We start from the raw sequence: 57,671 nt of genomic DNA on the forward strand, positions 1-57,671 counted from the left end.
CGTCGTCGGTCGCGGGGGTGATGCTGTCGACCATCGAGCGCGGGAAGCCGACCTCGCGTTCGATCCAGGCCGCCAGCTCCGGATCGATGCGGCCGGCGTAGTCCAGCACCGCGCGACGCAGGCGGCCGCCGTTGTCGGCCAGGTTGTCGCAGCTGAGCACGGTGTAGGCCGCCAGCCCGCGCTCGCGGCGCAGGCGCAGGCCCTCGACCAGCCAGCCGATCGCGCTGACCGGCTGGCGTGGGTGGACCAGGTCGTGGGCGATATCCGGATGGCTGGCGTCCACGCCATCGGCCGACAGGCAGTAGCCCTTCTCGGTGATGGTCAGGGTCACCAGGCGCACGTCGGCATCGGCCAGGCGCGCGGCCACCGCCTCGCGCTGCTGCGGCGCGCACAGCACTTCGCGGATCGAGCCGACCACCCGCAGCCGGGGCTGCTCGCCCAGCAACAGCAGCGTGTACAGGCCGCACTGCGGCGCCAGCGCATCGCGCACGCCGGGGCTGTGCAGCGAGACAGCACTGATCGCCCATGCCGGATCCAGCGCCAGTAGGTCGTCCAGGTACACCGCCTGGTGCGCGCGGTGGAACGCGCCCGGGCCGAGATGGACGATGCCGATGCGGGTGGCCGCGCGGTCGTAGGCCGGAGTCGCGACATTGGCCGGGATCCGGCCCAACGTGGCGGGGGAAAGGCGTGGGGTTTCGGTGGAACTCATCTGCTTGCCGGTGGGGGAATAAGGCCCGCGCGGGCATGGCCGCGCGCGGAAAGGAATGGGACTGGCGGGACCGGTGTCCTGGGAGGTCGCACCGGTCCCGCCGCCCCGTGCCCGACGCCAGCGGAGAGAGAAGGCGGCGGGCACAAGACGGTCAGCGCGTGGCGACCTCCAGCGGTACGCTGGCACGGATGTCAGCGCTGGAGGCGCCGACCTGCACTTCGTAGCGGCCCGGATCGACGGTGTAGCGGCCGGCGGCCTCGTCGTACACGCGCAGGTCACGCTCGGGGACGATGCTGAAGGTGACGGTGCGCGATTCGCCCGGCTGCAGGTGCACGCGCTGGAAGCCGCGCAGTTCCTTCAGCGCGCGCTCGCGCTGCGGCTTCACCGGCGCCAGGTACAGCTGCACCACCTCGTCGCCGGCACGCTTGCCCTGGTTCTTCACGGTGACGCTGACGGTGACCTCGTCACCGGCGCCGGCCCGCTTGCGGTCCAGCTTCAGGCCGGAATAGCCGAAGCTGGTGTAGGACAGGCCATGGCCGAACGGGAACAGCGGCTGCCCGGTGAAGTAGCGGTAGGTGCGCTCCTTCATCGCGTAGTCGTCGAACGGCGGCAGCTTCTCGTCGGCGCTGTAGAAGGTCACCGGCAGGCGGCCACCCGGGTTGTAGTCGCCGAACAGGGCCTCGCCCACGGCGGTGCCGCCGCGCTGGCCCGGGTACCACGCCACGAGGATGCCCGGCACGTTCCGCCTGGCCCAGTCGATGCCCAGCGCTGAGCCGGTGGTCAGCACCATGACCACCGGCTTGCCGGTGGCATGCACGGCCTCCAGCAGCTTCTGCTGGGTGGCCGGCAGGCGGATGTCGGTGCGATCACCGCCGGCGAAACCGGGGTAGTCGACCTTCATTTCCTCGCCTTCGACGTCGCCGGTCAGGCCGCCGACGAACACCACCGCGTCTGCGCTGTTGGCGGCCTCGAGCGCGGTCTCGAACGGCGGCTTGGCGCCGGGACGGTCCCAGGCCAGGCGCACGGCCGCATCGCGCTCGTTCTCGTAGTAGTCCAGGCGGATGTCGTAGGCACGGCCGGCCTCGAGGTCCAGGCTGACGCTGTCGGCGCGCAGGCGCTCGGCGTCCTCCCAGTGGTCGAGCACCAGCTTGCCGTCCACGTACAGGCGCATGCCATCGTTGGCCGCGGCCTCGATGCGGTAGCGGCCGCTCACCGGCGGAAGCAGCTGGCCGGTCCAGCGGATGCTGAAGCCGTCGTTGGGCACGGCGTTGTCCGGACCGGCCTCGCCACGCGCCATCAGGTTGTCGGTGGGCGAGCCGCGGTCCCAGCGGAAGGCGATCTGCTGGTCCACGCGCACCAGCACCGGGGTGCCGGACAGGTCCTTGTTGCGGAAGTACTCGCCGCGCAGGCCACGCTCGGTGGAACCGGCCTCCGGACGCAGGTACTGCGGCTCGATCAGTGGGGTGGCGGCCGGGTCGTCGCGACCCTCAACCAGGTCGACGCCACGCGCGTACACCACGTCGACGCCCGGCGCCGCCTCGCGGATGCCGCGCAGGATGGTCACCGGATCGGCCGGGGTGCCGTAGTAGTTGCCCAGCAGGGCCATGGTGTCGTCGGCGGTGGGGCCGACCACGGCCAGGCGGCGGATGTCCTTCGACAGCGGAAGCACGCCGTCGTTCTTCAGCAGTACCAGCGATTCCTGGGCCATCTTCCGCGCCAGCGCGTCGTGTTCGGCGGACTGGTTCACCGAGTACGGCACCTGGGCCCAGCGCACCTGCTCCGGCGGGTCGAACATGCCCAGTTCCATGCGCGCCACGAACAGCCGGGTCAGCGCATCGTCGAGCTCGGCCTCGCTGATCAGGCCCTTCTTCACCGCCACCGGCAGGTGGTCGGCGTAGGTGCTGCCGCAGTTGAGCTCGGTGCCGTTCTTGACCGCCAGCGCGGCGGCTTCCTCCGGGGTCTCCACGATCTTGTGGTTCTTCCAGATGTCCACGATCGCCCAGCAGTCGGACATCACGTAGCCATCGAAGCCCCAGTCGCGACGCAGCGTATCCAGCAGCAGGAACTTGCTGCCGCTGGCCGACTCGCCGTAGACGCGGTTGTAGGCGCCCATCACCGCGTAGACGTCGGCTTCCTTCACCAGGCTCTCGAACGCCGGCAGGTAGGTGTCGTACAGGTCCTGCTTCGACGGATGCACGTCGAAGGTGTGGCGGTCGGCTTCCGGACCGCTGTGCACGGCGAAGTGCTTGGCGGTGGCGTCGAGCTTGCGGTACTTCGGATCAAGCGGCTGTCCGGTCTGGGGGTCCATGCCCTGCAGGCCACGCACGAAGGACACGCCCATGCGCGTGGTCAGGAACGGATCCTCGCCGTAGGTCTCCTGGCCGCGGCCCCAGCGCGGGTCGCGGAAGATGTTGATGTTCGGCGACCAGAAGGTCAGGCCCTGGTAGCGGCCGTGTTCCCCCTTGCGCAGGAAGTCGTGGTGCTTGGCGCGGGCCTCGTCGCTGATCGCCGCCGACACCTGGTCCATCAGCGGCACGTCGAAGCTGGCGGCCATGCCGATCGCCTGCGGGAACACGGTGGCGCCACCGGCGCGGGCGACGCCGTGCAGCGCCTCGTTCCACCAGTCGTAGGCCGGCAGGCCGAGGCGCTCGATCGCCGGCGAATCGTTCTGCATCTGCGCCGCCTTCTCCTCCAGCGTCATCCGCGACACCAGGGCCGCGGCGCGCTCCTCGAAGCTGAGCGAGGTGTCCAGCCACGGCCGCGCATCGTCGGCCTGGGCGTGGACCGCGGGCAGCGCGACCAGCAGTGCCAGCGCGCAGCCGCGGGCGAGCATGCGCCGGCGGAGGCCGTGCACCCTCGCGCTGGCGGGGGCATGGCGGACGGTTCCGTTGTTGGCGTGCATGACTCGCTCCTCTCTCGTTTTCGGGATTGGGTGGTGCGGTGTGCCGGCTTCAGCGCTTCTCGATCCGCGCGTGCGGGCCGAGGGTGGCGCCGATGAAGCCGCCCGCCACGTCGGTGCTGAGGATGGTGCCGTCGGCGTCCTCTACCAGCCAGGTGACGCCCTGGCCGTCGCCGGCGTCGAAACCGAAGCCGTAGCTGCCCTCGTTGCCCTTGATGTGCAGGGTCAGCAGCTCGACCTCCTTCGCCGGCTGGCTGGCCACGACCTCGACCTCGCCACCGGCCTTCTTCTCCAGGAACACTTCCACGCCCTGGTCGCCGCCACGGCGCACGCCCAGGAAGTACCAGTGGTCGTCGCCCTGGAACGCGGCCAGGCCCGCGGCCACGCCGGGGGCCGGCAGCTCCATCGCGGTGCTGGCCTCGAACACCAGGTGCTGCTGGCGGCGCGCGTAGAAGGCCATGTTGGTCTTGGCGTCCAGGCGCTCGGGCAGCGGCCTGATCGCCAGCCAGCCCGGGCGCGAGCTGCCGTCGTACCACTCGGTCTTCGGCACGCGCGGGGTCATCCAGCCCTTGCCCAGCTCGACCGTGTCGAACTCGTCGCGCCAGGTGAAGTTGCCGGTCATCGGCGCCTGGTCGACCGGCTTCTTCATGAAGGACGGGCCCGGCAGCGCATAGGGGATCTTCTCCCCGTGCGGCAGGATCACCGGCCAGCCGTCCTTCCAGGTCACCGGCAGCAGGAACGCCTCGCGGCCGGTGTTGTAGTGGTCCACGCCGTAGTTGCGGCTGGCCAGGAAGGTCGCCCACCAGCTGCCGTCCGGACCCTGCACCAGGTCGGCATGGCCGGCGTTGGTGATCGGCAGCTCGCGGTTGGGATCGAGGTCGCGCTGGGTCAGGATCGGGTTGTCGGCATAGGGCTCGTACGGGCCCCAGACATCGCGGCTGCGCAGGATCACCTGCGAGTGCTGCGGACCGGTGCCGCCCTCGGCGTCGCACAGGTAGTACCAGCCATCGACCTTGTAGATGTGCGGGCCTTCGATCCAGATCGGGTTCTCCTCCGGCTTCACGCCGCCGTCGATCAGCACCTTGCGCGGACCGAACGGCTTGCCGTTGGCGATGTCGATCTCCTGCAGCCAGATCGCGCGGTGGCCGTCGTAGCGCACCGGCACTTCCGGCTCGTCGTTGTTGAGGATGTAGACCTTGCCGTCGTCATCGAAGAACAGCGACGGATCGATGCCGCCGATGGTCGGCAGCCACACCGGGTCCGACCACGGGCCGGCCGGATCCTTGGCGGTGACGAAGAAGTTGCCACCGGCGTCGACCGAGGTGTTGACCACGTAGAACGTGCCGTCGTGGAACTCGATCGCCGGGGCGAACACGCCACGCGACATGCCGAGGCCGTCGAAGTCCAGCTGGCCCGGGCGGTGGATCGCGTTGCCGACCTGCTTCCAGTGCACCAGGTCCTCGCTCTCGAACACGGGGATGCCGGGGAAGAACGAGAAGGTCGAGGCCACCAGGTAGAACTTGCCGTTGGCGGCGGTGACGCTGGGATCGGAATGGAAGCCGGCCAGCACCGGGTTGCGGTAGTGGCCCTCCGGCAGCGGAGCCTCGAACGCGGCGTCGCGGCCGGTGTACTCGAACCAGTCGAAATGCACCGGGGCCGCGTCGGTACCGGCCGTGGCCCGGGCCGATTCCTCGCCGGCGGGCTTGCCGCCGCAGGCGGCCAGCGCCAGCGCGGCCGCGGCGACGGCGAGCAGGCGGAGGGAGGTGCCGCGACGTGGGCGGCGGGCGCTGCGCTTGTTCATTGTTGCTCCGTGTCTATGCGTTTGGTTTACCAGTCCCACATCGAGCCGTCTTCCAGGCGCGCGATCGGCAACTGCTTGGGCGAGTACGGGTATTTCGCGGCCAGATCCTCGTCGATGTCCACGCCGATGCCCGGGGTGTCGCCGACGTGCAGGCGGCCGTTGCGCAGCACGTAGTCGTGCGGGAACACCGCGTCGGTCTCGTCGGTATGGAACATGTATTCCTGGATGCCGAAGTTCGGCACCCAGGTGTCGAAGTGCAGCGCCGCGCCCATGGTCACCGGCGACAGGTCGGTGGCGCCATGGAAGCCGGTGCGCACCTGGTGCAGGGCGGCGAAGTCGGCCAGCCGGCGCAGGTGGGTGATGCCGCCGCCATGGACGATGGTGGTGCGGATGTAGTCGACCAGCTGGTTCTCGATCAGGTGCTTGCAGTCCCAGATCGAGTTGAACACCTCGCCCACCGCCAGCGCGGTGACCGAGTGCTTGCGGATCAGCTCGAACGACTTCTGGTTCTCGGCGGGGGTCGCGTCCTCCAGCCAGAACAGGCGGTAGGGCTCGAGCGACTTGGCCAGGCGCGCGGCCTCGATCGGGCTGAGGCGGTGGTGCACGTCGTGCAGCAGCTCCACGTCCGGGCCGTGGTCGGCGCGCAGCTGCTCGAACAGCTTCGGCACCACGTCCAGGTAGCGCGGGGTGTTCCAGGTGGTCTCCAGCGGCAGCTCGCTCTCGGCCGGTTCATAGCCCTTGGCATTGGAGACACCGTAGGCCTTCTTGATGCCCGGCACGCCGCACTGCGCGCGGACCGCGAGGAAGCCCTGCTCGATGAAGCGGCCCACCGCATCGGAGGCCTCGGCGATGTCGCGGCCGTTGGCGTGGCCGTAGACCAGCGCGCCTTCGCGCGAGCGGCCGCCCAGCAGCTGGTAGACCGGCATGCCGGCCATCTTGCCGAGGATGTCCCACAGGGCCACGTCGACCGCGGCGATCGCGCTCATCGTGACCGGGCCACGGCGCCAGTACGCACCGCGGTACAGGAACTGCCACATGTCCTCGATCCGCCCGGCGTCGCGGCCGATCAGGTTCGGCACCACGTGGTCCTGCAGGTACGAGGCCACGGCCAGCTCGCGGCCGTTGAGGGTGGCATCGCCCAGGCCGTACACGCCCGAGCGGGTGGTGATCTTCAGAGTGACGAAGTTGCGGCCCGGGCAGGTGACGATGACCTTGGCATCGACGATCTCGCGGTCATTCTTCGAGCCGTGGGGGGTGGTTTCGGTGGGGATCTGGCTGCTCATCGTGCTTCTCGTCACTTCGCCTGCGGGGCAACGGGGAATTCGAACGGACCGGCGGGCATGCCGTCGGCGTCGTACAGGGTGCAAACCGGGCTGTCGGCCCAGCAATAGCGGATGCGCGTGGCCTGCGCGGCGTTGGACGCCTGCAGGGCCACGCGGTTGCCGCGGATCTCGGCACGCGCGTACTGGCAGCTGCCGGCATCGGCGCCGCACAGCTCGAATCCGATCGGGGACCCGGCGCTGTACGCCACCAGTTCGCCGCCGACGTCGCCGAACTCGACCACGACGGCATCGCCATCACGCGCGGCCGCGCGCGGCACCGGGCCGGACGGGGCGATGCGCTCGCCGTACACCGCCTGGCGCGCGGCCTGCGCCAGGCGCTTGCCGACCTGCTGCTTGTTGGCCGGATGGATGTCGTAGCGGTCGCCGATGTCGATCGCCACGGCCAGGCCGGAGCGTGCGTCCTCGGCCGCCACCACGCGCTGGGCCTCGCGTACGCCGGCCCAGCCGCTTTCGGTGGGACGGGTCGGGGCCGGGCCGTAGTTGGCCAGCTGCACCACCAGGAAGCCCAGCTCCTTGCCGAACTGGCGGCGCCAGTCGCTGCGCAGGGCGCGCAGCAGGTCGGCATAACGCTCCGGCTCGCCGGTGTTGGACTCGCCCTGGTACCACAGCGCGCCCTTGAAGCCATGCCCGACGAGCGGGGCGATCATGCCGTTGTACAGGGTGGTCATGCCGGCAGCACTCTGCCACGGCGCGCGCGGCGGCTCGGCGATGCCGCCCGGCGCGATGCGGTAGCTCCAGCGCGCATCCAGCTGCAGCCGGGTGCCATCGGCCAGGCGCACGGCATGGATCGAGGCCGGGCCGGACAGGCCGCCCTCGCGGTAGGTATCCAGCACGTTCACCACCACGGTGTTCGTGCCCGCCTTCAGCAGGCCGGGCGGCAGGCGGTACTCGCGGCCGCCGCCGGCGCCATAGGTGCTGCCCACGGCCTGGCCATTGACCCAGGTCATGTCGACCTCGTCGGCCGGACCCAGCTCGAGCACGGCCTCCTGCGCGGCCTGTGCCTCGTCGAGGCTGACCGTGGTGCGGTACCAGACCATGCCGTTGTAGTCGGCCAGGGCCGGCACGCCCCACTGCTCCCAGGCGCCCAGCTGCGCCGGCGCCTGCTTCCAGCCGTCGCCCGCGCCCGTCCAGGGCTGGTCGGCGGCCTCGCTGCCGGCCTCGCGGCTCCACCAGGCCTGCCAGAACGCGCCCCACCGGCCGAGGCCGGCCAGCTCGTCCTTGCCATAGGTATCCAGCACGGCCAGCTCGCCGTCGTACCAGGACAGCGCCTTCAGCCCTTCGGCGCTGATCCAGGGCTGGATCTTCGCGCCACCCCAGGAGGCGTTGACCAGGCCCATGGGCACGTCGACGGTCTTCTGCAGCTCGCGGGCGAAGAAGTAGCAGGCCGCGGAGAAGTCACGGACCGATTCGGTATCGACCGGCTTCCACGCCACCGGCTGGGTGAACTCGCGCTGCGGCTCGACCTGGGCCACCTGCGGCACGGTCAGCAGGCGGATGCGGTCGTTGCCGGCGCCGGCCAGCTCCGCGCGCGCGTCCAGCGATCGCCACACCTGCAGCTCCATGTTCGACTGGCCCGAGCACAGCCACACGTCGCCGACCATCACGTCGGACACGCGCTGGGTGGCGTCGCCGGCCTGCGCGACCAGGGTGTAGGGACCACCGGCCTTGAGCGCCGGCAGGCTCGCCTCCCACTGGCCGTCGTCGCCGGCGCGCACGCGAGCGCGCTTGCCGGCGATCTCGACCTTCACCTGCGCGCCCGGCTCGGCGCGGCCCCAGACCTTCAGCGGCTGGTCGCGCTGGAGCACGGCGTGGTCCTGGAACAGCGAATGCAGCAGCGGCGTGGCCGCTGCGGTGGCGTCCTGGGCCTGTGCCAGCGGCGCAAGCGCCAGGCCGAGGGCCGCGGCGAGGTGGATCAGCTTGGTTTGGCTCACTTGCCGTCTCCGGGTGCGAACGGGAACTGCAGGGACTTGTAGTACTCCACGTCATGCGGGGGCTCGGCTTCGCCGGCCGGCAGCGGACGCCTGGAGAAGGTCTGGAAGTAGGCCACGCTGGCATCGCGCCACCACTGCGCCTCCTTCTCCTGGATGCCGAGGAACACCGCGACCTGGTGGTGGCGCTCCTGGTCGACCTTGCCTTCCAGCGTGGACCAGGTGCGGCGCATGCCGCGCACGTAATCCACGCCGCGGCCGTAGCGGCTGACCAGCTCGTCCCACAGGCTGCGGCCGGAGGCCATGCGGTGGTCCCACGGCACGTGGTGGAACCACAGCAGGAAGTCTTCCGGCACGGTGTCGATGCTGCCGAACTGCTCCGCCACCGGCGGCGCGTACTGGGCCACGGCATTGCTGCCGGTGGCGCTGCGGTCGAAGCCGATGCCGCGCGCGTCGGCGCGGTGGTAGTAGACCGAGGTCCAGTCCGCGCGCGGACCGCCCTCGACCCACGGACCCGGGCCGTAATGGTGGCCACGGCCCATCAGGTGGTGCAGGCCCAGCGGAGTCATGTAGTCGACCACCGCCTGGTGCGAGCCCATCATCATCGACACCACCGGCTCGACCACGGCCGGGTCGGTGGAGAAGGTCATGCGCGCCCAGTCGCGGGCGATCTCCTCGGCGCTGGCGTGCGGATCCCAGGCCATGCGGCCGTACACGTACCAGTTGGCCTGGTCGAAGTGGGAGCCGCTCCAGTTGCGGTCCACGCCGATGTTGGCCACGCCGGCCATGCCGGTCAGCGCGTGGCTTTCCAGCGAGCCGTCGATGATCTTCGCCACCGTGGAGCCGGGACCGCGCGCATGGGTGTCGGCGCGCAGCACTTCCTCGTACATCGGGCCCAGGTACACCAGGTGGGTGGCGAAACCCAGGTACTCCTTGGTGATCTGGAACTCCATCATCAGCGGCGTCCTCGGCATCGCGCCGAACAGCGGGTGGAACGGCTCGCGCGGCTGGAAGTCGATCGCGCCGTTCTTGACCTGCACCAGCACGTTGTCGGCGAACACGCCGTCATGCGGGACGAACTCGGTGTAGGCCTGCTTGGCGCGGTCGTCCGGCTCCTCGTGCGAGTACACGAAAGCGCGCCACATCACGATGCCACCGTGCGGCGCCAGCGCCTCGGCCAGCATGTTGGCGCCGTCGGCGTGGTTGCGGCCGTAGTCCTGCGGACCGGGCTGGCCCTCGGAATTGGCCTTGACCAGGAAGCCGCCGAAATCAGGGATGGTGCGGTAGATCTCGTCGGCCTTGTCCTTCCACCACTGGCGCACCGCCGGGTCCAGCGGATCGGCGGTCGCAAGGCCACCGATCTCGATCGGTGCGCTGAAGCGGGCACTGAGGTAGACCTTGATGCCGTACGCGCGGAACACCGAGGCCAGCGCCGCCGTCTTTTCCAGGTACAGCGGTGTCAAAGCCTGGGCGCTTGTATTGACGTTGTTGAGCACGGTGCCGTTGATGCCGATCGAGGCATTGGCGCGGGCGTAGTCGGTGTAGCGCGGATCCAGCCAGTCCGGCAGCCTGTGCCAGTCCCAGATCGATTCCCCGGCATAGCCACGCTCTACGTAGCGGTCCAGGTTGTCCCAGTGGTTGAGCACGCGCAGCTTGACCCTGGGCGACTCGCGCACGTCCACGCCGGCCAGCGGCTCTCCGGACTGCACCAGCCGCAGCAGGTGGAAGCTGCCGTACAGCGCGCCGACGTCGCTGTTGGCGGCGACCACGGTGGCCTTGCGCCCGTCGATGCGGGCCTCGCGGATCAGGTAGCCCTCCTCGCCCAGGCCTTCGAGGTCGCCCTGCAGCGAGGCCAGCTGCGGCACCGAGGCGGGGGTACCGACCACCAGCGCGCCATTGCGGCGTACAGCCGCCGCCTGCGCCGGCTCACGCCCCAGCAGGCCGCCAAGGCCACGCACCAGTTCGTCGCGCGCCGCCTGCTGGGTCGGAGTCTGCACCGGGGCCACCAGCTCGGCGCCGAGCTCCCGGTACTGCCTGGCCTGGGCCTCCGGCAGCGGCTTGTAGCGCAGCCACAGGTCGTAGCCGTCCTCGGCCAGCGCCGGCAGCGCGAAGGTCCAGGCCAGCAGCATGAGCAGCAGGGCCGGGAGGCCACGGGAGGCGGCAGGATGTCGTGGGGGGGCGGTTCGTGCTATCGATATCACTTCGTTACACCTTGGTTTCGCGGGGCCACAGACCCCGTGCGAGCGCAAAGGGAACCGCAGGGCGCACGCGCGCCGCAGTCCGTCGGGAGAGAAGGATTTGGCCACTACCAGCAAGTCGGCGCGCCGCAAGGGGCGTGCAGTCACCATCCATGAAGTGGCCGCCGCGGCCGAAGTCTCGCCGATGACGGTGTCGCGGGTGATCAACGGCAACGCCAACGTGCGTCCGGCCACCCGCGAGCAGGTCATGCGCGCGGTGCGCGAACTCGGCTACACGCCCAACCTGGCGGCACGCTCGCTGGCCGCCGCGCAGGGCACGCGGATAGCGCTGATCTACACCAACCCGTCGGGTGCCTACCTCAGCGAGCTGCTGGTCGGCGCCCTGCGGGGCGCGGCGCGCTGCGCGGTGCAGCTGGTCGTCGACAGCTGGGACGGACTCAGCGCCGAGGCCGAGCGCAGCGCCGCCCGCGCCCTCGGGCGCAGCGTCGCCGGCGTGCTGCTGCCGCCGCCGCTGTGCGAATCCAAGGGCGTGGTGGCCGAACTGGTGGCCGCCGACGTGCCGGTGGTCGCACTGGCCTCGGCCCGCTTCGGCGACGACGTCTCGCACGTGCGCATCGACGATTTCCGCGCCGGCCGCGAGATCACCGAGTACCTCCTGTCGCTGGGCCACACCCGGATCGGCTTCATCAAGGGCCACCCGAACCAGACCGCCAGCACGCGGCGATTCGAGGGTTTCCAGGCGGCGCTGGCCACGGCCGGCATCAGCCTGGACAGCGGCCTGGTCCAGCAGGGCTACTTCACCTACCGCTCCGGACTGGAGGCGGCGGAGAAGCTGCTCGCGCGCAGGAAGCCGCCGACCGCGATCTTCGCCAGCAACGACGACATGGCCGCGGCCGTGGTCTCGGTCGCGCACCGGCGCGGCCTGGAAGTGCCGCGCGACCTCTCGGTGGTCGGCTACGACGACACCTCCGCGGCCACCACCGTGTGGCCCGAGCTGAGCACGGTGCGGCAGCCGATCGCGTCCATGGCCGATTCGGCCATGGACATCCTGGTGCGCGCGATCAACCGCAAGGAGAAGGACGTGCACATGGTCGTCGACCACGTCGTGGCCCACGAACTGGTGAGGCGGGACTCGGTGGCCCCGCCGGCCAGCCAGGACTGAGACGGGGCCGCCACCCATCCCCGTCATCCTTCCATCTGCTCCAGCTCGCGCCCGCGGGTTTCGCGGACGAAGCGCAGCACGAAGAACACCGACAGCACCGCCGCCGCCGCGTACAGGCCGTAGGCCGCCGCCAGGCCGATGCCGGCCAGCAGCATCGGGAAGGTCCAGGTGATGACGAAGTTCGCCACCCACTGCGCCAGGCCCGCCACCGCCAGGCCCGAGCCGCGGATCTGGTTGGGGAACATCTCGCCCAGCATCACCCACATCACCGGGCCCCACGAGGCGTTGAAGAACACCACGTAGGCGTTGGCCGCCACCAGCGCCACCAGGCCCATCTGCCCCGGCAGCTGCAGCTTGCCGGCCGCGTCCAGGGTGCCGGTGGAGAACGCCCAGGCCACGATGCCCAGGGTCACCGCCATGCCCGCCGAACCCACCCACAGCAGCGGCTTGCGACCGACCTTGTCCACCAGCACGATCGTCACCAGGCAGGCACCGATGCTCAGCGCGCCGGACAGCACGTTGATCAGCAGCGCGTCGTTCTCCGAGAAGCCCACCGCCTGCCACAGCACCGCGCCGTAGTAGAACACCACGTTGATGCCCACCAGCTGCTGGAACGTGGCCAGGCCGATACCCACCCACACGATCGGCCGCACCTTGCCGGTGGCCTTGCTGATCAGGTCCGACAGGCGCGGACGGTGGTGGTCGGCCGCCAGCGAGGCGTCGATCTCGGCCAGCTTGCGCGCCCCGCCCTGCTCGCCGTACAGCCGCGCCAGCACCTTGGCCGCCTTGTCCTTCAGGCCACGGGCCACCAGGTAGCGCGGGCTCTCGGGGATGAAGAACAGCGCGCCCAGGAACAGGAAGGCCGGGGCCAGCTCGGCCCAGAACATCCAGCGCCAGGCCTCGTAGTCCCACCACAGCACCGCGGTCGAGGCGCCGGCATGGCCGGCCAGCCACCAGTTGCTCAGGAACGAGAAGAACAGGCCGGAGATGATCGCGATCTGCTGCACCGTGGCCAGGCGGCCGCGGTAGCGCGCCGGGGCGACCTCGGCGATGTAGGCCGGCGACATCACGCTGGCCGCACCTACCGCCAGGCCACCGAGCACGCGGTAGACCACGAACTCGGCCGAGGAGGTGGCGATGCCCGAGCCCCAGGCCGAGACGATGAAGAACACCGCCGCCCACAGCTGCATCGTGCGGCGGCCGTAGCGGTCGGCCAGGGTGCCGGCGAACCAGGCGCCGACCGCGCAGCCCAGCAGCATCGAGGCGACGTTGAAACCGGTCACCGCCGCGTCGGACTTGAACGCCGCGGTCAGGCCGTCGACCGTACCGTTGATCACGCCGCTGTCGTAGCCGAACAGGAAGCCACCGATGGTGGCCACCAGGCTGATCAGGATGATGAAACGCGTGTTCTCGCCGCCGGCTTCGATGTTCGTCGTGCCGGTCTGCGTGTTTTCAATAACCGCCATCGGGGGCCCCTCCCTCGAGAATCCGCGCGCCCGCCGTGATGCGGCTGGCGGGCGCGGCGCGGTCGCCGGGGCGCGGGCGCCCCGGCTCGTTTCGCGTCAGCGACGCAGCAGGTACTGGTTCAGCAGGTTCTCGTAACGCTCCTGCTTGCCGCTGGTCTGCTTCGGCTCGCCGATCTTGGCGGCCAGCGAGGCCAGGTCGGCCAGGCCCAGCTTGCCTTCCTCGAAGGCCTTGCCGTCGCCGGAGTCGAAGCTGGCGTAACGCTCCTTGCGCCAGGTCTCCCACGGCGAGTCATTGAGCAGGGCGTGGGCGACTTCCAGGCCCTTGGCGAACGCGTCCATGCCACCGATGTGGGCGATGAACAGGTCCTCCATGTCGGTCGACTCGCGACGCGGCTTGGCGTCGAAGTTCAGGCCGCCGACCAGGCCGCCCTGGCGCAGCACCACCATCATGGCGCCGACGGTGTCGTACAGGTCGGTCGGGAACTGGTCGGTATCCCAGCCGTTCTGCGCGTTGCCGCGGTTGGCGTCGATGCTGCCCAGCAGGCCGTGGTCCGAAGCGACCTGCAGGTCGTGCTCGAAGGTGTGGCCGGACAGGGTGGCGTGGTTGGCCTCGATGTTCAGCGAGAAGTCCTTCTCCAGGCCGTGCTCCTTCAGGAAGCCGGCGACGGTGGCGCTGTCGAAATCGTACTGGTGCTTCATCGGCTCCATCGGCTTGGGCTCGATGAAGAACTGGCCCTTGAAGCCGATGCTGCGGCCGTAGTCGCGGGCAGCGGTCAGGAAGCGGGCGAAGTGCGCCAGCTCGCGCTTCATGTTGGTGTTGTGCAGGGTGGCGTAGCCCTCGCGGCCGCCCCAGAACACGTAGTGCTCGCCGTCCAGCTCGACCACGGCGTCCAGCACGGCCTTGACCTGCACCGCGGCGCGCGCGACGACGTTGAAATCCGGGTTGGTGGACGCGCCGTTCATGTAGCGCGGGTGCGAGAACAGGTTCGCGGTGCCCCACAGCAGCTTCATGCCGGTGGCGTTCTGGCGCTCCTTGGCCAGGCCGACGAGGTGCTTGAGGTTCTTCTGGTAGGTGTCGATGTCGTCGGCGTCCGGCGCCAGGTCGACGTCGTGGAAGCACCAGTAAGGCACGCCCAGCTTGGTGAAGAACTCGAACGCGGCGTCGACCTTCGCCTCGGCGGTGGCCATCGCGTTGCCCTTCTCCCACGGGAAGGCGCGGGTGCCCGGTCCGAACGGGTCGGCGCCGGCGTTGCAGAAGGTGTGCCAGTAGCAGACCGCGAAGCGCAGGTGGTCGCGCATGGTCTTGCCGCCGATCACCTTGTTGGCGTCGTAGACCTTGAACGCCAGCGGGTTGTCAGAATCCGGACCTTCGTAGGGGATCGCGCCGATGCCGGGGAAGTATTCGGTGGCGCCGATGAAAGGCTTGCTCATTTTCGGGGTTCCGTTTGGGAGTTCGTGCAGCTGGGATGCGTCAGGCGTACAGCGGCCGGATCGCGTCGAGGTGGGAAAGGAAGCGGGCGTACTGGGCCGCGTACGCGGCCGTTGCCTCGGCGTGCGGATGCGCCGACAGGCGCGGCTCCAGGCGTACGTGCGCGGCCGCCAGCGCGGCCAGGTCGGCATTGCCGCCCTGGGCACGGGTGGTGGCCCACAGGGCCTGCAGGGCGGCGCCGAAGGCAGCGCCCTCGGCCTGCTCGGGCACGTCCACCGGCAGGCCGAATACGTCGGCGACCATCTGTCGCCATACCGCGCTGTGGCTGCCACCGCCGGTCAGGCGGATGGCCTCGAAGCGCATGCCGGCGTCGACGAAGGCGTCGTAGCCGTTCTTGAGGCTGTACACCGCGCCTTCCATCGCCGCGCGATAGAGGTTGGCCACGGTGAAGTTGGTCGCGGTCATGCCGAACAGGCTGCCGCGGCCGTTGGGCAGGTTCGGGGTGCGCTCGCCATTGAGGAACGGCAGCATCAGCAGGCCCTCGGCGCCCGGGCGGGTGCCGGCCAGCAGGGCGTCGCCCTCCTTGGTCGAGAAGCTGCACAGCTTGCCCACCGCCTCGGTGGCGACGGTGCAGTTCATGGTGCAGATCAGCGGCAGCCAGCCGCCGGTGGAGTCGCAGAACGCGGCCCAGCGGCCGGCGTCATCGACCATGGCGCGGTCCGAGTACGCGAACAGCGTGCCGGAGGTGCCCAGGCTCATGCTCAGCACGCCCTGGGTCACGTTGCCGGTGCCGATGGCGGCCATCATGTTGTCGCCACCGCCGGCCGAGACGCGCACGTTGCGCGGCAGGCCCAGGGCATCGGCGATGTGCGCGGCGATCGGGAAGGTGGCATCGGCCTCGACCAGCGGCGGCAGCAGCGCGCCCAGGTCGCGGTCCGGATCGGTGGCGCGCAGCATCTCCTCCGACCAGTGGCGGTTGCGCACGTCCAGCCAGCCGGTGCCGGAGGCGTCGCCGCACTCCATCCAGCGTTCGCCGGTGAGCCAGAAGTTGACGTAGTCGTGCGGCAGCATGATCGAGGCCAGCTGCGCGTATGCCTGCGAGCGGTGGATACGGGTCCACGGCAGCTTGGAGGCGGTGTAGCCGACCAGGATCGGGTTGCCGGCCAGTTCGATGCTGCGCGCGGCGCCGCCGACGGCGTCCATGATCAGGTCGCACTCGGCCGCGGTACTGGTGTCGCACCACAGCTTGGCCGGGGCCAGCACGTTGCCGTCGCGGTCCAGCGGCACGAAGCCGTGCTGCTGGCCGGACACGCCGATGGCGACCACGCGCTCGCGCAGGGCCGGATCCAGCTGGGCGAAGCAGCTGCGGATCGCCTCGATCCACCACTCGGCGCGCTGTTCGCGGCTGCCGTCGTCACCGGCGGCCAGCTCCAGGGCGTGGCCGCTGGTGGCCGCGACCTGGCGCGCGTCCGGGTCGTAGGCGACCAGCTTGACGCTCTGGGTGCCTACATCCAGGCCGACGTACAGGCTCATGCGCGCACCCCGTGCGCGGACGGGCAGCCCAGGGGCCGCGGGTTGGAACGTATTGCCGGGGCAGTGGTCATGGAGCGCTCCAGTGCGCGAAAACGTCGCCAAGGTCCCGCCAGCAAAGGCTTGTTGCAGCGCAACAAAGGCTTCGGCCACGACTTGGCCCGGTCGGGTGCGAAGCCCCGGCCGGGCATCAAGTTAGCGGTATCATTTGCGCTTTCTACCACGATCCGACCACGCGCGCATGCTGCGGGTGCGTATGGACCGGAAGGGATGACGGCGGGGGCAGCGCAGTCCACGGCTCCGGACCACGGGCGGCGGCGGACCCGTGCATGCGAAGCTTTGGCCCCGCCCCGGGGATCGAGACATGCGCGACCACTTCGCCCTGCTGGCCGATTACAACCGGTGGATGAACGCCTCCCTGCACGTGGCGGCCCTGCGCCTCCCGGAAGGCGGGCTGGCCGAGCCTCGCGGGGCGTTCTTCGGCTCCATCCTCGGCACCCTCAACCACCTGGTGGTGGCCGACACGATCTGGCTGCAGCGGTTCGCCGGCAACGACCCGGGCCACTGGCGCGCGTTGCGCCCGCTCGCCGACCTGCCCGTGCCCCGGCGCCTGGACGAGGCCGCCTGCGCCGACCTGCACGCCTGGTGGGAGCGCCGGCAACTGCTGGACCAGGCGATCGCCGACTGGATCGCGGCCTTGCAGCCGCACGACCTCGAACGCGCCATCGCCTATCGCAACATGGCCGGCCAGCCGCACGGGCGGCGGCTGTCGCACCTGCTGCTGCATTTCTTCAACCACCAGGCCCACCACCGCGGCCAGGCCACCACGCTGTTCCACCAGCTGGGCGTAGACGTCGGCCCCACCGACCTGCTGCTGCGGCTGCCTGCCGCCTGAACCCGCCCGGCGAGCCGCTAGAATGCGCGTTTGCCGTTGCGAGTCCGCCCCATGCGTCCTGCCCCGATCTGCGCCGCCCTGTTCGCGCTGGCGCTCGCCGCCTGCCAGCCGGTGCGGCCCGAAGCCCCGCCCGCCGCACCCGCCACCGCGGCGGTGCCCGCCGACGACAACCTCAATGCGGTGCTGTGGGTGCAGCGTTCGACCGAATACCGCGCCCTGCTGGAGCAGGCCTACCGCGCCGCCACCGACAAGCTGGATGCGGCGCTGGCCGACCCGCGGTGGAACGCGCTGGTCGAGGAGGAGCGCGAGGGCAGCGGCCCGCAGCTCAAGCCGGCGGTGGTGCTGGACATCGACGAGACCGTGCTCGACAACTCGCCCTACCAGGCCCGCCTGGTGCGCGACGGCGCCGAGTACAGCGATTCGACCTGGGACGCCTGGGTCGAGGAGCGCAAGGCCCGCGCCGTGCCCGGCGTGGTCGAGTTCGCCCGCGCCGCCAACGCCCGCGGCGTCACCCTGGTCTACATCTCCAACCGTGCCGTGCACCTGACCGAGGCCACCCTGGACAACCTGCGCGCCGAGGGCCTGCCGGTCGAGGGAGACGACGTGTTCCTGGGCCTGGGCCTGAAGGTGCCCGGCTGCGAGCAGCACGGCAGCGAGAAGGACTGCCGCCGCCGCCTGGCCAGTCGCAGGTACCGGGTGCTGATGCAGTTCGGCGACCAGCTCGGCGACTTCCTCAAGATCGAGGACAACAGCCCCGCCGGCCGCCAGGCCCTGCTCGACCGCCATGGCGAGTGGTTCGGCAGCCGCTGGTGGATGCTGCCCAACCCGACCTACGGCGGCTGGGAGCCGGCGCTGTTCGACAACAACTGGAAGCAGCCGCGCGACGCCCGCCGCGCCGCCAAGCGCGCCGCGCTGGAGACCGCGCCGTGAGTCGCGCCCCGCTGCAATTGGCGCCGGAGGAGCGCCTGATCTTCGCCCTGGACGTACCCGGCCGCGCCGAGGCCGTGGAGTGGATCGACCGCCTCGGCGACAGCGTCCGCTTCTACAAGATCGGCATGGAGCTGCTGGCCTCCGGCGAGTACTTCGACGTGCTGGACCTGCTCGGGCAGCGCGGCAAGCGGGTGTTCGTGGACCTGAAGTTCTTCGACATCCCGGCCACCGTGGCCGGCGTCATCCGTGGCCTGGGCCGCTGGAAGGTGGACTACTGCACCATCCACGGCTGGCACCCGGCGATGATGCAGGCGGCCGCCGAGGCGAATACCAATTCCGACATGCGCCTGCTGGCGGTGACCGTGCTGACCTCGATGGACGGCAACGACCTGCGCGCCATGGGCATCGACGGCGAACCGGAACAGGTGGTGGTCCAGCGCGCGCTCGCGGCCCAGGCCGCCGGCATCGACGGGGTGATCGCCTCCGGTCGCGAGGCCGGTCCGATCCGCCGCGCCACCGGCGCCGGGTTCTCGATCGTGTGTCCCGGCATCCGCCCGGACGGCGGTGGCGGCGACGACCAGAAGCGCAGCGTGGGCGTGGCCGAGGCCTTTGCCGCCGGCGCCGACGCCATCGTGGTCGGCCGCCCGATCCGCAATGCCGCCGATCCGGCCGCCGCCGCGGCCCTGATCCAGCAGCAGATTCGCGACTCGATCAAATAAAATCAGCTACTTGCAATATTTAACAAAGGTATTGCATTAGCTTCACGCCGGGACTACAGTCGCCAGCAGCCGGGTCCTGCCGGCGCCGTGCCACAACACGATGTCCTCCGGCATTGCCGGATTGGGGGAGGCTTCGGCCTCCCCGTTTTGTATGTGGACGTTGCCGTCGCGGCCCCGCAGCGGCGACACTCGGGGCCAAGGGGACCCAGGACCAGACCGCATGCAACGATCGAGCCTCGCCCGATCCCTGTCCCGCGCGCGCCCGTGGCTGCTGCCGGCCATGCTCCTGCTGCTGGCCGCCTGCCGCCAGGAGCCGGGCACGGACGGGGAACTGCCGGGCGCCGCCAGCGAGCCGGCCGGCGCCGTGCGGCAGCTGGCCGTGCACCTGCAGCACAACGACCTGGCGGCCTTCGCCCGCGACGCCGTGCCGCCGGCCACCCACGCCGCCCTGGCCCAGGCCTGGGACCGGGACCGCAGCCGCTGGCCGATCACCGAGCTGCCGCTGGACGAACAGCTGCCGTCGCTGATGGCGACCCTCGGCGGGCCCGGCTCGGAAACCGACCTGCGCCGCCTGTTCGACTCCCAGCTCGCCGGACAGGACGCGGCCCTGCGCGAGGCCGCACGCTCGCTGGCCCTCTTCGGCGTGCAGTACCTGCGCCAGCAGGAGGGCTACAGCGACGAGGAGCGCGCCCACTACGTGCAGACCGTCGAGGCGCTGGGCGCCTGGGCCGGCCAGGCCCCGCTGGGCGACCGCACCAGGGGCCATGCCGCGATCGAGCGCCTGGCCGCGGCCGCCCGCGAGGCCGGGCTGGGCAGCGAGGAGGCCCTGCGCGCGGCCGGCATGGAGGGCAGCCTGCAGCGCCTGGGCCCGTTCCTGGCCGCGGTGAAGGCAACCACCGCCGACTACGGCCTGGACCTGGACAGCAGCCTGGTCGACCTGCGCACCGGCCTGGTCGAGGAGAAGGGCGACCACGCCACCGTGCGCCTGCACTATCCGCTGGCCGGGCGCGAGATCGACACCACCCTGCGCCTGACCCGGGTCGACGGCCACTGGTACCTGGACGGCTACCTCGAGGAGGCCGCGCGGATCATCGAGGCCGCCCAGGCGGCAGCCGAGGCCGAGGCGGAGGCCGGGGTCGAAGCCGAAGCCGGGCTCGAGCCCCTGCCGACCCCGCCGTCAGCGACTCCGAACCCGGGTGGGCGATAATCGCCCAATGCCAGAACAGAACCCCCTGCCCTTCCCGGGCCCCGGCACCGACGGCTCCCAGGCCCCGGCCACGCCTCCGACCGGCGAAGCCGGCCAGACCCAGCCCACGGGCGAGCCACCGCGCCAGCCCATCGCCCCGCGCCCGCAGGCGCGCCGGCCGCTGTGGGCGCGCCTGCTCGGCTGGGTGGTCGATCCGTGGCTGGATCTGAAGCTCGAGCCGGCGCAGCTGCCGCAGGACGAGCGCCCGGTCTGCTACGTGCTGGAGGACTACGGCCTCTCCAATGCCCTGATCCTGGACAAGGCCTGCCGCCAGGCCGGCCTGCCCTCGCCGCTGGTGCCGCTGGCCGGCGACCCGCTGGGCCGGCGCCGCGCCTACGTGGCGCTGTCGCGCCGCAACGTCAGTCCGCTGATCCCGGACCAGCGCCCGAGCTCGCGCACCCATTCCGATTCGCTGGCGCGCCTGCTCCAGGCGCATCGCGCCGACCCGGCGCTGGACGTGCGCCTGGTGCCGGTCTCGATCTTCGTCGGCCGCGCCCCTGACCGGCACAGCGGCTGGTTCTCGGTGCTGTTCTCGGAGAACTGGGCCATCGTCGGCCGTTTCCGCCGCCTGCTGGCGCTGCTGCTCAACGGCCGCGACACCCTGGTGCGCTTCGCCGACCCGATCTCGCTGCGCGAGAGCGTGGACGAGGGCCTGCCGCCGGAGCGCACCGTGCGCAAGCTGCAGCGCGTGCTGCGTGCGCACTTCCGCCGGATCCGTGCCGCGATCATCGGCCCCGACCTGTCGACCCGGCGCCTGCTGGTGGACAAGGTGCTGGCCGCCGACACCGTGCGCGAAGCCATCGCCGACCAGGCCCGCCGCGACAACACCCGCCCGGCCGAGGCCTGGAAGAAGGCCCATGCCTATGCGTGGGAGATCGCGGCCGACTACTCGCACCCGGTGGTGCGTTCGGCCAGTTTCATCCTCACCCCGGTGTGGAACAAGATCTACCGCGGCGTGCTGGTCCACCACCTGGACCGCCTGAAGGAGGTCGCGCCCGGCCACGAAGTGGTCTACGTGCCCTGCCACCGCAGCCACATGGACTACCTACTGCTGTCGTACCTGCTGTACGAACGCGGCATCGTCCCGCCGCACATCGCCGCGGGCATCAACCTCAACCTGCCGGTGGTGGGCACCATCCTGCGCAAGGGCGGTGCGTTCTTCATGCGCCGCAGCTTCCGCGGCAACCCGCTGTACTCGGCGGTGTTCACCGAGTACGTGGCGCAGCTGGTGTCCGGCGGCTACTCGCTGGAGTACTTCATCGAGGGCGGGCGCTCGCGCACCGGCCGGCTGCTGCAGCCCAAGGGCGGCATGATCGCCATGACCGTGCGCGCCTACCTGCGCCAGCCCATCCGCCCGGTGCTGTTCCAGCCGGTGTACATCGGCTACGAGAAGCTGATGGAGGGCAACAGCTACCTGGACGAGCTGTCGGGCAAGCCCAAGGAGAAGGAGTCGATCTGGTCGCTGCTGTGGGGCATCCCCAAGGTGCTGCGCAGCAACTACGGCCAGGTGGTGGTGAACTTCGGCGAGCCGATCCGGCTGGGCGAGGTGCTGTCCAGCCACGCCCCGGAATGGGACGGCCGCCCGCTGGCGGAGGACGAGAAGCCGTCGTGGCTGGCCGACACCGTCGACGTCCTGGCCCAGCACATCCAGGTGCGCATCAACGGCGCCGCCGACGTCAACCCGATCAACCTGCTGGCGCTGGCCCTGCTGTCCACGCCCAAGCACGCCATGGGCGAGCGCGACCTGCTGGCGCAGATCGCCCTGTCCAAGACCCTGCTGGCGGAGCTGCCGTACTCGGACCGCACCACGGTCACGCCGCACACGCCGGAGGAGATCATCGCCCACGGCGAGGAGATCGGCGTGCTCAACCGCATCCCGCATCCGCTGGGCGACGTGCTGACCGTGGACGACGACACCGCGGTGCTGCTGTCGTATTTCCGCAACAACGTGGCACACCTGTTCACCCCGTCGTCGTGGATCGCCTGCTGCTTCCAGCACAACCGGCGCATGAGCCGGCGCACCCTGGTGCGGCTGGGCCGCACCGTGTATCCGTTCCTGCAGGCCGAGTTGTTCCTGCCGTGGGACGAGGACGAGTTCGCCGCGCGGATCGAGCGGATCGCCGACGTGTTCGTGCGCGAGGGCCTGCTGTCGCAGACCAGCGACGAGGAAGGCGGCATCCTGCAGCGCAGCCAGGGCCAGAGCGACGAGGTGTTCCGCCTGCGCGCGATCGGCCACACCCTGCAGCAGGCGTTCGAGCGCTATTACATCGCCATCTCGGTGCTGGTGAAGAACGGCCCCGGCACGCTCGGCGCGGCCGAGCTGGAAAGCCTGTGCCAGCTGGCGGCGCAGCGCCTGAGCCTGCTGTACGCGCCGGCGGCCCCGGAGTTCTTCGACAGGAGCCTGTTCCGCGGCTTCATCCAGAAGCTGCGCGAGATGCGCCTGGTATGGCCGGACCAGAACAGCAAGCTGCTGTTCGACGAGCGCCTGGACCTGTGGGCCAAGGACGCGAAGATGATCCTCGGCCGCGAGCTGCGCCACACCATCGAGCGGGTGAGCCCGGAAGCGGTCCGCCCCGCCGAGGCCGAGCCGCCGCCGGCCGACTGAGCCGGCGGCGACCCGCGTGGGGGGCTCAGCTGCAGCCGGTCACGTCCAGCGCCTCGACGATCACCTCGCTGTCGGCGCAGGCCAGCCGCTGCGGCATCAACGACTCGGCCGACAGGCAGCCCAGGCCCATGCCGGTGAAGTTGTACTGGGTGGCCTGGATCCCCGAGCCGCGCGGGGTGCCGGGGCAGCGCGCCTCGTAGCGCACCGAGATGCAGGACGAGTAGTAGTTGATCACCTGCGGCAGCGACACCGCGGGGCGGTCGCCGACCAGCCGGTACGGCTTGTCCTTGCCGTCGCACTGCTTGGCCCCCAGGCGGATGCCGCGCTTGTTGGCCGCCAGGTAGGACTGCCACGCCTCCTTCTTCGCGCGTTCGGCCTGTTCGTTCGCCAGCCGGCGCTGCTCCGCCTCGCGCTCGCGCGCCAGACGCGCCTCCTCCTCCTTGCGCCTGCGTTCGGCGGCCGCCTGCTCCTGGGCCAGGCGCTGCTGCTCGGCACGCTGCTGCGCCTCGCGTTCGCGCTGCAGGCGGGCCTGCTCGGCAATGCGCTGCCGCTCGGCCTGGTCGTCGGCCTCGCGTTGCGCCCGGGCCTGGTCGAAGCCGGCCTGGGTGGAGCGCGTGGCCATGATGTCGACCTGGGCATGCATGCCCATCTGCGCGGCGGTGCGCAGCGCGGCCTCGTTGTCGGCCATCAACCGTTGCCGGGTGGCAGCGTCGGTGGTCTTCGCCAGCTGCTGGTTGCGATAGGCGATGCCCTCGGCCAGCTGTCGCGCCAAGGCGTCCCGCCCGGCCTGCTGCTGCGCCGCCTGCTCGCTCGCGCGTTGCCGCGCCTGTGCCTGTTGCTGGGCCTCGCGCTGCTGGCGCGCCGCCTCGGCCTGGGCATTGAGGCTCTGCGCATAGGCCTGCTGTTGCGCCTGCTGTTGCTGGTACTCGGCCATGGTCGTGTTGAGCGTGCTCTGGAACTCCGGGCTGGCCGCCACTTCCAAGACCCCGCCCGCGACCTCGCCGACGCCCTTGACCACCGCGACCGCGCCTTCGACGGTGGCGACGAAGCCCTTGGCCAGGGCGTTGCCGAACTTGCAGCCGATGGTCGAACCCTTGCCCAGCTGGCGCTGCAGGCCGGCTTCCAGCTCGCTGGCGCGCGCGGCGAAGGACGGATCGTCCCTGCGCAGCTCCAGCAGCAGGTACTTGAGGTTGCCGGCCATGGCAGCGTCGAAGTTGTCGCTGGAACCCTTCATCGGCGCCGGCGTCTCGATGGTCATCTGGCTGACCTCCTGCTCGCCGTCGAGGAAGCGGTAGGTCACCGCCAGCGAGCCGGGTGTGGTCTTGCAGCCGCTTTCGGAATTGACGTCGCCAACCGCGGTTGCGCGCCCGATCCGCAGGCGCAGGCGCGGCGCGTCCTCGCGCTGGAAGTAGTTGGAGCCACGCAGCGCCGCGCGCAGGTCGCCCATGTACTCCAGCCACTCCGCGCTGGCGCCGCCCTCGTACTCGACCACGCCCAGGCGATAAGGCAGGAACGGCTGCTCGGCGCGCGCGGCGGCGAGCCATTTCTCCTCGGGCTGGTAGCGGCCGGCCACTGCCAGCACCGGGATGGCCAGCAGCGCCGCGCCTGCGCCCATGCGCAGGAAGCCGCGCCCGTTCATTCGAACGACCCCTGGTCGATCCAGAGGCGGATGACGCTGTCGTGGCTGCCGAGCCGCGCCTTTTCCCTGGCCGCCTCCGAGCGGCTGAGGGTGGAGCAGAGCGATACCAGTCCTACCGGTTCCTTCCAGCTGGCCGGGGTATCGAGGGCATGGACCTGCCGTCCATCCGCCCACAGTTCGTAGCGGAACACGGCGCGGTAATCGAACACCGCCGGCACCACCCCCAGGGTGATCAGGGCGACGGTGGCGCCCAGCGAGCCGGTCCATTCGCCGGTCACTTCCTGGGCCTCCCCCTCGACGATGCGGACCTGGAAGCTGGCGTCGCCGCTGGAAACGGGCTGGAACCCCTGGGCGGCCAGCAACCTGTGGACTTCATCCACCCTGGCGCGCCGCGTCGCCTCGCGTTTGTCGGCCGCCACCTGGCCTTCCGACGCCAGTGCGTACTCGACCAGCACCGTGGCGCCGCGGCCGTCGAACCCCGATGTGTCGGCCAGGCCCAGCGTGGGCGCCGAGGCGCAACCGGCCAGCCACAGGCAGACCATGGCCAGCATGCATGCCATCACCTTCGCTTTCATGACGCTCCCCCCCTTCGCTGCAGTAATCAGCGCTGGCCGGCCGGAAGATCGGGCGACGGGAGCGCCGCCGCGTGCCCCCCGTGCGTGGCGCCAGGCAGGACGGAAGCCAGGAAGAGGCACGGCGCCGGAGCGATCCTTCGCCCGGCGCCGTCCCTGGACATCCCTGTCTATTGGTCCCGGGTCCGCCCCCCAGCGGATCCGGGACCTGTCCGCGCTGATGGCTCCCCTGCTCACCTGCGTACCGGCCGGGACGGCACCGAGGCCGTCCCCATGGGCAGCACCGTGCCGCAGGCCCATGCCGGGTTCTTTGCCGGGCGCGGAAAAATCCTGAATAGTTATGACCGGATGGCTAAAGACCCGGCTCCCGCCGCCGTAGAAACAGGGAGTTGCGGCGCCGGCCATGTAAGGGGAGCAAGTCATGCAGCAAGCCGGTCCCCGGCCTGCTCCAGGGGTATGGCGGTTCGGCGAGGCCGGGCTGCACGAGACGGAGGGCCGCCTGGAGGTGGCGGGCAGCGCGCGCGCGCTCGACCGCAGCAGCCTGCAGATCCTGCGCCTGCTGCTGCGCCATGCCGGCGAGGTGGTCACCAAGGACGAACTGCTCGAGGCCGGCTGGCCTGGACGGATGGTGGCCGAGAACTCCCTGGCCAAGGCGGTCAGCCGCCTGCGCGCGGCCCTGGGCGATGCGGCCGAGGTCCGTGCGGTGCATGGCTACGGCTACCGCCTGGCCTGCCGGGCGCGCTTCGAGCCCGCCTCCACCGGTTCCGATCGCGCGGCGCCCCGCCAGCCGGAGGGCGGCGACACCCTCCCCGGCGAGGCCAGCTGGACCCTGGTGCGTCCCCTCGGGGAGGGCGGCAGCGGGGTGACCTGGCTCGCCCGCTCCCCGGTCCACGGCGAGCGGGTGCTGAAACTGGCCCGCGACGAGGCCGGCCTGCGCGGGCTGCGCCGCGAGGTCGCGCTGGCGCGCTACATCCACGAGGCGATACCTGGGCAGGCCCATGTCGCACCGGTGCTGGGCTGGAACCTGGAGGAGCCCCCCTGCTGGCTGGAGCTGCCGTACTTCCCCGGGGGCAACCTGCTGGAGTGGGTACGCGCCCGCGCTGGCGCGGCGACCCTGGACGAAGCCACCCGCCTGTCCCTGTGCGTGTCCCTGTGCGAGGCGGTGGCCGCGATCCACGACCTGGGCATCATCCACCGCGACCTGAAGCCGGAGAACCTCTACCCGGTCGAGGACGAGCGCGGGCTGCGCGTGGTGCTGGCCGACCTCGGCGCCGGCGAGGCGCTGGCGCCGGCGCTGCCGGGCGAGGCCCCGGCTTCCGGCAGTGCTCCCGGCCAGGGCAGCCTCGATCCGCTGGCCACCGGCAGCCTGCTGTACATCGCGCCCGAAGTGGCTGCCGGCGACGCGGCGACCCAGCGTTCGGACGTCTACGCCCTGGGCGTGCTGGTGTTCCAGCTGCTGTCCGGAGACCTGCGCGGCGCGCTGGGTCCGGGCTGGGAAGCACGCATCGCCGATCCGCTGCTGCGCGAGGACATCGCCCTGGCCGCGGCCACCGATCCGCGCCGCCGCACCCTCGATGCGCGCACCCTCGGCGCCCGCCTGCGCGGACTGGAGGCACGCCGCGCCGGACGCCGCGCCGCCCGCGAGCAGGCGCTGCAGGCCCGGTTGCAGGCATGGCGGCGCCGGCGCGAGCTGCGCCGCCGCCGGTTCGGCCTGGCGGTGACCCTGGCCTTGGGCGCGGGACTGCTCGCCACCGGCTGGATGTACCTGGAATCCGAGCGCCGCCGGCACCAGGCCGAGACCGCCACCGCCCAGCGCGAGGCGATGCTGGCCTTCGTCACCCGCGACATCCTCGGCCAGGCCGACCCGTACGACAGCCGCAGCAGCCGCGCCACCGCCAGCGGGATCCGCGCCGCGGTCGACCGCGCTGCTTCGCGCGTGGACGGACGCCTGCAGTCCGATCCGCTGGCCGCCGCCGCCGTGCACGGCATGCTCGGCAGCATCTACTTCGCCCAGGACGCCCACGACCGCGCCATCACCCACCTGGAGAAGGCGCGCGCGTATTCGCTTGCTGGCGGCATCGGCGATCCTGCCGGGCTGGTCCAGGTCGAAACCACGCTGTGCGACGTGTACCGCATCGGCGGCCGCATCGATGCAGCCGAGGACGCCTGCGCCAGCGCGATGGAGCACGCGCGCGGCGCGGGCGAGCCGGCGCGGCAGCTGGCCACCCTCAAGCTCGGCCAGCTGCGCGGCGAGCAGGGGCGCCAGGAGGAGAGCCTGCAACTGCTGCAACCGCTGCTACAGGCCGGCGCCTTCGCCGGGGATCCGCGCCTGCGCGGCGAGCTGCACTGGGCGCTGGGCCTGTCCGAGCGTTCGCGCGGGAACTACCCGGCCGCGCGCGCCCACTTCGAGCAGTTGCTGCAGGCGGCCAGGGCCATGGGCGACGACAGTTCCTGGCTAGGCTGGGCCTACAACTCGCTGGGCAGCGTGCTGGTGGAGACCGGCGATTACGCACGTGCCGACGCCGTGCTGCTGCGCGCGCGCGACGTGTTCGCCCGCACCCAGGGCGAGGACCAGATCGAGGCGCAGATGCCCGAGGCCTGGCGCGCCGAGATCCGCCTGCTGCGTGGGCAGTGGGACGAGGCTACGGAGATCCTGCAGCGCATCCGCGCGGCCTGGCAGGACCACCTGCCGCCGCAGCATTCGCAGCAGCAGCGCATCGCCGCCAGCCTGGCCTGGGCCGACGCCATGGCCGGGCGCAGCGCCGAGGCCGCCGCGGCCCTGGCCGGCGTCCCGCGCCGCGACGATCCGGCGCGCAAGCGCGGCGAGCGCACCAGCGCTTCGCGCACCCTGCGCTGGACCCGCGCCGCGCTGGCCCTGGGCGAGCTGGACCGCGCCGGCGAACTGCTGGACCTGTTCGAGGAGGAACTTGGCACCGGCCTGCCCGAGCCGCACCCGCTACGGGTCGAGGCCGCCTGCCTGCGCACGGAGTGGGCATCGCTGCGGGGCGAGGCGTTGCTGGCGCGGGAGAGCGGCCAGGCCTGCCGCACCGGCATGGCGCGCTACTACGCGCCCACCGACCCGCGCCTGCGCCACCTGCAGGCGACCCGCGTCGCCCTCGCCACGGGCGCGACCGCGCCCTGATCCGCCGGCGGGCTCGCCGGCTCAGGCCGGCTCGTCGGGGATCAGCAGGCTTTCCAGCCTGGCGATGCAGTCCTTCAGCTGCAGCTTGCGCCGCTTCAGCCGCTTGGCTTCCAGCTCGTCGCCCGCATTGGCCGCCAGCTGCGCGATACGCTCGTCCAGTGCGCGGTGCTGTTGGCGCAGTTCCGCGAGCTTGAGGGCGATGTCGGACGGGCTGGTGGTATCCACCGCCCAAGCATAGCGCGGGCAGGGAGGCGCCCGAAGGTAGAATGGCAGCCCTATGAACGCCGTCCTGCCCCTGCCCGAACCCGTCTCCCGCCGCACCGACCCGCGCGTGGCCCAGCGCGAACAGGCCAAGCTGGCCAAGCGCCTGCGCCGCCAGGTCGGCCAGGCGATCGCCGACTACGCCATGATCGAGGACGGCGACAAGGTGATGGTCTGCCTGTCCGGCGGCAAGGACAGCTACACCCTGCTGGACGTCCTTCTGCAGCTGCAGAAGAAGGCGCCGGTGCGGTTCGAGCTGGTGGCGGTGAACCTGGACCAGAAGCAGCCAGGCTTCCCCGAGCACGTGCTGCCTGAGTACCTGCGCGGGCTGGGGGTGCCGTTCCACATCATCGAGCAGGACACCTACTCGGTGGTCACCCGGGTGGTGCCCGAGGGCAAGACCATGTGCTCGCTGTGCTCGCGCCTGCGCCGCGGCGCGCTGTACTCGTACGCGGCCGAGCACGGCTTCACCAAGATCGCGCTGGGCCACCACCGCGACGACATGGTGGCCACGTTCTTCATGAACCTGTTCCACCACGCCAAGATCTCGGGCATGCCGCCCAAGCTGCTGTCCGACGACGGCCGCCACGTGGTGATCCGGCCGCTGGCCTACGTGCGCGAGGAGGACATCGTCCAGTACGCGGCCGCCCGCCAGTTCCCGATCATCCCCTGCAACCTGTGCGGCAGCCAGGAGAACCTGCAGCGCCGCCAGGTCGGGCTGATGCTCAGGCAGTGGGAGAAGGAGCAGCCGGGCCGGATCGAGCAGATCGCCCGCGCCATGGCCGACATCCGCCCTTCGCAGCTGGCCGACCCGAACCTGTTCGACTTCGCCGGCCTGGGCCATCGCGACGGTGCAGCGCGCGCCGACGCCCACGCCTGGCTGGCCGGCGAACCGCACGGCGAGGCCGCGGCCGAGCCGCCGTCCGGGACCACCTGACCTCGCGGTCGCATTGCCTGCGACCGCCTCCTGATCTCCTGCACGGCGCGCACCCGCGCCGCCGTCACGCACCGAGCAACCGCATGTTCTTCCGCAACCTGACGTTCTTCCGCTTTCCCGCCTCCCACGATTTCTCCCAGCTCGACGAGCTCCTGCCCGAGGCCGCGCTCAAGCCGGTCGGGCCGCTGGAGATGAACTCCACCGGCTTCATTTCGCCCTTCGGCCGCGGCGAGGAGGCGTTGTCGCACCGCGTCGGCAACGCGATCTGGCTGGCGGTGGGCAGCGAGAACAAGATCCTGCCCGGCTCGGTGGTCAACGAACTGCTGGCGCAGAAGGTGGCCGAGATCGAGGAGAAGGAAGGCCGCAAGCTCGGCGGCAAGGCGCGCAAGCGGCTGAAGGACGACCTGCTGCACGAGCTGCTGCCGCGCGCCTTCGTGAAGACCTCGCGCACCGACGCCCTGCTGGACCTGGAACACGGTTTCCTCGCCGTGGACGCCTCCTCGCGCAAGACCGCCGAGATGGTGGCTTCGGAGATCCGCCGCGCACTGGGCAGCTTCCCGGCGATCCCGCCGAACGCGGAAGTGGCGCCGCGCAGCGTGCTGACCTCCTGGATCGCGGGCGAGCCGCTGCCGGAAGGTCTGTCGCTGGGCGAGGAGTGCGAGCTGAAGGACGCGATGGACGGCGGCGCGGTGGTGAAGGCGCAGAACCAGGAACTGATCAGCGACGAGATCGCCAAGCACCTGGAGTCCGGCAAGCAGGTCACCAAGCTGGCGCTGAACCTGGACGACCACCTGTCCTTCGTACTCGGCGAGGACCTGATCGTGCGCAAGCTGAAGTTCCTGGAAGGCGCGGTCGACCAGCTGGAAAGCACCGAGCGCGACGACCTGCGCGCCGAGCTGGACGCGCGTTTCACCCTGATGGCCGGCGAGGCCCGCCGCCTGTTCCTGGTACTGGAATCGGCGCTGAAGATCTCCAAGGCCGAGGCCTGAGCGGCCGCCCCGGGTCCGGATCCGGACACCGGCGGCCCCGGCGCGGGGCGGTTTGCGGAGGCTTGGGGAAGGCGTAACGTGGGTCCTGTCCCCCGTGGCAAAGGAGCCGCCCCGTGAACGTAGCTTCCCTGCTCATGATTGCCCTCGCCCAACCGGTGCAGGCTGCCGGCCCGCTGGATACCACCACGGCCGAACCGGTCGCGCTGCCCCAGGTCATGACCCGCAGCGGCCGTGAGTTCGTGGCCCGGTGCAACGACGCTGCATTCGCCAACGCGCGCTTTCCGCAACGCCTCGCCGGGCGCTGCGGGACGCTGCTGGACACCTGGCGCGCCGAGGCCAGCGACCGCGGGAACCGCACGCCCCTGTACCCCGGCGTGGTGCAATTCGACGTGGCGCGTGGCATCTCACCAATCCCGGACTCGTCCAGAGGACGCTGAGCCCCTGCGGTCCCTCCACCCTGGCTGCGGCGCCGGGGCATGCGCGTAGAATCAACGCATGCCTGCCTCGACACGCCGCCTGATCGCCCGCGCCCCGCAGCGCGTGGAACGCGACACGGTCGAGCTGGTGCTGGAGGATGGCCGCAACATCACCGTGCAACGCGTGCGCGATCCGCGCGCGCGGCGGGTGAAGTTGAGCATCGACGAGCGCGGCCCGCGCCTGACCCTGCCGCTGCGCGCCAGCCTGGTCACCGGCGAGCGTTTCCTGCACGAGCATCGCGGCTGGTTGCAGGCGCAGCTGGCACGGCACCAGCCGGCCGGGGACTGCGCGGCACTGCAGCCGGGCACCAGCACCCACCTGCCGCTGCGCGGCGAGGATGTGCCGCTGCACTGGGACGAGGGCCGCTACCTGCGCATCGAGCGGCGCGAGGACGGCATCCACGTGCAGCTGCCGCCACGCGTGTCGCCAGCGTCGCTGGCGCGTGCGCTGCGTGCGTTCTACGAGGCCGAGGCGCGCGCCGACATCGGCCGCTGGCTGCCGGCCTACCTGCCTAGGCTGCCGCGCGCGCCGCGCGCGATCCGGCTGAAGGTGCTGTCCTCGCTGTGGGGCTCGCTGGCCCCGGATGGCAGCATGGCACTGGACATCGCCCTGGTGCTCGGACGGCCCTCGGCCTTCGAGTACGTGCTGGTCCACGAGCTCTGCCACCTGCTCCAGGCCAACCACTCGCCCGCGTTCTGGCGCGAGGTGGAGCAACGGTTCCCGGCCTGGCGCGACGAGCGCGAATACTTCCACCGCGAAGGCCGGCGCCTTAAGGCGCGCCTGCGCGCCCTGCTGGCCTGAGGCACCGCTCCATACGCCGCCGATCCCGGGCCGCCCCGCGGCCCGCTAGGATGCCAGGGATGTCCATCCCGGAGCGCCCATGAGCCGTCCTGTCCGTACCGCCCTTTCCGCCGCCGTGTTCGCGCTCGTGCTGGGCGCCTGCCAGCGTGGCGACGACACGCCCGCCGCCGACACCACGCCCGCGCCGGAACAGCCCGCCGCGTCCACCGTCGATGCGGACGCACCGTCCGCCGCCTCGTCCAATCCCTACTGCAGTGGCGAAGCGGGCACCGCGCCGTCGGGCGAACTGGTGGCGCAACGCATCCGCGGCGCCGATGGCGATGGCGCCAACGGCCTGTACGAGGGCCCGGTGTGGAACGGGCAGGCGCTGTACTTCTCCGACTTCCGCTTCAGCGATGGCTTCCCCTCGCGCATCCGCCGCCTGGGCGCCGACGGCACCGTGGAGACGGCGATCGAGGACAGCGGCAGCAACGGCCTGGCCCTGGGCAGCGACGGCGCGCTGGTGGCAGCCACCCACGACCGCAAGGAACTGTCGCGCTACGACCTGGCCGATGGCTCGCGCATCCGCATCGTCGGCGAGTTCGAGGGCCAGCCGTTCAATTCGCCCAACGACCTGGTGATCGGCACCGACGGCACCATCTGGTTCACCGACCCGGACTTCCAGCGCTCCGCCGCGCCGGGCGGCCAGCCGAAGACCCGCGTCTACCGCGTCGGCACCGATGGCCAGGTCTCGGTGGTCGACGACAGCATTGCCAATCCCAATGGCATCGCCCTGTCGCCCGATGGCCGCACCCTGTACGTGGCCGGCGGCGGCGACCAGGGCGTGCTGCGTGCGTATCCACTGGACGAGGCGGGACAGGCCGGCGCGGGCCGCGACCTCGCCAGCACCGCTGTGCCCGACGGCATGGCGATCGACTGCCTCGGCAACATCTACCTGACCGAGCACAACAACCGCCGCGTGCGTGTGCTCTCGCCGGAGGGCGACGCGCTGGCCACGATCACGGTGGACGCCAACATCACCAACGCCGCATTCGGTGGCCCGCAGCGGCGCACGCTCTACCTCACCGGCGCCGGCGCGGTGTGGTCGATCGACCTGGAGGTGGCCGGCCTGCCCTACTGATCCACGCCTGCACCCGCGCAAAAGAAAAGCCCCCGCATCGCGGGGGCTTTTTGTTGCTGCCTGTCGCTTCGATCAGAACTTGTAATTGATCGAGGCGGCCAGGATGTCGCCACCAACGTCGTACTTGCCCTGCAGGGTGCTGCCGGTGGGCGAGACCAGGCTGATGGCCGGCTCGTTGGTGAACAGGTGGGTGTAACCGAAGTTGTATTCCACCTTCTCCGACGGGGTCCAGCCGATGCCCAGCGACAGCCACTTGCGGGTCACGTCCGGCACGCGCACGTCGCGGTGGGCGTAGCTGGTCGGGGTCTCGTCATAGGCGACGCCGGCACGCAGGGTGACGGTGTCGGACATGCGGTACTCGGTACCGATCGAGCCGAAGGTGGTGTCGTTGTAGCCGAACTCCAGCACCGCGTCGGCCTGGTTGGAACCGAAGTCGACGGTGACCTGGTCGAACGCACTGGACCAGGCGGTGCGGCTGATGTCGGCCATGATCTTCCACTGGTCGTTGACCGCGTGGGTCACGCTCAGGGTGGCGGAGGCCGGCAGGGTCACGGTGGCGCGGCCGTCGGTGTCGACGTACTGGCCCGGGGCGGACTGCGCCAGCACGGCCGCGGCGTTGGCCGGGACCAGGAACTCGGCGTCGCCGCCGGTGATCTTGTGCTCGACCTTGGAGCGGTAGCTCAGGGCGATGTGGGTGTGGTCGGTCGGGCTGAAGGTACCGCCCAGCACGTAGCCGAAGGCGTTGTTGTCGCCGGAGATGGTCATGCGGCCATCGGCGGCGCCCGGGGTGAAGCCCATGGCCGCCATCTGCGCCGCGGCGGCCTGGGCGGCCTGGGCGGCCTGGGCCGGGGTGCCACCGGCGGCGAGGACCGTGGCGGCGGCCTGCTGCTGGGCGCTGCCGTTGATCGCGGTGCCGAAGTCGATCGCGCTGCTCAGCTCGATGGTCAGGTGCTCGACGAACACGCTGGCGCCGAAGGACACGTACGGGTTGAGGTCGTACGAGAACGAAGCGCCCAGGTCGATCGCCTTCAGGTCGGTCTTGATGCCGTGGTAGCGGCCGATCCAGTCGGTGTCGTACTCGGTCTTGAACCCGAACGGCACCTGCAGCGACACGCCGAAGTGCATGTTGTCGTTCTCGCCGAAGGCGCGGTGGAAGTAGGCCGCCGGGACCGGCGCGATCATGCCCGCGTCGCCGCCGTTGCCGCCGGAGACCGGCTGGCCGGTGCCCGGGCCGTTCGGGCCGTTGTGGCGGGCGGAGTAGTCCTTCAGGTCAGCGGAGAAGCTGATCGCGGCCAGGTCGGCCTGGAACTGGGTGCCCTCCAGCAGGCGCATGGAGGCCGGGTTGGTGGCGACCACCGAGGCATCGCCCTCGGCGCTGGTCGAGCCGGCGAAGGCGCGACCCAGGCCCTTGGCGCTGTTCTCCTTCAGCTGGAACGCGGCGGCGTCGGCGTTGCCGCAGGCCAGCGCGCCGGCGATGCCGAGGGCCAGCGCGGAAAGGCGGGTGAAGCTGTGGGCGTAATGCATGTTGCGCTTTCTCCGGAAAGACGTTGATTGTTGTTGTTACCAGCGCCGGTGGAGTGCTCCCCGGGGTGCCTCCGTCCGTCGGAGCCCCCTCCCGACATACGACGCCGTACTGGAATATAAGCATGCCTTTAACCCATAAATAACGCTGCACTGCCGCAAAAGGCGTGCACGCAGGGGACAAGGTCGCCGTCGATCGGGGATAGTTGCGCGCATGTTCGTCTCATTGCCTTCACGCCGTAAGCCTTCCCCGCGCTGGGCCACCCCCCTGCTGTTCGCCGCGCTGTGGCTGGCGTTCCTGTGGATGCTGGGGCGTCCGGACGAGGCCCGGCGCAGCCTGTGGATGGCCTGGGGCGCCCTGGGCCGGGACCTGGCCGGCGGCCTTCCATCCTGGGGCGCATGGCTGGCGGCGCTGCAGGACGGCAGCATTTCGCGCCTCTTCACCGCGCTGTTCCTGCACGCCGACTGGGCCCACCTGCTGGGCAACCTGGTGTTCCTGCTGATCTTCGGCCTGCCGGCCGAGCGGGCGATGGGGCCGTGGCGGTTCCTGCTCCTGTTCCTGGCCGGCGGTGCGATCGCCAACCTGGCCGCGGTGATCGTGATCGACGATCCGCACCGCGCGGTGATCGGCGCCAGTGGCGCGGTTTCGGCGGTGATCGGTGCGTACCTAGCCCTGTTCCCCGGCGCGCGCCTGGGCGTGGTCCTGCCGCTGGGCCTGTTCCTGGAATTCGTGCGTGCGCCGGCGTTCCTGCTGATCGGCATCTGGGCGGTGCTGCAGGTGGTGTTCGCCTACATCGGCCCGGCCTTCGGCGAGGTGGCCTGGGCCGCGCACGTGGCCGGCTTCCTGTTCGGCGTGGTGTTCGCCCTGCTGGTGCGCGCCGGCATCGCCCGGCGCATGCGCCGGCAGAAGGGCTACTGAGCGACCACCAGGCCCCCGGCCGGGCTTGGAAACGCCGCGCCAGTCCCCATCCTGCAGCCATCCCGACGGAACCCTCGCACCATGGCCAAGCCGCTGTACAAGGTCACCTTCCTCAACCACGGAAAGGTCTACGAGCTTTACGCCCGCCATGTGGGGGGAAGCTCGCTGTGGGGCTTCACCGAGGTCGGCGAGCTGGTGTTCGACGTGCACGAGGGCCTGGTGGTCGATCCCACCGAGGAGCGCCTGCGCGACGAGTTCGGCAATACGAAGATGCTGCACCTGCCGATGCAGAGCATCATCCGGGTCGAGGAAGTGGAGCGGAAAGGCCAGTCGGCGATCCGCGACGCGGCCACCGGCGAGAAGGTGGTCACGCCCTTCCCGCTGCCGGCCAAGCCGCGCTGAGGGCGCGGCCGGCCGCGGTTACTCGCGACGCGCCGCCGCCGGTGCAGCCGCCACGCCAGCCAGCTTCTTCAGTTCGGCCAGGGCCGCGGTGATCGGCGCATCGCCGGGCAGGGGCGAGCCGGGCTGGTAGCCCTCGCCTTCCTCTTCGCCGCGCAGGTGGCCGGGCAGGGTCGCCTCGGTCACGGTGCGCGGCGCACCGGTCGGGGCAGTGCCGCCGATCAGCTTGGGATCCGGCTGCAGTTCGACATCGGGAACGATGCCGCTGGCCTGGATCGAGCGCCCGCTGGGCGTGTAGTAGCGCGCGGTGGTGAGCTTGACCGAATCGCCATTGCCCAGCGGCAGCAGGGTCTGCACCGAACCCTTGCCGAAGGTGCGGCTGCCGACCACGCGCGCGCGCTCGTTGTCGCGCAGCGCGCCGGCCAGCACCTCGGCGGCGCTGGCCGAACCGGCATCCACCAGCACCACCACCGGCGCGCCCTCGAGGCGGTCGCCGCCGGTGGCGTCGAAGCGGGTATCGCTGGCCGGCACGCGGCCGCGGGTGCTGACGATCGCGCCGCTCTCCAGCAGCTCGTCGGCCACCTGCACCGCGGCGGTCAGCAGGCCGCCGGGATTGCTGCGCAGGTCCAGCACCAGGCCGCGCAGCCTGCCACCGGCCTTGGCCTGCAGCTCGTCGACGTGCTTGCGGAAATCGGCGCCGGTGTCGGCCTGGAAGGTGCTCAGGCGCACGTAGCCGTAGCCCGGCTCGAGCATCCGGCTGCGCACGCTGGTGACGCGGATGGTCTCGCGCTGGATCTCCAGGTCGAACGGACGATCGCGGCCCTCGCGCACGATGGTGATGCTGACCTTCGAGCCCGCCGGGCCACGCAGCGGTTCGCTGCCTTCGATCTGAGCGATCGGCTTGCCGTCGATGGCCACGATCACGTCGCCCGCCAGCACGCCGGCGCGCGCGGCGGGCGTGCCGTCGATCGGGGCCACGATCTTCAGGGTGCGGTCCTGCTGCTGCAGCAGTTCCACGCCGATCCCCTCGTAGGCGCCTGAGGTCTGCTCGTCGAAGGTCTCGGCCTCGTCACGGTCCAGGTAGGCGCTGTGCGGGTCGAGGTCCATCAGCAGGCCTTCGATCGCCGACTGCATCAGGAAGCGGTCGTCGACCGGATCGACGTAGGCCTCCTTGATCGCGCGGTACACGGCGACGTAGCGCTGGATCTCCGCCATCGGCACGCGCGAACCGGTGGCGTCGCCGCCGTCCGGATCGTCGGTGGCCGGCACTGGCGCGGCGGCATCCTCGCCCTCGCCCTCGTCCTGGTGTTCGTGGTCGTGCGCATCCTCCGCATCCACCGGTTCGGGCTGTGGCGCGACGCCCTCGACCGGAGCCGACTGGACGGGAGACGGGTCCCGCGGCGCTTCCAGGGCCAGGCCAGTGAACGGCATGGCGAGCAGCAGCAGGGGCAACAGCACGGGGGCAGGACGCATCGACGACTCCAGGCGCGCGGACAGTGCGCACGCCCCGATTATGCTGCAGCGCGTTGTAAATGCGGCTTGAACCCGCGTCAGCGGCGCTGCAGCCAGGCCGAGGGATCGACCGGCTTGCCGTCGCGGCGCAGCTCGAAGTACAGCGCCGGACGGCCGTGGCCACCGGAGCTGCCCACCCGCGCCACCGGGTCGCCCTTGCGCACGCGGTCGCCTACGTCGCGCAGCAGGGCGTCGTTGTGCGCGTACAGGCTCATGTAGCCGTTGCCGTGGTCGATGATCAGGATCAGGCCGTAGCCGGTCATCCACTCGGAGAACACCACGGTGCCGTCGGCCACCGCGGTCACCGGCGCGCCGGCGGCGGCACCGATCAGCACGCCGCTGCTGCTGCGTCCGTCCGGCAGCTTGCCGCCGAAGCGGGCCAACAGGTCGCCACTGGCCGGCCAGCCGAGGCCACCGACCTTCGGCGGCGGGGTGGTGGCCGCCACCGGTCCACGCGGCTTGCTGCCCTCGCGCGGCGTGGCCTGTGTCCGCCGCGCCTGTTCGCGCGCCTTCTGCTCGGCGGCGCGCTTCTCGGCCGCGGCTCGGGCGGCGGCCGCACGCAGGTTCTTCAGCAGCTGCTCCAGCGACTTCGCATCCTGGCCCAGGGCCTTCTCGCGTTCCTGGCGGTCCTGGTAGCGGGTGTCCAGCTCGCTGAGCAGGGCGGCGCGCTGGCCGCGGTCCCGCTTGAGCGCGGCGATCTTCTCCTGCTGGGCGGCGCGCAGCGCCTCCAGCTCGGCACGACGCTGGGCGATGCCCTCCTCCACCGTCTGCAGTTCGTCCAGCGAGGCGGACAGCGCCTGTACCTGGCGCGCGTGCTCGCGCTGGGCATAGCGGTGGTAGGCCAGGGCGCGCTGGGCGTCGGCGGCGCGGTCCTGGGCCAGCAGCAGCTTCAGCGGGGCCTTGCCGCCGAGCGTGTACGACGCGCGCAGCAGCGCGGCCAGGCGCTCGCGGGCCTGGTCCTGGTCGGCCCTCAACCGGTCGCGGCGCTGTTCCAGCTCGGCCAGCACCTGGGTTTCACGCTGCAGGGCGGCCTCGGTTTCGGCCAGTTCGCGGGCGCTGCGGCCCAGCTGCTCGTCAGCGCGGCGCAGGCGGGTGGCGGCATCGCCGCGCTGGCCCTCCAGGCGACGGCGCTCGCGGGCGATCTCCTGCAGCTCCGCCCGCACCTTGCGCAGTTCGCGCTCGGCGGCGGTAGGGTCGCGCTTCTCCTGGGCTTGGACCAGGCCGCAGGCCACGGCCAGCAGGACGCCCAGCATCGGCCAGCGCCATGCACCGCGTGGGCGTTGGGGTCCTGGCCCGGGGAACTGGCGACGCTCGCGCGGTTGGGGCACGCCTGGGAGATCCAGTGACTTCAGACAGGTGCGGATTGTAGCCAAGCGTGGTGACATGGCGCGTACAGATCGCTCCCAGGAGGCCCCATGGCCCGCTCCCGCATCCTTACCCTCGCCCTGCCCCTGCTGCTGGCCATGCCGGCGGCCTGGGCCGCGGAGGACATCAGCAAGGTCAACGGCAGCATCGAGGTTTCCGCCGGCAAGGCGTACGGCGAGCTGGAAACCGTCAACGGCAGCGTGGTCATCGGCGAAGGTGTCGAGACCGGCGATGCCAGCACCGTGAACGGCAGCATCAAGGTCGGCGCCAACGCCAAGGTCGGCGGCCTGGAGACGGTCAACGGCGCGATCCGCGTCGGCCGCAACGTGGAAACGCGCGGCGGCATCGAGACCGTCAACGGCGGCGTGTTCGTCGACCGCGGCAGCACGGTCGGCGGCAACGTCGAGACCGTCAACGGCGCCATCGGCCTGGTCGAGACCCGCGTCCGCGGCGACGTCGAAACCGTCAACGGCGATGTCACCGTCGGCATCGGCTCGGTGGTCGGCGGCGGCATCAGGATCAGCCGAAGCTCCGGCTGGTTCCAGTCCGCACCCAAGCGCAAGCCGCGCGTGGTGCTCGGCCCGCGCGCCGTGGTCGAAGGTCCGCTGAGGTTCGAGCGCGAAGTGCGCCTGTACATCCACCGCACCGCCCGCAGCGGCCAGATCACCGGTGCCGAGCCGGTCGTGTTCGATACCGATACCGCGCCGGAAGAGTGAACGTGGGGCGCCGCAGCCGCGGCGCGCTTGCCTATAGAATCGGGACTCCGCTGTCCGCGAGGGAGTCCCGATGTTCCGCAAGTCCCTGATCGGCGTCGCCGTTGGCGCGCTCCTGCTGGCCGGTTGCGGCAGGCAGGCCGAAGAAACCACGGCTGCAACGCCCGATGCGAATGCCAACGTCCCGGCACCCACGTCGGACCATCCGTTCGAGGCGGCGATCACCGCCGACGATTTCGCCGAACTGACCCGCACCCTGGCCTCGGACGAGTTCGAGGGCCGCGGCCCCGGCTCGGTCGGCGAGGAGCGCACGGTCGAGTACATCCGCGCGCAGATGCAGCGCATCGGCCTGCAGCCGGGCAACGGCGACAGCTTCTTCCAGGAAGTGCCGATGGTGGAGACCACCGCCGATCCGGCCACCCGCCTGTCGATCAAGACCGGTGACGAGGCCATGGACCTGGCCTTCGGTCCGGACATGGTGGTCGGCACCCGCACCGGCGAGCAGCAGGTCTCGGTGCGCGACAGCGAGATGGTGTTCGTCGGCTACGGCGTGGATGCGCCGGAGCGCGACTGGAACGACTACGCCGGCCAGGACTGGAGCGGCAAGACCGTGGTGATGTTCGTCAACGACCCGGGCTTCCACACCAACGACGGGAAGCTGTTCGACGGCCGCAAGATGACCTACTACGGCCGCTGGACCTACAAGTTCGAGGAAGCCGCGCGCAAGGGCGCGGCCGCCGCGCTGATCGTCCACGACACCGCCGGCGCCAGCTATGGCTGGGACGTGGTGAAGAACTCCTGGTCCGGCCCGCAGTACGACCTGCCCTCCGCCGACGATCCGGATCCGCGCCTGCCGGTGCAGGGCTGGATCACCGCCGACGTGGCCCGCAAGCTGTTCTCCTCCGCTGGCCTGGACCTGGACGAGGCCTACCGCACCGCCAGCAAGCCGGGCTTCAAGCCGGTGCCGCTGAAGGCCAGGCTTTCGGTCGACCTCAACAGCACCAGCACCCGCAAGACCTCGCGCAACGTGGTCGGCGTGCTGCCGGGCAGCAGCCGTGCCGACGAGGCCGTGCTGTACATGGCCCACTGGGACCACCTCGGCAAGCACGAGGGTGAGGGCGACACGATCTACAACGGTGCCGTCGACAACGCCACCGGCGTGGCCGGCATCCTCGAGATCGCCGAGGCCTTCGCCGCGCAGGAACAGCGCCCGGAGCGTTCGGTGGTGTTCCTCGCCGTGACCCTGGAGGAATCCGGCCTGCTGGGCTCCAAGTATTACGTGGCCCACCCGACCTTCCCGCTGGAGAAGATCGCCGGCGTGATCAACCTCGACGCCATGTCGGTCGGCGGCCGCTCGCGCGACTTCGTGGTCACCGGCTACGGCAGCTCGGAGCTGGAGGACATCCTCAAGCCGATCGCCACCATGCAGGGCCGCCAGCTGCAGGAAGAAGGCTCGGTGCAGAGCGGCTTCTACTTCCGCTCCGACCACTTCAACTTCGCCAAGGCCGGCGTGCCGGCGCTGTACGCCAAGGGCGGCAGCGACCTGGTCGAGGGCGGCAAGGCGGCCGGCAAGGCCGCGTCCGACGACTACGCCTCGCGCTACCACGCCCCGACCGACGAGTTCAGCGAGGACTGGAAGCTCGACGGCGTGGTCGAGGACCTGGAAGCCCTGTACGGCGTCGGCCGCGAACTGGCCGCGGGCGACCGCTGGCCAAACTGGTACGAAGGCAATCCCTTCAAGGCGACCCGCGACCGCATGATGCAGGCCCGCCAGCCGGCCACTCCCGCCGCGCAGTAAACCTGCAAGAACGCACACACAAACAAAAGGCCGGTCGCGCAAGCGGCCGGCCTTTTTTGTGTCATCCGTCCTCCGCCTAGTATGCGCCACCGCGCCAGGACGTCCGAACCGGGCAAGCATCCAGCGGATCCACTGGGCTGTCCCTGCATTGCAAAGGTGAGTGGCTCCATCGACGCTTCCTGCTTCCGAGGTCAGCGTGGCAATGCGATCCCGGGTCTCGAAGCCGAACGCCGGCCGCGCAAGCTGCCGGCTTTTCCGGCAATGCCGGTCGCACGCACCCTACGAGTTACGAATTACGAATTCCCAATCACCAATCACGAATCCCCAATCCCAACGCAAACGGCGACCCGGTAGGGTCGCCGTTTGCGTGCATGGATTGGTAGCGGGGGCAGGATTTGAACCTGCGACCTTCGGGTTATGAGCCCGACGAGCTGCCAGACTGCTCCACCCCGCACCGGGGTAACTGGCGGCCGGTAGCCTTGGGGCTGCCGGCATGGACATGGGGTGTATGTCCGGGAAAAGAAGAAGCCCCCAGCGCTTGCTGGGGGCTTCCGGGATAAAACCCTGGCGATGACCTACTCTCGCATGGGAGACCCACACTACCATCGGCGCTGTTGCGTTTCACTTCCGAGTTCGGGATGGGATCGGGTGGTTCCACAACGCTAATTTCACCAGGGAGACGGTTGGAGCGTGCTGGTGTCCCGTGAACGGGTACCGCACCGTCTCGCATAAGTACTTGTGATGTAGTGAGCGGCGGATGGCTATCGACGTTGTCGTCGAGTCCAAGGCCACTTGAGGTTATATGGTCAAGCCGCACGGATCATTAGTATCAGTTAGCTCAACGCATTGCTGCGCTTACACACCTGACCTATCAACCACCTGGTCTTGATGGTTCCTTTAGGGGACTTGTGTCCCGGGAGATCTCATCTTGAGGCGCGCTTCCCGCTTAGATGCTTTCAGCGGTTATCGCTTCCGAACATAGCTACCCGGCAATGCCACTGGCGTGACAACCGGAACACCAGAGGTTCGTCCACTCCGGTCCTCTCGTACTAGGAGCAGCCCCTCTCAAATCTCCAACGCCCATGGCAGATAGGGACCGAACTGTCTCACGACGTTCTGAACCCAGCTCGCGTACCACTTTAAATGGCGAACAGCCATACCCTTGGGACCGACTACAGCCCCAGGATGTGATGAGCCGACATCGAGGTGCCAAACACCGCCGTCGATATGAACTCTTGGGCGGTATCAGCCTGTTATCCCCGGAGTACCTTTTATCCGTTGAGCGATGGCCCTTCCATACAGAACCACCGGATCACTAAGTCCTACTTTCGTACCTGCTTGATCCGTCGATCTTGCAGTCAAGCACGCTTATGCCTTTGCACACAGTGCGCGATGTCCGACCGCGCTGAGCGTACCTTCGAGCTCCTCCGTTACTCTTTAGGAGGAGACCGCCCCAGTCAAACTACCCACCATACACGGTCCCCGACCCGGATTACGGGCCCAGGTTAGAACGTCAAGCACGTCAGGGTGGTATTTCAAGGATGGCTCCATGCCAGCTGGCGCCGGCACTTCATAGCCTCCCACCTATCCTACACAGACGAACTCAACGTTCAGTGTAAAGCTATAGTAAAGGTTCACGGGGTCTTTCCGTCTTGCCACGGGAACGCTGCATCTTCACAGCGATTTCAATTTCACTGAGTCTCGGGTGGAGACAGCGCCGCTGTCGTTACGCCATTCGTGCAGGTCGGAACTTACCCGACAAGGAATTTCGCTACCTTAGGACCGTTATAGTTACGGCCGCCGTTTACCGGGGCTTCGATCAAGAGCTTCGCCTTGCGGCTGACCCCATCAATTAACCTTCCGGCACCGGGCAGGCGTCACACCCTATACGTCCACTTTCGTGTTTGCAGAGTGCTGTGTTTTTGATAAACAGTCGCAGCGGCCTGGTTACTGCGGCCCTCTTCAGCTATAGCCCGCATGGGCCACCAAAAAGGGCGCACCTTCTCCCGAAGTTACGGTGCCATGTTGCCTAGTTCCTTCACCCGAGTTCTCTCAAGCGCCTGAGAATTCTCATCCTACCCACCTGTGTCGGTTTACGGTACGGTCTGCGTGAGCTGAAGCTTAGGGGCTTTTCCTGGAAGCGTGGTATCAGTCACTTCGCCCTAAAGGGCTCGTCTCGGTGCTCGGTGTTGACCTCCCGGATTTGCCAAAGAGATCCACCTACCGCCTTTCCCCGGGACAACCAACGCCCGGTAGACCTAACCTTCTCCGTCCCCCCATCGCACTCACGCGAGGTGCTGGAATATTAACCAGCTTCCCATCGACTACGGCTTTCGCCCTCGCCTTAGGGGCCGACTCACCCTGCGCCGATTAACGTTGCGCAAGGAAACCTTGGGCTTTCGGCGTGCGGGCTTTTCACCCGCATTATCGTTACTCATGTCAGCATTCGCACTTCCGATACCTCCAGCGGACTTCTCAATCCACCTTCGCAGGCTTACGGAACGCTCCTCTACCGCGCATCACGAAGTGATGCACCCCAAGCTTCGGTTTACCGCTTAGCCCCGTTAAATCTTCCGCGCAGACCGACTCGACCAGTGAGCTATTACGCTTTCTTTAAAGGGTGGCTGCTTCTAAGCCAACCTCCTGGCTGTCTGTGCCTTTCCACATCGTTTCCCACTTAGCGGTAATTTGGGACCTTAGCTGTGGGTCTGGGTTGTTTCCCTTTTCACGACGGACGTTAGCACCCGCCGTGTGTCTCCCATACAGTCCGTCTCGGTATTCGGAGTTTGCAATGGTTTGGTAAGTCGCGATGACCCCCTAGCCATAACAGTGCTCTACCCCCGAGAGGATACATATGAGGCGCTACCTAAATAGCTTTCGAGGAGAACCAGCTATCTCCGGGTTCGATTAGCTTTTCACTCCTAATCACACCTCATCCCCTACCTTTGCAACGGGAGTGGGTTCGGGCCTCCAGTGCGTGTTACCGCACCTTCACCCTGGGCATGACTAGATCACCCGGTTTCGGGTCTACAGCCCGCGACTATGCGCCCTATTCAGACTCGGTTTCCCTTCGCCTCCCCTATACGGTTAAGCTTGCCACGAACTGTAAGTCGCTGACCCATTATACAAAAGGTACGCAGTCACCCTTGCGGGCTCCTACTGCTTGTACGCACACGGTTTCAGGGTCTATTTCACTCCCCTCTCCGGGGTTCTTTTCGCCTTTCCCTCACGGTACTGGTTCACTATCGGTCGGTCAGGAGTATTTAGCCTTGGAGGATGGTCCCCCCATGTTCAGACAGGGTTTCACGTGCCCCGCCCTACTCGTCTTCACTGGAGTGGCCCTTTCGAATACAGGGCTATCACCTTCTATGGCCAACCTTTCCAGGTTGTTTTCCTAGAACCATCCCAGCTTAAGGGCTAGTCCCCGTTCGCTCGTCGCTACTTAGGGAATCTCAGTTGATTTCTTTTCCTCCGGTTACTTAGATATTTCAGTTCACCGGGTTCGCTTCCAGCAGCTATGTATTCACTGCAGGATACTGCCGAAGCAGTGGGTTTCCCCATTCGGACATCGCGGGATCAAAGCTTATTGCCAGCTCCCCCGCGCTTTTCGCAGGCTGTCACGTCCTTCATCGCCTCTGACCGCCAAGGCATCCACCGTGTGCGCTTATTCGCTTGACCATATAACCCCAAGTCGCCTCGGGGTCGCCTGTGCCCGGGGGTACAAATCCCGGACGCGAATTGCAACGACTCAATTTTTAGGGACTTTCGTCCCCGCCTTAGCCTCAACGACACGTCGAGATAGTCATCTCAAACGCTCGCTACATCACAAGTTTTAAAAGAACACGTACCAGGCCTCAACGCCCGATGCGTATATCAAGATGTGCGCTCTAACATCCAGAGTGGTGGGTCTGGGAGGACTCGAACCACCGACCTCACCCTTATCAGGGGTGCGCTCTAACCACCTGAGCTACAGACCCAAAGATCGATTACTCATTTGGTGGAGCCTGTCGGGATCGAACCGACGACCCCCTGCTTGCAAAGCAGGTGCTCTCCCAGCTGAGCTAAGGCCCCTTGAAGGGACTCGCCTGGCCGCCCGTTGGCTGACCAGGAACTCTGAATGCAGGAAACTTGTGAGGACGCCCGACAGGACGATGCTGTCTTGCTCAAAAGGAGGTGATCCAGCCGCACCTTCCGATACGGCTACCTTGTTACGACTTCACCCCAGTCATCGGCCACACCGTGGCAAGCGCCCTCCCGAAGGTTAAGCTACCTGCTTCTGGTGCAACAAACTCCCATGGTGTGACGGGCGGTGTGTACAAGGCCCGGGAACGTATTCACCGCAGCAATGCTGATCTGCGATTACTAGCGATTCCGACTTCACGGAGTCGAGTTGCAGACTCCGATCCGGACTGAGATGGGGTTTCTGGGATTGGCTCACCCTCGCGGGATTGCAGCCCTCTGTCCCCACCATTGTAGTACGTGTGTAGCCCTGGTCGTAAGGGCCATGATGACTTGACGTCATCCCCACCTTCCTCCGGTTTGTCACCGGCGGTCTCCTTAGAGTTCCCACCATTACGTGCTGGCAACTAAGGACAAGGGTTGCGCTCGTTGCGGGACTTAACCCAACATCTCACGACACGAGCTGACGACAGCCATGCAGCACCTGTCTCACGGTTCCCGAAGGCACCAATCCATCTCTGGAAAGTTCCGTGGATGTCAAGACCAGGTAAGGTTCTTCGCGTTGCATCGAATTAAACCACATACTCCACCGCTTGTGCGGGCCCCCGTCAATTCCTTTGAGTTTCAGTCTTGCGACCGTACTCCCCAGGCGGCGAACTTAACGCGTTAGCTTCGATACTGGGTTCCAAGTTGAACCCAACATCCAGTTCGCATCGTTTAGGGCGTGGACTACCAGGGTATCTAATCCTGTTTGCTCCCCACGCTTTCGTGCCTCAGTGTCAGTGTTGGCCCAGGTGGCCGCCTTCGCCACGGATGTTCCTCCCGATCTCTACGCATTTCACTGCTACACCGGGAATTCCGCCACCCTCTACCACACTCTAGTGATCCAGTATCCACTGCAATTCCCAGGTTGAGCCCAGGGCTTTCACAACAGACTTAAACCACCACCTACGCACGCTTTACGCCCAGTAATTCCGAGTAACGCTTGCACCCTTCGTATTACCGCGGCTGCTGGCACGAAGTTAGCCGGTGCTTATTCTTTGGGTACCGTCATCCCTGCCGGGTATTAGCCAACAGGATTTCTTTCCCAACAAAAGAGCTTTACAACCCGAGGGCCTTCTTCACTCACGCGGTATGGCTGGATCAGGCTTGCGCCCATTGTCCAATATTCCCCACTGCTGCCTCCCGTAGGAGTCTGGACCGTGTCTCAGTTCCAGTGTGGCTGATCATCCTCTCAGACCAGCTACGGATCGTCGCCTTGGTGGGCCTTTACCCCGCCAACTAGCTAATCCGACATCGGCTCATTCTATCGCGTGAGGCCTTGCGGTCCCCCACTTTCACCCGTAGGTCGTATGCGGTATTAGCGTAAGTTTCCCTACGTTATCCCCCACGACAGAGTAGATTCCGATGTATTCCTCACCCGTCCGCCACTCGCCACCCAGAGAGCAAGCTCTCCTGTGCTGCCGTTCGACTTGCATGTGTTAGGCCTACCGCCAGCGTTCACTCTGAGCCAGGATCAAACTCTTCACTTAAAACTGCAATGCCCTAAGGCATAAAGCTTTTAGCTGCAGAAGTCCTACCCAGCTACGAATCGCTTGCTTAAAGCAATTGACTTGTTGCTGTTAAAACGTCTGCAAGATGGACAGTCATCCTTCCTGCAGGCGTCCGCACAAATTTCCTGCGCACATTCTCAAAGAGCCTCGGAGTCGGCCTCAGCGCCTTCCTCCGTGTCCCGACGTTTCCGTCGAGGTGAGCCGCTCATTCTGGCAGCTCGTTTTCGTTTCGTCAACCCCTCGTGAGGAGGAAGTTTTCGAACCGCCTCGCTTCGTGGCCAAGGCCGCTTCAGCGAGGTGAGCCGCACATTCTGGCAGCTCGTTTCGGCTTCGTCAACACCTCGTTAAGAGGAAGTTTTCGAACCCCTCACCGGAGCGCCGAAGCGTTCCTGGTGAGCGAGCCGCCCAGTATAGGCGACTTCCGTAAAACCGCAAGTACTTCGTGAAGAAGCGACCCCGTTTCCGGACCCCTCGAACAACTCGGTGAGTCGTCGGGAGGGCGCGCATTGTGCGCCGGCGTGAGGGATTTGGGAAGTACCTGAATAGGGAAATTTTCAGGAAATTTTCATCGGCACCCCGGGGATGCGCCGGAAAGCCACGCCAGCATTGGCGCAGGCCGCCTTTACGGCCTCGATTTCGCGGCCTGCCTGGCTCTCTACATATAGATAGACGACACGCTCGCCTTCGCCCGCGTGCCTGGCGGCCCGCTCCGCAGCCTCGTCGGCGGAAGCCACGTCCACCCGGCTGGCATCGCGCCGGGCCGGTTCCAGCGCATCCTCGCGCACACCGGGACCGACCAGGATCAGGTCGGCCTCGTTGAGTGCCCTCAGCGCGCGCAGGGTAAGGAGATCGGGCTCCACGGCGGCGATGGCGGACACGCTGCCCTGTACCGCGCCCCGCACACCAGCGGCAACGAGTTCGGCTAGGAAGGTGGCTTCCAGTGCACCAGGGTCGCCGGCCACCGCATCCAGGCGGCCGTCGAGGATGGTCTCGAACCAGCGCCGACGCAGGGAAAGGTCCGGCAAGGCCGTGCGGATGCGTTCGCGGTGCCGGGCGAACAGGCCGGCCAGGGCACCGGTCGCCGGATCCAGCAGGGTTTCCAGCCGCTCGCGGATACGGCGCGCCAGCATCGGCGCCGCGCCGGCGGAGGAAATGGCCACCACCAGCGGGGACCGGTCCACGACCGCGGGCACCTGGTAGGTGGACAGGGCCGCGTCGTCGACCACGTTGATCAGGCGCCGGCGGCGTCCGGCCTCGGCGGCCAGTCCCGCATTGAAGGCGTGGTCGTCGGTAGCGGCGACCACCAGCCAGACCCCGTCCAGCCAGGCGGGGTCGAAGTCGCCCTGCATGCAGGTGATGCGGCCTTCGTCCACCGCCGCCTGGATGTCGGGATGGCCGATGTCGCGGGTATGCAGGCGCACGTCGGCGCCGGCGCGCAGCAGCGCGGCGATCTTGCGCGCAGCCACCTCGCCTCCCCCGACCACGAGCACCTCGCGCCCGGCCAGGTCGGCAAACAACGGGTACAGCCCCATCCGGTCTTCTCCCTGGATCGTCAGCCGCATCCTCGCCCGCGGGCCGGGCGGTGTCGATGCCGGGGATCAGCCGCCGGCGGCGAGGAAGCGCCCGAGCGCGGCGGCCACCGCCTCCGGCATATCCATGTGCAGGTGGTGGCCGCCATCGAGCACGGTCACCGCGGCCTGCGGCACGACGGCCAGGCGGGCGGCGCGCATCTGCTCGGTGAAGTACGGCTGGGCGCGGCGCGCATGGACCACGTGCAGCGGGCATTCCAGCGCGCGCAGCAGGGCCTGGACCTGGACCTCGGTCATGCGCTGGGCGCCGGGCAGGGTCAGGCGCGGGTCGCTGCTCCAGACGTGGCCGCCCTCGACCGCATGCGTACCCCGCTCCACCAGCAGGCGCGCGGCGTGCTCGGCCATCGGGCTGGCCTGCAGGCGCGCGCGCACTGCCACCTCCAGTTCCGGGAACACCCGCAGCGAGCGACCGCGGCGGGCCCGCGCAGCGCCGACGGCCTGGTGCAGGCGTGCCGGTGCGGCATCGGCTTCCTCGGCCAGCGGGCCCAGGTTCTCGATCAGGGCCAGGCGCTCCACCCGCTGCGGCTGGGCAACCGCCACCAGCGAGGCGACCGCGGCGCCCATGGAATGGCCGAGGAGGGCGAAGCGCTCCCAGCCCAGCGCATCGGCCACGTCCAGGACCGCGTGCACGTAGGTGGCAAGCACGTATTCGGCACCGGGCGGCAGGTGCGCGCTGCGGCCGTGGCCGGGCGAATCCAGCAGGACCAGGTCCAGCGGCGGCAGGTGCGGCAGCAGCGGCAGGAAGCTGGCCGCGTTGTCCAGCCAGCCATGCAGGGCGATGACCTTCGGCGCGCCGGGGCGCTCGATCCGCAGCGCCGCCAGCGGACCGATGGTGGCCGGCAGCGTGACCTCGACCGGCGTCATTCCACCTTGCCGGCCGCGCAGCGCACGAGCCGGGCCAGGGCCGCGGCGTGTTCCGGCGCGTCGTTGAGGCAGGGGATGTAGCGCAGCTGGCCGCCCTTGGATTCGAAGTGCTCGGCAAGTCCGAGGGCCACTTCCTCCAGGGTCTCGATGCAGTCGACCGCGAAACCCGGGCAGACCACGTCGACCTCGCGCACGCCGGCGGCGGCGAGGCGGTCGAGCTCGCCCTGTGTGGAGGGCTCGAGCCAGCGCTCGCGGCCGAAGCGCGACTGGTAGGCCATCGACCACTGGCCCGGCTCCAGTCCGGCCGAGGCGGCGATCGCCTCGGCGCTGGCGACGCAGCGCTGCGGGTAGGGATCGCCGTTGTCGGCCACGCGCTGTGGCAGGCCATGGAAGGAGAACAGCAGGTGCCGGCCACTACCGCCCTGCTGGCGATGGCTGCGGATGGTCGCGGCCATGGCCTCGACCCAGGCCGGATCGACCGAGTAGTCCTCGATCAGGGTCACGTCCATGCCCTGGGTCTCGGCGGCGACCACGTCGGCGACCGAAGCCGTGGTGGTGGTCGAGTACTGCGGGTAGAGCGGCAGGATCACCAGGCGGCGCACGCCTTCCTGGCGCAGGTCGCGCAGCAGCCGGCGCAGGGCCGGTTCGCCATAGCGCATCGCCGGCAGGACCTTCCATTCGGGAATCGCCGCCTGCATGCGTTCGGCCAGGCGCCGGGTGTAGACCATCAGCGGCGAGCCCTCGGGCAGCCACACCTTGGCGTAGTTGGCCGCCGAACGCGGACCACGCAGCGGCAGGATCAGGCCATGGAGCAGCGGCTTCCACAGGATGGCGGGGATCGACACCACCCGCGGGTCGCCGAGGAACTCGGCCAGGTAACGGCGAACGGCCGGCGCGGTGGGCGCTTCGGGCGTGCCAAGGTTGACCACCAGCAGGGTGGTTGCAGCGTCGGTGTCCATGGCGTCGTATTCTGACAGACGCGCGCAGGGCGGGCCCGGAACGCTGCGTGCAGCGGCCATGGCGCGCCTCAGGCGCGATTCATTGCCGCGAATCCAATCTCCGGGCGAGCGCGGCCGCCGGCCGCACCCCTGCGGAGTAAACGATGTCGCATCTGAGCAAGTTCCTGCTGCCCCTCCTTTTGCTGGTTGCCGCGCCCGCCGTGGCCGGTCCGGAGGAAGACGCACGGGCACGCGAGGCGGTGCGCGTCCTCGACGAGATCCAGAAGATCCCCGAGCAGTCGATCCCGGACAAGCTGCTGGACGAGGCCAAGGCGATCGTCGTCATCCCCGACACGATCAAGGCCGGCCTGGTGATCGGCGGCCGTCGCGGCCATGGCCTGATGTCGGTGAAGACCCCGGACGGCACCTGGTCCAACCCGGTGTTCGTGACCCTCACCGGCGGCAGCATCGGCTTCCAGGCCGGCGTGCAGTCCTCGGACATCGTCCTGGTATTCCGCAACGACCGCAGCCTGGACAACGTGGTCAACGGCAAGTTCACCCTGGGCGCGGACGCCGCCGTGGCCGCCGGCCCGGTCGGCCGCAACGCCGCCGCCGCCACCGACGGCCAGCTCAAGGCCGAGATCTGGTCCTGGTCGCGCGCCCGCGGCCTGTTCGCCGGCGTGGCCCTGGACGGCGCCGCGCTGCGCATCGACAACAAGGCCCAGGCCGAGGTCTACGGCTCCACCACCACCCCGCGCATGGTCTTCGAGGACCGCGCGCCCGCGCCGGCGGGCAACGCCATCGTGGCCTTCCGCGACCAGCTCGAGGAAGCCACCTACAACGCGCGCCTGACCCGCGGCACTTCCGGCCAGGCCCCGGTGGCCACCAGCGGCCGGGTCACCATCCCGAACCAGCAGCCGGAACCGCAGGTGCAGACCCAGGGCGTGCAGCCGCTGCCGGCGCCGCCGGTCACCGGCCCGGCGCCGACCCAGGGTTTCGAGCCGGTGGACGACACCGTGCGCAGCGAGCCGCTGCCCTACTGAGCCGCCTGAACAGGCGGCACCCGCGGCCCGCCGTGCATGGCCGGCTGCGTTATCCTGTCCACCACTGACATGAACTTGTGAGCAAGCCATGGGCGCTTGGGGCATCGGACATTGGATCGTAGTGCTGGTGGTGGTGCTGCTGGTTTTCGGCACCAAGCGCCTGCGCGGTGCCGGCAAGGATCTCGGCGAAGCGGTAAGGGGCTTCAAGGACGGGATGCGCGAGCCGGAGAAGCCGGCCCAGCTCGGTGACGAGCGGACCGACGCATCCAGGACCGAGGCCGAGCGCGACCGCTCGCAGCACTGATCCCGCGTCGGCGTACGCGGAATGTTCGATATCGGATTCGGCGAACTGCTGCTGATCGCGGTGGTCGCACTCGTCGTGCTTGGACCGGAACGGCTGCCGAAGGCGGCGCGTTTCGCCGGGCTGTGGGTGCGCCGCGCGCGCGCCCAGTGGTACTCGGTGCGCGCCGAGCTTGAGCGCGAGCTGGAAGCCGAGGAGCTCAAGCGCAACCTGCAGCAGGCCAAGGCCGAGCTGCAGCAGGCCGAAGCAGCCCTGCGCCAGGGCGCCGATGCCGCCCGCGGCAGCCTGGACGAACTGCGTCGCGAGGTAGAGAGCACCCGCTCGTCCGACGAACCCATGGCCGCTGACGTGGACAGCCCCGCGCTGGCCGCGCCGGAAGCCGCCACGGATGCGGGCGTACCGGCACCCGGCGCCACCGCGCCCGCCAACCCCGCTAACCCTGCCGAACCTGCCAAGGAGCGCGATGAACCCCGCCACTCCTGAGCAGGAGACCGAAAGCCCGCTGATGGAGCACCTGCTCGAACTGCGCTCGCGGATCATGCGGGCACTGGCCGGGCTGGGCCTTCTGCTGCTGGCGCTGCTGCCTTTCGCCAACAAGCTCTACGCGTGGCTGGCGGCGCCGCTGCTGGAGAAGCTGCCCGAAGGCGGCCAGCTGATCGCGGTCGAGGTGGCCTCGCCGTTCTTCACCCCGCTCAAGCTGGCGTTCTTCGCCGCCATCCTCGGCAGCGCGCCGTGGCTGCTTTACCAGGCCTGGGCCTTCGTCGCCCCGGGCCTGTACCAGCGCGAGAAGCGCCTGGCGATGCCGCTGCTGGTCTCGGCCGTGCTGCTGTTCTACGCCGGCTGCGCGTTCGCGTTCTTCGTGGTGCTGCCGTCGGTGTTCGGCTTCCTCACCGCGATCAAGCCCGAAGGCGTGGCGATGATGACCGACATCAACGCCTACCTGGACTTCGTGCTGGTGATCTTCCTGGCCTTCGGCGCCAGCTTCGAGCTGCCGGTGGCACTGGTGATCCTGGTCCTGCTGGGCTGGGTGACGCCCGACCAGCTGCGCGCCGGACGCGGCTACGCGATCGTCGGCATCTTCATCCTGGCGGCGGTGATCACCCCACCGGACGTGGTCTCGCAGCTGCTGCTGGCGGTGCCGATGTGCCTGCTGTACGAGGCCGGGATCATCGCCGCACGGCTGCTGGGCAGGCGCCAGCCGGACGAAGCCGGCGCCGACTGAACTTCCGGGCTCAGGCCTCGAAGCGGTCCGGAGCCGCCGGGGTCGCCACTGCCGGCGCTGCGGCGCGGCCGAACAGCTGGCCCCAGGCCACCAGCACCGCGCCGGCCAGCAGCGGCATGACCACCGCCATCAGCAGGGCCTGGCCGACCAAGGCGCCGAACAAAGGTCCGGCCACGGCCTGCACGACCAGTGCCAGCAGCATCACCGCGAAATAGACCGCGAACAGCGCGATCACCGTGACCACGGCGAACACCGCCAGCGCCGGCAGGTTGTGCATGCAGGCCCGCAGGCTGTCGCCCATCGCGGCCAGGCCCGGACGGCCGTCGAACACGATCCGCGGCACCGAGACGAACACGGTCAGGCCGGCGACCACGGCCAGGCCGATGCCCAGCAGCAGCCACAGCAGGATCCGCCCGGCCGGGAGGTCGGCAATCATCGCCTGCACCTGCTCGGGCGTGGGCTGGGCGCCAGCGGCGGCCATGCTGTTGAGCTCCTCGCTGACCGACAGCAGGTGCTGCAGTTGCTGCGGACCGACCAGCACCAGCAGCAGGATGCCCAGCAGCACGCCAGCCACCATCTGCGGCAGCAGGGTCACCAGCAGGCTCGCCAGGTGGCCTTCCTGGACTCCGCGCAGCAGGTGCGAGGGCAGTGCCGGGCGGTCCTGCTGGACCTCGCGTACCGCCCACACCAGGCCGGCGAACAGCACCGGGCCGGCGATGGCCACCAGCAGCTGCACCGCCGCGCCCAGCGCCGGCACCACCGCGGCCAAGGCCAGGACGAAGGTGCCCAGCAGGCCCCACAGCGCGCCCAGCGTGCCCAGCGCCAGCGGCGCCTTCCTCAGCAGGGCGAAACCACCAAGCAGCCATTCCGCGCCGGCCGAAGCCCGCAGCCTGTGAATCCTGTCCATTCCTGTCCTGTTGCGTCGCCGCCGGGGGTCGGCGCGTATCTGTGACGCGGATTATCCGCGATCGGTGCGGGGTGCGCCGGCCCGGATGCCGTGCTGGCCGCGCGCGTGCTGGACGAAGCGGCGCAGCAGCTGCCGGGCCTGCGGCGCGGCGCTGACCTCGCGGGCCACGGTGCGCGGGCAGCGGCCGTGGTTACGCAGGCAATCGGCGCGGGCACGGACGTAGCCGCGCATGTGGTGGGTGGCGAATTCGGGGTGGAACTGCACGCCCCAGGCGTGTTCGCCCCAGCGGAAGGCGTGGCAGGCGTCCTGCTCGGAGCGGGCCAGCACGGTGGCTCCTTCCGGCGGTCGCAGCACGGTCTGCAGGTGGGTGGCCTGGGCCGGGAAGCGCGGCGGCAGGGCGGCGAATATCGGATCCTCGAACGCCGGCGGGTGCAGGTCGATGAACACGGTGCCGGACTCGCGCCCGGCCGGGTTGTAGTCGACCTCGCCGCCCAGGGCGTGGGCCAGCAGCTGGTGGCCGTAGCAGATGCCCAGCAGCGGCGTGCCTTCCTGGACCACCTCGCGGATCCAGCCGGCGGTGCGCTCGCTCCATTCGGCGCGGTCGGTCACGAACGCGGCCGAGCCGGTCACGATCACCCCGGCCACGCCATCGGGCGCCGGCAGCGGCTCGCCACGGACGGCGTTGACCTCGGCCACCTCGCGCGCGGCCAGGCCGGCCGCCACCCGGATCCAGTGCGGGAACCGCCCATAGCGCTTGAGGCTGCCGACCGGGTGGCCGGTCTCGACGATCAGGAAGGGCGCGCGGTCGGTCACGGCGGGGGTCTGCGGCAGGGTCCGGGGCGGCGGAAACCCGTACGGGACGGGGCTTGGGCCTATACTAGCCCGCTTTTCCGCAGCGCAATAAAGCCGATGACAGGTCCGACCTTCCAGGGATTGATCCAGGCCCTCAATGCCTACTGGGCCGAACAGGGTTGCGTGCTGATCCAGCCGCTGGACCTCGAGGTCGGCGCCGGCACCTTCCACCCGGCCACCTTCCTGCGCGCGCTCGGCCCGGAGCCGTGGAACGCCGCCTACGTGCAGCCTTCCCGCCGCCCCACCGACGGCCGCTACGGCGAGAACCCCAACCGTCTGCAGCGCTACTACCAGTACCAGGTGGTGATGAAGCCCAACCCGGACAACATCCAGGAGCTGTACCTGGGTTCGCTGGAGGCGCTGGGCATCGACCCGAAGGTGCATGACCTGCGCTTCGTCGAGGACAACTGGGAATCGCCGACCCTCGGCGCCTGGGGCCTGGGCTGGGAGGTGTGGCTCAACGGCATGGAGGTGACCCAGTTCACCTACTTCCAGCAGGCCGGTGGCCTGGAGTGCCGCCCGGTGCTGGGCGAGATCACCTACGGCCTCGAGCGGCTGTGCATGTACCTGCAGAACGTGGACAACGTCTACGACCTCATCTGGACCGTCGGTCCGCAGGGCCCGGTGACCTACGGCGACGTGTACCACCAGAACGAGGTCGAGCAGAGCGCGTACAACTTCGAGCACGCCGACGTGGCCGAGCTGTTCCACCGCTTCGACGCCTGCGAGCGCGAGGCGCTGAAGCTGGTCGAGGCCGGCCTGCCGCTGCCTGCCTACGAGCAGGTGTGCAAGGCCTCGCATTCGTTCAACCTGCTGGACGCGCGCCGCGCCATCTCGGTGACCGAGCGCCAGCGCTACATCCTGCGCGTGCGCACCCTGGCCCAGGCGGTGGCCCAGGCCTACTACGCCCAGCGCGAGAAGCTCGGCTTCCCCGGACTGAAGACCGGCGCGTGATCGCGCCCCCAGTCCCGGCCGCCGCATCCAAGACAGGAACATCCATGAGCAAGCAACTTCCCCTGCTGATCGAACTGGGTACCGAAGAGCTGCCGGTCAAGGCGCTGCCGGGCCTGGCGCAGGCCTTCTTCGACGGCGTCGTGGCCGCGCTGCAGAAGCGCGGCGTGGCGGTCGACGCCACCGGCGCCCGTCCGCTTTACACCCCGCGCCGCCTCGCGGTGCTGCTGCCGGGCGTGGCGGTGGAGCAACCGGAACAGCACTCCGAAGTGCTGGGGCCGTACCTCAACATCGCCCTGGACGCCGAGGGCAAGCCGACCCGCGCCCTGGAAGGCTTCGCCGCCAAGGCCGGGGTCGAGTGGACCGCGCTGGAACGCACCAGCGACGCCAAGGGCGAGCGCTTCGTGCACCGTTCGGTGAAGCCGGGCGCGCGCACCGCCGAGCTGCTGCCGGAGGTCGTCAGCGAGGCCATCGCCGGCATGCCGGTGCCCAAGCCGATGCGCTGGGGCGGCCACGACTACGCCTTCGCCCGCCCGGTGCACTGGCTGGTGCTGCTGCTGGGCAACGAGGTGGTGCCGGCGCAGGTGCTGGGCGTGGCTTCCGGCCGCAGCAGCCGCGGCCACCGCTTCGAGCACGACCAGGCGGTCGAGTTCGCCGCCCCGGGCGACTACATCGAGGCGCTGCGCGCGGCCAGGGTGCTGGTCGACCCGGCCGAGCGCCGCGCCCGCATCGTCGAGCAGGCCGAACAGGCCGCGGCCAGGGCCGGCGGCAGCGCGCGCATCACCGAGGACAACCTCGAGCAGGTGGTGTGCCTGACCGAGTGGCCGGCGGCGGTGCTGTGCAGCTTCGAGCGCGACTTCCTGGCCGTGCCGCAGGAAGCGCTGATCGAGACGATGGAGATCAACCAGAAGTTCTTCCCGGTGCTGGACGCGGCCGGCAAGCTGACCGAGTACTTCATCGGCACCGCCAACATCGAGTCGCGCGACGTGGCCGAGGTGAGCAAGGGCTACGAGCGCGTGATCCGCCCGCGCTTCGCCGATGCGCGCTTCTTCTTCGACGAGGACCTCAAGCAGGGCCTGGTGGCCATGGGCGAGGGCCTGAAGACCGTCACCTACCAGGCCAAGCTCGGCACGGTGGCCGACAAGGTCGCGCGCGTGGCCGCGCTGGCCGAGGCGATCGCGCCGCAGGTCGGCGCCGACCCGGCGCAGGCGCGCCGTGCCGCCGAGCTGGCCAAGAACGACCTGCAGAGCCGCATGGTCAACGAGTTCCCGGAGCTGCAGGGTATTGCCGGCCGCCACTACGCGCTGGCCGCGGGAGAGCCGCAGGAAGTGGCGCTGGCGATCGACGAGGCCTACATGCCGCGTTTCTCCGGCGACGCCATCGCCAGCTCGCGCCTGGGCCAGGTGCTGGCCATCGCCGAGCGTCTGGACACCCTGGCCGGCGGTTTCGCCGCGGGCCTGAAGCCGACCGGCAACAAGGACCCGTTCGCCCTGCGCCGCAATGCGCTGGGCTTGGCGCGTACGCTGATCGAGTCCGGTTTCGAGCTGGACTTGCTCCGACTGCTTGAAGCCTCATTGGCTAGGATTCAGCACCATATCCAGCTGGTGCAAGACAATCAGGCCATTGCGGCAATAAAGTCCGCTCAGGCCAGCGGCATCGAAACCAACAAGAAGCTTCCTCCCAAGCAGCCTGTCGATATCGAGGCCCTTGGACCGGAGCTGTACGACTTCATCCTCGACCGCCTGCGCGGCTACTACGCCGACAAGGGCGTGCCGGCCGCGCACTTCAACGCGGTGGCCGAGCTCAAACCCGCCTCGCTGGCCGACCTCGACACCCGCATCGCCGCGATCGGCACCTTCGCCGCGCTGCCCGAGGCCGACGCCCTGGCCGCGGCCAACAAGCGCATCGGCAACATCCTGAAGAAGGCCGACATCGCCATCCCGGCGATGGAGGACCCGGCCCTGTTCGCCGAGGACGCCGAGCGCGCCCTGGGCGAGGCGGTGGAAGCGGCGCTGGGCGATACCGACGGCCCGCTGCAGCAGCACGACTACGTGCGCGTGCTCGAGCGCCTGGCCCGGGTGCGGCCGCAGGTGGACGCGTTCTTCGACCAGGTGATGGTCAACGCCGAGGACCCGGCCGTGCGCGGCAACCGCCTGGCCCTGCTCAAGCGCCTGGCCGACCGCTTCGGCGCGGTCGCCGCGATCGGCCACCTCTCGGCCTGATCCTTCCCGGGGCACGGCGGGCCAC

The 57,671-nt window shown here is 69.4% G+C and carries 42 protein-coding genes, 3 tRNA genes and 3 rRNA genes (1 of these 48 cut by a window edge); 22 read left to right on the forward strand and 26 right to left on the reverse strand.

Annotation, left to right across the window (positions count from 1 at the left end; translation table 11 throughout):
- The 6 genes from PSESU_RS14595 to PSESU_RS14620 form a co-directional block, all read right to left on the reverse strand.
- A protein-coding gene (locus PSESU_RS14595) for a mannitol dehydrogenase family protein (protein WP_013536571.1) crosses the window boundary here: on the reverse strand, positions 1-709 show its 5' end (the start). It extends 764 nt beyond the left edge of the window; only the first 709 of its 1,473 coding nucleotides appear in the window; it begins with the start codon at positions 707-709; its stop codon lies beyond the left edge, outside the window.
- Positions 710-860: 151 nt separating this feature from the next.
- Positions 861-3,542 (reverse strand): glycoside hydrolase family 3 protein, encoded by a 2,682-nt coding sequence (locus PSESU_RS14600; protein ID WP_049782471.1) that lies wholly within the window; start codon positions 3,540-3,542, stop codon positions 861-863.
- Between the two features lie 118 nt (positions 3,543-3,660).
- Positions 3,661-5,337, reverse strand: a complete 1,677-nt coding sequence (locus PSESU_RS14605; protein ID WP_049782474.1) for a glycoside hydrolase family 43 protein — start codon at positions 5,335-5,337, stop codon at positions 3,661-3,663.
- A gap of 98 nt (positions 5,338-5,435) precedes the next feature.
- Positions 5,436-6,692 (reverse strand): D-mannonate dehydratase ManD, encoded by a 1,257-nt coding sequence (gene manD / locus PSESU_RS14610; RefSeq protein ID WP_013536574.1) that lies wholly within the window; start codon positions 6,690-6,692, stop codon positions 5,436-5,438.
- 11 nt (positions 6,693-6,703) lie between these two features.
- A complete protein-coding gene (locus PSESU_RS14615; protein ID WP_013536575.1) occupies positions 6,704-8,683 on the reverse strand; it encodes a sialate O-acetylesterase in 1,980 nt (659 codons plus the stop codon).
- On the reverse strand, positions 8,680-10,809 hold the full coding sequence (locus PSESU_RS14620) for an alpha-glucuronidase family glycosyl hydrolase (protein ID WP_013536576.1): 2,130 nt from the start codon (positions 10,807-10,809) through the stop codon (positions 8,680-8,682). The genes PSESU_RS14615 and PSESU_RS14620 overlap by 4 nt, the downstream gene beginning before the upstream one ends.
- A 169-nt stretch (positions 10,810-10,978) precedes the next feature.
- On the opposite strand from PSESU_RS14620, the gene PSESU_RS14625 reads away from it, so the two are divergent.
- Positions 10,979-12,040 (forward strand): LacI family DNA-binding transcriptional regulator, encoded by a 1,062-nt coding sequence (locus PSESU_RS14625; protein ID WP_013536577.1) that lies wholly within the window; start codon positions 10,979-10,981, stop codon positions 12,038-12,040.
- Positions 12,041-12,063: 23 nt separating this feature from the next.
- Here PSESU_RS14625 and PSESU_RS14630 read toward each other — a convergent pair whose 3' ends face one another.
- The 3 genes from PSESU_RS14630 to xylB form a co-directional block, all read right to left on the reverse strand.
- Positions 12,064-13,506: a sugar porter family MFS transporter gene (locus PSESU_RS14630; RefSeq protein WP_013536578.1), complete on the reverse strand. Its 1,443-nt coding sequence runs from the start codon at positions 13,504-13,506 to the stop codon at positions 12,064-12,066.
- A 96-nt stretch (positions 13,507-13,602) separates the two neighbouring features.
- Positions 13,603-14,937, reverse strand: a complete 1,335-nt coding sequence (xylA, locus tag PSESU_RS14635; RefSeq protein ID WP_013536579.1) for a xylose isomerase — start codon at positions 14,935-14,937, stop codon at positions 13,603-13,605.
- Positions 14,938-14,977: 40 nt separating this feature from the next.
- Entirely contained in the window at positions 14,978-16,468 is a 1,491-nt protein-coding gene (gene xylB, locus PSESU_RS14640) for a xylulokinase (RefSeq protein WP_013536580.1), read from the reverse strand.
- A gap of 361 nt (positions 16,469-16,829) precedes the next feature.
- Here xylB and PSESU_RS14645 point away from each other — a divergent pair, with 361 nt between their 5' ends.
- The 5 genes from PSESU_RS14645 to plsB all read left to right on the forward strand — a co-directional run bounded on the left by PSESU_RS14645 (position 16,830) and on the right by plsB (position 22,860).
- Positions 16,830-17,360: a DinB family protein gene (locus PSESU_RS14645; RefSeq protein ID WP_013536581.1), complete on the forward strand. Its 531-nt coding sequence runs from the start codon at positions 16,830-16,832 to the stop codon at positions 17,358-17,360.
- 51 nt (positions 17,361-17,411) lie between these two features.
- The gene (locus tag PSESU_RS14650; RefSeq protein WP_013536582.1) at positions 17,412-18,290 is read left to right on the forward strand and encodes a 5'-nucleotidase, lipoprotein e(P4) family; all 879 of its coding nucleotides are present in this window, start codon (positions 17,412-17,414) and stop codon (positions 18,288-18,290) included.
- Positions 18,287-19,009 (forward strand): orotidine-5'-phosphate decarboxylase, encoded by a 723-nt coding sequence (pyrF, locus tag PSESU_RS14655; protein ID WP_013536583.1) that lies wholly within the window; start codon positions 18,287-18,289, stop codon positions 19,007-19,009. Before PSESU_RS14650 ends, pyrF begins: the two co-directional genes overlap by 4 nt.
- 220 nt (positions 19,010-19,229) lie before the next feature.
- Positions 19,230-20,216, forward strand: a complete 987-nt coding sequence (locus PSESU_RS14660; protein WP_013536584.1) for a hypothetical protein — start codon at positions 19,230-19,232, stop codon at positions 20,214-20,216.
- Positions 20,217-20,223: 7 nt separating this feature from the next.
- Positions 20,224-22,860, forward strand: coding sequence for a glycerol-3-phosphate 1-O-acyltransferase PlsB (plsB, locus tag PSESU_RS14665; RefSeq protein WP_013536585.1), 2,637 nt, complete (start codon positions 20,224-20,226; stop codon positions 22,858-22,860).
- Positions 22,861-22,885: 25 nt separating this feature from the next.
- Here plsB and PSESU_RS14670 read toward each other — a convergent pair whose 3' ends face one another.
- Both PSESU_RS14670 and PSESU_RS14675 read right to left on the reverse strand, forming a co-directional pair.
- Entirely contained in the window at positions 22,886-24,499 is a 1,614-nt protein-coding gene (locus PSESU_RS14670) for a hypothetical protein (RefSeq protein ID WP_013536586.1), read from the reverse strand.
- Positions 24,496-25,074: a hypothetical protein gene (locus PSESU_RS14675; protein WP_013536587.1), complete on the reverse strand. Its 579-nt coding sequence runs from the start codon at positions 25,072-25,074 to the stop codon at positions 24,496-24,498. The genes PSESU_RS14670 and PSESU_RS14675 overlap by 4 nt, the downstream gene beginning before the upstream one ends.
- A gap of 418 nt (positions 25,075-25,492) precedes the next feature.
- On the opposite strand from PSESU_RS14675, the gene PSESU_RS14680 reads away from it, so the two are divergent.
- A complete protein-coding gene (locus PSESU_RS14680; protein WP_013536588.1) occupies positions 25,493-28,213 on the forward strand; it encodes a tetratricopeptide repeat protein in 2,721 nt (906 codons plus the stop codon).
- Positions 28,214-28,234: 21 nt separating this feature from the next.
- On the opposite strand, the gene PSESU_RS14685 is transcribed toward PSESU_RS14680, so the two are convergent.
- Positions 28,235-28,438 (reverse strand): YdcH family protein, encoded by a 204-nt coding sequence (locus PSESU_RS14685; RefSeq protein WP_013536589.1) that lies wholly within the window; start codon positions 28,436-28,438, stop codon positions 28,235-28,237.
- A 52-nt stretch (positions 28,439-28,490) separates the two neighbouring features.
- Here PSESU_RS14685 and ttcA point away from each other — a divergent pair, with 52 nt between their 5' ends.
- The 5 genes from ttcA (at position 28,491) to PSESU_RS14710 (ending at position 32,798) form a co-directional block, all read left to right on the forward strand.
- Positions 28,491-29,411: a tRNA 2-thiocytidine(32) synthetase TtcA gene (gene ttcA / locus PSESU_RS14690; RefSeq protein WP_013536590.1), complete on the forward strand. Its 921-nt coding sequence runs from the start codon at positions 28,491-28,493 to the stop codon at positions 29,409-29,411.
- Between the two features lie 83 nt (positions 29,412-29,494).
- Positions 29,495-30,400, forward strand: coding sequence for a recombination-associated protein RdgC (locus tag PSESU_RS14695; protein ID WP_013536591.1), 906 nt, complete (start codon positions 29,495-29,497; stop codon positions 30,398-30,400).
- Between the two features lie 113 nt (positions 30,401-30,513).
- Positions 30,514-30,837, forward strand: coding sequence for a hypothetical protein (locus tag PSESU_RS14700; RefSeq protein WP_013536592.1), 324 nt, complete (start codon positions 30,514-30,516; stop codon positions 30,835-30,837).
- A 58-nt stretch (positions 30,838-30,895) separates the two neighbouring features.
- Complete coding sequence (locus PSESU_RS14705; RefSeq protein WP_013536593.1) at positions 30,896-31,678, forward strand: M48 family metallopeptidase; 783 nt, start codon at positions 30,896-30,898, stop codon at positions 31,676-31,678.
- A gap of 79 nt (positions 31,679-31,757) precedes the next feature.
- Positions 31,758-32,798, forward strand: a complete 1,041-nt coding sequence (locus PSESU_RS14710; RefSeq protein ID WP_013536594.1) for an SMP-30/gluconolactonase/LRE family protein — start codon at positions 31,758-31,760, stop codon at positions 32,796-32,798.
- A 72-nt stretch (positions 32,799-32,870) separates the two neighbouring features.
- Here the strand turns inward: PSESU_RS14710 and PSESU_RS14715 are convergent, their stop codons facing one another.
- Positions 32,871-34,322 carry an outer membrane protein transport protein gene (locus tag PSESU_RS14715; RefSeq protein WP_013536595.1) on the reverse strand — a complete coding sequence of 484 codons (1,452 nt, stop codon included), beginning with the start codon at positions 34,320-34,322 and terminating at the stop codon, positions 32,871-32,873.
- A gap of 211 nt (positions 34,323-34,533) precedes the next feature.
- Between PSESU_RS14715 and PSESU_RS14720 the strand changes: the two genes are divergently transcribed.
- Together PSESU_RS14720 and PSESU_RS14725 are read left to right on the forward strand one after the other, a co-directional pair.
- On the forward strand, positions 34,534-35,238 hold the full coding sequence (locus tag PSESU_RS14720; protein ID WP_013536596.1) for a rhomboid family intramembrane serine protease: 705 nt from the start codon (positions 34,534-34,536) through the stop codon (positions 35,236-35,238).
- Between the two features lie 81 nt (positions 35,239-35,319).
- Positions 35,320-35,640 (forward strand): DUF1820 family protein, encoded by a 321-nt coding sequence (locus tag PSESU_RS14725; RefSeq protein ID WP_013536597.1) that lies wholly within the window; start codon positions 35,320-35,322, stop codon positions 35,638-35,640.
- Between the two features lie 18 nt (positions 35,641-35,658).
- Here PSESU_RS14725 and PSESU_RS14730 read toward each other — a convergent pair whose 3' ends face one another.
- Positions 35,659-37,110 (reverse strand): S41 family peptidase, encoded by a 1,452-nt coding sequence (locus PSESU_RS14730; RefSeq protein ID WP_013536598.1) that lies wholly within the window; start codon positions 37,108-37,110, stop codon positions 35,659-35,661.
- A gap of 77 nt (positions 37,111-37,187) precedes the next feature.
- The gene (locus tag PSESU_RS14735) at positions 37,188-38,402 is read right to left on the reverse strand and encodes a murein hydrolase activator EnvC family protein (RefSeq protein ID WP_013536599.1); all 1,215 of its coding nucleotides are present in this window, start codon (positions 38,400-38,402) and stop codon (positions 37,188-37,190) included.
- Between the two features lie 162 nt (positions 38,403-38,564).
- Here PSESU_RS14735 and PSESU_RS14740 point away from each other — a divergent pair, with 162 nt between their 5' ends.
- Positions 38,565-39,230, forward strand: coding sequence for a hypothetical protein (locus PSESU_RS14740; RefSeq protein WP_013536600.1), 666 nt, complete (start codon positions 38,565-38,567; stop codon positions 39,228-39,230).
- Positions 39,231-39,300: 70 nt separating this feature from the next.
- Complete coding sequence (locus PSESU_RS14745) at positions 39,301-41,025, forward strand: M28 family metallopeptidase (protein ID WP_013536601.1); 1,725 nt, start codon at positions 39,301-39,303, stop codon at positions 41,023-41,025.
- Positions 41,026-41,402: 377 nt separating this feature from the next.
- Here PSESU_RS14745 and PSESU_RS14750 read toward each other — a convergent pair.
- The 9 genes from PSESU_RS14750 to hemH all read right to left on the reverse strand — a co-directional run bounded on the left by PSESU_RS14750 (position 41,403) and on the right by hemH (position 50,169).
- A tRNA-Met gene (locus PSESU_RS14750) sits at positions 41,403-41,479 on the reverse strand.
- A gap of 108 nt (positions 41,480-41,587) precedes the next feature.
- Positions 41,588-41,701 (reverse strand): 5S ribosomal RNA (rrf, locus tag PSESU_RS14755).
- A 126-nt stretch (positions 41,702-41,827) separates the two neighbouring features.
- Positions 41,828-44,703, reverse strand: a 23S ribosomal RNA gene (locus tag PSESU_RS14760).
- Positions 44,704-44,925: 222 nt separating this feature from the next.
- A tRNA-Ile gene (locus tag PSESU_RS14765) sits at positions 44,926-45,002 on the reverse strand.
- Between the two features lie 18 nt (positions 45,003-45,020).
- Positions 45,021-45,096: transfer RNA gene (locus PSESU_RS14770), tRNA-Ala, on the reverse strand.
- 95 nt (positions 45,097-45,191) lie between these two features.
- A 16S ribosomal RNA gene (locus PSESU_RS14775) occupies positions 45,192-46,736 on the reverse strand.
- Together the 16S, 23S and 5S rRNA genes with 3 tRNA genes alongside form the textbook arrangement of a ribosomal RNA operon.
- A gap of 575 nt (positions 46,737-47,311) precedes the next feature.
- Positions 47,312-48,289 (reverse strand): precorrin-2 dehydrogenase/sirohydrochlorin ferrochelatase family protein, encoded by a 978-nt coding sequence (locus PSESU_RS14780; protein WP_013536602.1) that lies wholly within the window; start codon positions 48,287-48,289, stop codon positions 47,312-47,314.
- Positions 48,290-48,355: 66 nt separating this feature from the next.
- Complete coding sequence (locus tag PSESU_RS14785; protein WP_013536603.1) at positions 48,356-49,210, reverse strand: alpha/beta fold hydrolase; 855 nt, start codon at positions 49,208-49,210, stop codon at positions 48,356-48,358.
- A complete protein-coding gene (gene hemH, locus PSESU_RS14790) occupies positions 49,207-50,169 on the reverse strand; it encodes a ferrochelatase (RefSeq protein WP_041764209.1) in 963 nt (320 codons plus the stop codon). Before hemH ends, PSESU_RS14785 begins: the two co-directional genes overlap by 4 nt.
- 143 nt (positions 50,170-50,312) lie before the next feature.
- On the opposite strand from hemH, the gene PSESU_RS14795 reads away from it, so the two are divergent.
- The 4 genes from PSESU_RS14795 (at position 50,313) to tatC (ending at position 52,714) form a co-directional block, all read left to right on the forward strand.
- The gene (locus PSESU_RS14795; RefSeq protein WP_013536605.1) at positions 50,313-51,191 is read left to right on the forward strand and encodes a lipid-binding SYLF domain-containing protein; all 879 of its coding nucleotides are present in this window, start codon (positions 50,313-50,315) and stop codon (positions 51,189-51,191) included.
- 88 nt (positions 51,192-51,279) lie between these two features.
- Positions 51,280-51,495, forward strand: a complete 216-nt coding sequence (gene tatA / locus PSESU_RS14800) for a Sec-independent protein translocase subunit TatA (RefSeq protein ID WP_013536606.1) — start codon at positions 51,280-51,282, stop codon at positions 51,493-51,495.
- A gap of 21 nt (positions 51,496-51,516) precedes the next feature.
- Positions 51,517-51,975, forward strand: coding sequence for a Sec-independent protein translocase protein TatB (gene tatB / locus PSESU_RS14805; protein ID WP_013536607.1), 459 nt, complete (start codon positions 51,517-51,519; stop codon positions 51,973-51,975).
- Complete coding sequence (gene tatC / locus PSESU_RS14810; RefSeq protein ID WP_013536608.1) at positions 51,956-52,714, forward strand: twin-arginine translocase subunit TatC; 759 nt, start codon at positions 51,956-51,958, stop codon at positions 52,712-52,714. Before tatB ends, tatC begins: the two co-directional genes overlap by 20 nt.
- A 10-nt stretch (positions 52,715-52,724) precedes the next feature.
- Here the strand turns inward: tatC and PSESU_RS14815 are convergent, their stop codons facing one another.
- Both PSESU_RS14815 and PSESU_RS14820 read right to left on the reverse strand, forming a co-directional pair.
- Entirely contained in the window at positions 52,725-53,621 is an 897-nt protein-coding gene (locus tag PSESU_RS14815; protein WP_013536609.1) for a BPSS1780 family membrane protein, read from the reverse strand.
- Positions 53,622-53,672: 51 nt separating this feature from the next.
- The gene (locus tag PSESU_RS14820) at positions 53,673-54,434 is read right to left on the reverse strand and encodes a glutamine amidotransferase (RefSeq protein WP_013536610.1); all 762 of its coding nucleotides are present in this window, start codon (positions 54,432-54,434) and stop codon (positions 53,673-53,675) included.
- A gap of 96 nt (positions 54,435-54,530) precedes the next feature.
- Between PSESU_RS14820 and glyQ the strand changes: the two genes are divergently transcribed.
- Both glyQ and glyS read left to right on the forward strand, forming a co-directional pair.
- Complete coding sequence (gene glyQ, locus PSESU_RS14825) at positions 54,531-55,427, forward strand: glycine--tRNA ligase subunit alpha (protein WP_013536611.1); 897 nt, start codon at positions 54,531-54,533, stop codon at positions 55,425-55,427.
- A 44-nt stretch (positions 55,428-55,471) separates the two neighbouring features.
- On the forward strand, positions 55,472-57,646 hold the full coding sequence (gene glyS / locus PSESU_RS14830) for a glycine--tRNA ligase subunit beta (protein WP_013536612.1): 2,175 nt from the start codon (positions 55,472-55,474) through the stop codon (positions 57,644-57,646).
- Positions 57,647-57,671: the final 25 nt, after the last annotated feature.

The organism is Pseudoxanthomonas suwonensis 11-1, from assembly GCF_000185965.1.
GTDB classification, from domain to species: Bacteria; Pseudomonadota; Gammaproteobacteria; order Xanthomonadales; family Xanthomonadaceae; genus Pseudoxanthomonas; species Pseudoxanthomonas suwonensis_A.

What these genes read in the sequence shown, in the direction of transcription:
- PSESU_RS14645 (WP_013536581.1), top strand. Translation starts at nt 16,830, where the DNA reads ATGCGCGACCACTTCGCCCTGCTGGCCGATTACAACCGGTGGATGAAC.
- PSESU_RS14630 (WP_013536578.1), bottom strand. Translation starts at nt 13,506, where the DNA reads ATGGCGGTTATTGAAAACACGCAGACCGGCACGACGAACATCGAAGCC.
- PSESU_RS14725 (WP_013536597.1), top strand. Translation starts at nt 35,320, where the DNA reads ATGGCCAAGCCGCTGTACAAGGTCACCTTCCTCAACCACGGAAAGGTC.
- PSESU_RS14745 (WP_013536601.1), top strand. Translation starts at nt 39,301, where the DNA reads ATGTTCCGCAAGTCCCTGATCGGCGTCGCCGTTGGCGCGCTCCTGCTG.
- PSESU_RS14670 (WP_013536586.1), bottom strand. Translation starts at nt 24,499, where the DNA reads ATGAACGGGCGCGGCTTCCTGCGCATGGGCGCAGGCGCGGCGCTGCTG.
- PSESU_RS14675 (WP_013536587.1), bottom strand. Translation starts at nt 25,074, where the DNA reads ATGAAAGCGAAGGTGATGGCATGCATGCTGGCCATGGTCTGCCTGTGG.
- PSESU_RS14695 (WP_013536591.1), top strand. Translation starts at nt 29,495, where the DNA reads ATGTTCTTCCGCAACCTGACGTTCTTCCGCTTTCCCGCCTCCCACGAT.
- manD (WP_013536574.1), bottom strand. Translation starts at nt 6,692, where the DNA reads ATGAGCAGCCAGATCCCCACCGAAACCACCCCCCACGGCTCGAAGAAT.
- PSESU_RS14740 (WP_013536600.1), top strand. Translation starts at nt 38,565, where the DNA reads ATGGCCCGCTCCCGCATCCTTACCCTCGCCCTGCCCCTGCTGCTGGCC.
- tatB (WP_013536607.1), top strand. Translation starts at nt 51,517, where the DNA reads ATGTTCGATATCGGATTCGGCGAACTGCTGCTGATCGCGGTGGTCGCA.
- PSESU_RS14720 (WP_013536596.1), top strand. Translation starts at nt 34,534, where the DNA reads ATGTTCGTCTCATTGCCTTCACGCCGTAAGCCTTCCCCGCGCTGGGCC.
- PSESU_RS14710 (WP_013536594.1), top strand. Translation starts at nt 31,758, where the DNA reads ATGAGCCGTCCTGTCCGTACCGCCCTTTCCGCCGCCGTGTTCGCGCTC.
- PSESU_RS14730 (WP_013536598.1), bottom strand. Translation starts at nt 37,110, where the DNA reads ATGCGTCCTGCCCCCGTGCTGTTGCCCCTGCTGCTGCTCGCCATGCCG.
- tatA (WP_013536606.1), top strand. Translation starts at nt 51,280, where the DNA reads ATGGGCGCTTGGGGCATCGGACATTGGATCGTAGTGCTGGTGGTGGTG.
- PSESU_RS14650 (WP_013536582.1), top strand. Translation starts at nt 17,412, where the DNA reads ATGCGTCCTGCCCCGATCTGCGCCGCCCTGTTCGCGCTGGCGCTCGCC.
- PSESU_RS14785 (WP_013536603.1), bottom strand. Translation starts at nt 49,210, where the DNA reads ATGACGCCGGTCGAGGTCACGCTGCCGGCCACCATCGGTCCGCTGGCG.
- PSESU_RS14735 (WP_013536599.1), bottom strand. Translation starts at nt 38,402, where the DNA reads ATGCTGGGCGTCCTGCTGGCCGTGGCCTGCGGCCTGGTCCAAGCCCAG.
- PSESU_RS14795 (WP_013536605.1), top strand. Translation starts at nt 50,313, where the DNA reads ATGTCGCATCTGAGCAAGTTCCTGCTGCCCCTCCTTTTGCTGGTTGCC.
- PSESU_RS14705 (WP_013536593.1), top strand. Translation starts at nt 30,896, where the DNA reads ATGCCTGCCTCGACACGCCGCCTGATCGCCCGCGCCCCGCAGCGCGTG.
- PSESU_RS14780 (WP_013536602.1), bottom strand. Translation starts at nt 48,289, where the DNA reads ATGGGGCTGTACCCGTTGTTTGCCGACCTGGCCGGGCGCGAGGTGCTC.
- plsB (WP_013536585.1), top strand. Translation starts at nt 20,224, where the DNA reads ATGCCAGAACAGAACCCCCTGCCCTTCCCGGGCCCCGGCACCGACGGC.
- PSESU_RS14660 (WP_013536584.1), top strand. Translation starts at nt 19,230, where the DNA reads ATGCAACGATCGAGCCTCGCCCGATCCCTGTCCCGCGCGCGCCCGTGG.
- ttcA (WP_013536590.1), top strand. Translation starts at nt 28,491, where the DNA reads ATGAACGCCGTCCTGCCCCTGCCCGAACCCGTCTCCCGCCGCACCGAC.
- glyQ (WP_013536611.1), top strand. Translation starts at nt 54,531, where the DNA reads ATGACAGGTCCGACCTTCCAGGGATTGATCCAGGCCCTCAATGCCTAC.
- PSESU_RS14680 (WP_013536588.1), top strand. Translation starts at nt 25,493, where the DNA reads ATGCAGCAAGCCGGTCCCCGGCCTGCTCCAGGGGTATGGCGGTTCGGC.
- xylA (WP_013536579.1), bottom strand. Translation starts at nt 14,937, where the DNA reads ATGAGCAAGCCTTTCATCGGCGCCACCGAATACTTCCCCGGCATCGGC.
- PSESU_RS14815 (WP_013536609.1), bottom strand. Translation starts at nt 53,621, where the DNA reads ATGGACAGGATTCACAGGCTGCGGGCTTCGGCCGGCGCGGAATGGCTG.
- xylB (WP_013536580.1), bottom strand. Translation starts at nt 16,468, where the DNA reads ATGAGCCTGTACGTCGGCCTGGATGTAGGCACCCAGAGCGTCAAGCTG.
- PSESU_RS14600 (WP_049782471.1), bottom strand. Translation starts at nt 3,542, where the DNA reads ATGCTCGCCCGCGGCTGCGCGCTGGCACTGCTGGTCGCGCTGCCCGCG.
- glyS (WP_013536612.1), top strand. Translation starts at nt 55,472, where the DNA reads ATGAGCAAGCAACTTCCCCTGCTGATCGAACTGGGTACCGAAGAGCTG.
- tatC (WP_013536608.1), top strand. Translation starts at nt 51,956, where the DNA reads ATGAACCCCGCCACTCCTGAGCAGGAGACCGAAAGCCCGCTGATGGAG.
- hemH (WP_041764209.1), bottom strand. Translation starts at nt 50,169, where the DNA reads ATGGACACCGACGCTGCAACCACCCTGCTGGTGGTCAACCTTGGCACG.
- PSESU_RS14715 (WP_013536595.1), bottom strand. Translation starts at nt 34,322, where the DNA reads ATGCATTACGCCCACAGCTTCACCCGCCTTTCCGCGCTGGCCCTCGGC.
- PSESU_RS14620 (WP_013536576.1), bottom strand. Translation starts at nt 10,809, where the DNA reads ATGCTGCTGGCCTGGACCTTCGCGCTGCCGGCGCTGGCCGAGGACGGC.